Raw genomic sequence first — 57,671 nt, 5'->3', positions numbered from 1 at the left:
CTGAACATAACGCAGACATTCACGAGAAAAACATAAAAGAAATAGTTTTCAAGATGAATTTGGCTTTATCGCAAAAATTACATATAAAACAAATTTGTGAGAATTTGGGAGATATTGCAGATAGAGCGGAAAACACGTCAGACAGATTAAACATATTGCTTATGAAAAGAAATATAAAATAAAAGTCGGTTGGAAATCCAACCGACTTTTATTTTATAATTTATTAATTTCCCATAAAAGAGAATATTGCAAATGAAACTCCTGCAGATAAGGCCACAGATATAAGGATATCTACAATATTCACACCGCTACTACTTTCTGAAACTTGTGAAATTGCATTTTTATTAGTTTCAACTTGTTTTGATAACTCAGATACGCTGTTTTCAACTGTTGAAACTTGTGATTCCAAGTTTGATATATCACTTCTATTTTGATCAACTAAATCAAAATTGCTTTCTAAATTATTAATCTTTCTTTCCATTTCAGAAATACTCATTGAATCAGATTTCATATCGATTTTTGAATTTAAATTTGCTAACAATGTATTAATTCTTTCTAATTCGTTTGCATTGTTTTCAACTTGAGAAGATACACTGTCTAATCTTTTACTCAAATTATTATTGCTCGATCCCATTGCGTTCATGTTTTCCATTGCAGTATTAAGATCATTTTCCAATTTGGAAATTCTTGAAGTTAAATTGGAAACAGTATTTTGATTAACTGATGACGAATTCATACTGCTTATTTTTCTTTCTAATTCATCAATTTTTGTAGTTGTATATCCCAATAATTCGTACGAGCTTTCCAATTCATTTACTTTACCTTCAAGATCGCTTACTCTCAAGTCCATTGAGTTAACCAATTCAGATAAATTATTTAATTGAGAAGAACTGACAGAACTTTGAGTCGTATTTAAAGAAGATAATTTACTTTCTAAGTCAGCAATTTCTTGTGCTAAAGGTGAAATCATATTTTCTTCAACATAATCAATTGTTCTGGAAACAGTTAATGTCAATTGATACCTGTTCACATTTTCCATGCCTTTAAACGTTCCATCTGGATATCCTTCCAAAATTCCAATATCACTAACTCTTTGTACAGCGTCATAAGCCCAATGATTTATAGGTACATCTTTATATTCTGCACTAAATGAAACAAGAGCCAATGAAACTATTAAAATAGCCGCAAGTATCTTTTTCACACAATACACCCCCAATAATTTTTATTATCTATTACTATTTTATCATAAAAGATGGTAAAATAGTAATGTTCTATAAAATCTAAAAAATATAAAATATCATTGTAATTCTAAAATAATTACTTAAAAATAACTTAAATATATATGTTGTTCCGGAGGTGTTTTTGTGTTATTGAAAAGATCACACACATGTGGAGAACTCAACGCTGAATATGAAGGAAAAGAAGTTATATTAAATGGTTGGGTTCATATAATTAGAGATTTAGGGGGAATAAAATTCATTCTCTTGAGAGATAGATACGGAAAAACTCAAGTATATTTTGATCCAAAAGAAAACAAAGAATTGTACGACAAAGCGTTAAAGCTTGGAAACGAATATACCGTAGCAATAAAAGGCGTTGTAAGAAAAAGGCCAGAAGAAGCTATTAATCCAAACATGAAAACTGGTGAAATAGAAATTTCTGCGACAGAATTGGAAATACTTTCTGAATCTGATACACCACCAATCTATGTAAATAAAGATGAAGAAGTTTCCGAAAATTTGAGATTGAAATACAGATATTTGGATCTCAGAAAAGAAAAAATGCAAAAAAATCTTTTAATAAGACATAAGTTCATGCAAGCTTCTCGAAAATATTTATCTGATAATGGATACCTTGAAATTGAAACTCCATTTCTTACAAAATCAACCCCAGAAGGGGCGAGAGACTTTGTAGTTCCGTCAAGGATTAAAAAAGGTAATTTCTACGCATTACCACAATCACCACAAATCTTCAAACAGTTGTTGATGGTTTCAGGAATGGACAGATATTTCCAGATTGCAAGATGTTTTAGGGACGAAGACTTTAGAGCGGATAGGCAACCAGAATTCACTCAAATCGATATAGAGCAATCTTTTTCTGATAAAGAAGATATCTTCAAAATGGGAGAAGAATTGATCTCTTATGCTATTGAAAATTCAACTGGTGAAAAGATTGAAACTCCATTCAAAAAAATGAGTTACCAACAAGTCATGGACTTATACGGTAGCGACAAACCAGACACAAGATACGGAATGCAACTTATAGATATCACAGGATATTTCAAACAAACAGAGGCAAAATTCTTAAAATCTATTATAGACGACGGTGGAGTGATCAAAGGGTTTGTTATAGAGGGAAAAGCTAAGGAATACTCAAGAAAAAAATTTGATGAATTAACAGACCTCGCCAAACAATTTGGAGCTTCAGGTTTAATTTGGATTGCAAACAAAGAAAATGAAGTAAAATCAACAATTAAAAAATTAGCTTCAAATGAGATAGATACAATTATTAAAGATGGTATAATTTCACAAAATGGAGTAATGCTAATAGTAGCCGGAGAAAAAAACAAAACTAATAAAATATTAGGTCATTTGAGAGAAAATCTTATAAAATCAGAGTTTGAAAAGAAAAATGGATACGATATTTTATGGGTTACTGATTTCCCTATGTTCTCTTGGAATGAAGAAGAAAATAGGCTCGAGTCAGAACACCACCCTTTCACAATGCCTAATCTTGAAGATTTAGAGAAATACAGTGATTCTGACCCATTAAAGATAAAATCAGAGTCTTATGATTTGGTTATAAATGGTTATGAAATGGCCAGTGGAAGTGTAAGAATTCATAGGAAAGATATTCAACAAAAAGTTTTTGAAATAATAGGTTTAGATGAAAATGAAATAAAAGATAAATTTGGATTCCTATTAGAAGCTTTCCGTTTTGGGCCACCACCTCATGCAGGTATTGCTTTTGGGATGGATAGATTAATAGCAGTTTTATCTGGAGAAGATTCAATAAAAGAAGTTATAGCATTCCCAAAAACAGCAACTGGCTCAGACCCAATGAGTGAAGCGCCTTCTAAGTTAGGAAATAATCAGCTTAAAGAACTGGGCATTAAGTTAGATGTTTAAAATATTATATTTTTAGGAGGGGTAATATGGATTTTGTTATAACATTTGAAGAAATAGAAAAATCATTCGTGGTAAAAGTTTCTGGTGATATCGACGCATACCATTCTGCAACATTCAAACAAAAAGTTATGGAACATATGAATAATACAGATAAAAAATATATCGCCTTAGACATGTCTGATGTTTCCTACATTGACTCAGCAGGTTTGGGATCTATTGTTTCACTAATCAAAGAATCAAAAAAATCTGAAAAAGAGATTGTTTTGGTTTCTCTTAAAAAACAGATCAAGAAAATCTTTGAAATGACAAAATTAGACAAAATAATTAGAACTGAAGATACATTAGAGAGTATCTAATAGAAAGGATTGAAAATTTTGATACATATAGCCATTGATGGACCCGCTGGATCCGGAAAGTCTACAATAGCAAAAAAAGTCGCTAACAAACTCAATATTAAATACTTGGACAGTGGTGCTTTGTATAGAATAATAGGATACTTTTTTAAAGAAAAAAAGAATACCTTGGATGAAAATACAATAAAAGAAACCCTTGACAAGCTATCAATATCTTTAAAAGATGATTTTTACATCGTTAACGGTGAAAAAATCGATAAACAAATTAGAACAGCAAATTCAGGGAATTACGCTTCAACAGTTGCAAAAATTCCAGAAGTAAGAGAAAAAGTAAATCTGATTTTAAGAAACATTTCTGAAAAAATGAGTACAGTTATAGATGGTAGAGATATTGGAACTGTTGTTTTACCAAACGCAGAATACAAATTTTTTCTTACAGCCTCTGCTGAAGAAAGGGCTAAAAGAAGATTTAACGAGCTAATAGAAAAGGGCGAAGACGTTAATTACAATTTGATATTAAAAGAGATCAAAGAAAGAGATTTCAATGATACTACAAGAAATATTGCACCATTAAAATGTGCTAAAGACGCAATAGAAATAGATACCACTTCAAAAAACATAGATGACGTCTTGAAAGAAATTTTGAATTATATCGATGGTGATTTTGATGAAAGTAAAGGTTGCTGAAAAAGTTGGTTTTTGCTATGGTGTAAACAGGGCATATAACAAAACCAACGAAATGCTAAAAAAGGACAATAAAAAAACTTATCTTTTTGGCGAATTAGTTCATAACAAAATCGTTGTTCAAAACTTAAAAAACTCTGGGATAAACATATTTAAAGATATAAACAAATTACCTACAGATTCAAAAACTTCAAAAGTTATAATAAGAGCACATGGAATAACTCTTGAAGAAAGAAGAATATTAGAGGACAATTTTGACGAAGTTATAGATTTGACATGCCCTATAGTAAGCAACATGACTTCTTTCGTAATAAAAAAACAAAAAGAAGGTTATTTTATTGTTGTTTATGGTAGTAAACAACATCCAGAAATGCGAGCACTAAAGGGTTCTGTTGATCAAAGTAAAATAAAAATCACAAAAGATATTCACAAAGAAAACTACAAAAAAGTGTGTATTGTATCTCAAACCACAGTTGACATAAAATCATTTAAAAATTTTTATACGGAATATCTTAAAACAAATGACTTTTCTGATATAATTATAAAAAACACTATATGTATCGAAACTTCAAAAAGAGAAATTGAAGCAAAAAAAATAGCTAATTGGGCTGATAAAGTTATTGTTTTGGGAGGGAAAAATAGTTCCAACACAAAAAAATTAGTCAACATTTCAAAAACTATAAACGAAAAAACATTACATATAGAAGAAATTGAAGAATTAAAAAACAAGGATCTATCCTGTGAAAAATTAGGTATACTTACTGGTACTTCAACAGCAATTTGGACTTTAAAAGAACTAACTGAATATTTGAAAAATAAGTATTCAGCAGAAATTTTAGATTAATCTCAATATTTCTTAATATATAAGGAGGCTTCACTTAATGAGCGAAAAAACTTTTGAAGAATTACTTCAAGAAGAGGAAATTAACGAACTGAAAAAGGGTAAGGTGTTAGAAGGAACTGTTTTTGAAAAAGATGATGATGGAATATGGGTTGCTTTAGAAGGAGCAACTGGAGATGTTTTTGTTAGAAGTGACGAGCTTTTAAAAAATATTTCTGAATATAATACAAACGACAAAATTACCATAAAAGTAGTAAAAACAAATGATGCAGAAGGTTTTAACACTGCATCTGAAAAAAGAGCTAAAGCTGAAAAAATACTTGATGATATAGAAGAAGATAGCATAGTAAATGCTAAATTTAACCAAAGACTAAAAAAAGGATATGAAGTGCTTATTAATGATGCAGTAAGAGCTTTCTTACCAGGTTCTTTATCGTTATTAAGGCCAGATGATCCTATGCCAGAAGGGAAAGTTAAAGTCGAGGTTATTTCAAAAAGAGGCAGAAAATTAGTTGTTTCAAGAAGAGGAGTTAAAGAACAGGCAATCAAAGAAATTTACGATGAGTACAAAGAAAATATGGTTGTAGAAGGAATTGTTGAATCAGTTAAAGATTTTGGAGCTTTTGTTAAACTAAACGATCACGTAACTGCTTTAATTCCAAGAAGCGAAGCAAACTGGGACAAAGTAAATGACATCCACGAAATTTTGTCTGAAGGGGACAAAGTTAGAGGAGTTATCATCAATTTGGACAAAGAAAACAAAAAAATATCAATTTCTTTAAAACAAATGAAAGACGATCCTTGGGAACATGTTGAAGATAAATTCCCTAAAGGAACTATTCATAAAGGAACCGTTACTAAATTATTCCCATTTGGATTTACAGTTAAATTAGATGATGGAATAGAAGGATTAGTCCATGAATCTGAAGTTTTCTGGGCTAGAAAAGGTAGAATTACAGATGTTGTATCTTTAAACGATGTTGTAGAAGTAAAAGTTTTAGACATAGACAAAGAAAACAGAAGAATGAGCTTGAGCTATAGAGAAGCTATTGGAAATCCTTGGGAAGATATTGACGAAAACTATCATGAAGGAAACGTTGTAAAGGGTACTGTTGAAAAAATTCTCCCTAACGGTGCTATAATCAAGTTAGAAGAAGGTTTAACTGGGTTCTTACATGTTTCAGAGTTGTCTTGGAATTTTATCGACAACGTCGAAGAAGCTCTTAAAGAAGGCGAAAAAGTTCAAGTGAAAATATTGAACATAGATAAAGATAATAAAAAAATAAAATTATCTATAAAACAGGCAAAAGAAAATCCTTGGAAAAAAGTTTCCGAAGAGGTAAAAGTTGGAGACACTCTTAAAGGTAAGATCACAAGGTTTGCTGGAAAAGGTGCTGTGGTTTTAATAGATGATTATGATGTTGAAGGATTTTTACCTGGTGCAAGAGCAACCGAAGAAAAAGTTGAAAATATTGAAGATGAATTGAATATCGGAGATGAAATTGAAGGAAAAGTATTAAACATAGAATTTGAAAATGATGAAAAAAGAGGAAATTTAATCATTTCAGTATACGATTTGATCAAAGAAAAAGAGAAAGAAGAAAGCATTAAAGCAATGAAAGAAATGAACGAAGATATAGAAGACTAGATTAACCGGGAGTGATCATCGTGTCAAAACCATTAGTTTTGATAGTTGGTAAACCTAATGTAGGTAAATCAACACTTTTTAACAGAATTATCGGAGAAAAAAAAGCAATAGTTTTAGATCAACCGGGTGTAACTAGAGATCACATATATGGAGAGGCACGCTGGGAAAAGCGTGCCTTTACCTTAGTTGATACATGCGGTATTTTTGAAGATCCGGAAGAAATTATAGCAAAACAACAAAAAGAAGCTGTGATAAATTCTATGAAAGAAGCTTCTTTAGTAATTTTTGTTGTTGATGGGAAAAATGGTGTTACTTCTGAAGATTTTCATATAGCTGACTTTTTAAGAAAAGCCGGAGTAGATGTTTTAATGGTTGCCAATAAAGCAGAATCTTATGAAAAATATAAGATAGAAATCAAACCAGATCTTTATGAATTTGGTTTTGGAGAGCCTATTCCTGTTTCTGCTGAGCATAATGGAAATATTGAAGAACTAATGGAAGAAGCCATGAAAAAATTAGAGAATAGAGGATATGACTTATCTGATGAAGAAATAGAAAATGATGATGAAATCATAAAAGTTGCCATAATAGGTAAACCAAATGCGGGTAAATCCTCTCTATTCAACAAAATACTTGGTATGGAAAAAGCTATTGTTTCGGAAATTCCAGGAACAACAAGAGATGCTGTTGATGAAATAGTAGAAATAGATGGCCAAAAGTATAAATTTATGGATACAGCTGGTATGAGAAAGAAGAAAAGCGTTGAATACGGTTCTATAGAAATGTATTCAATCATACGAACAACAAGAACTATAGAAAAATCTGATATAGTAGTTATATTAGTCGATGCATTAGAAGGAATAACCCAGCAAGATAAAAAAATAGCTGGCATAGCTGAAAATAGAGGTAAAGGAACTATAGTAGCATACAATAAATGGGACTTAGTCGACCACTCCAAAGTAAATATGAAAGAAGTTATGCAAATATTTGAAAAAGAAATGTATTTTATTTACTACAGTCCTTTAATTTTTACTTCAGCTGTTGATGGAACTGGAGTGCCAAAACTTATTGATTCCATAAAAAGAGTCCAAAAGTCAAGAGAGCTTAAAGTCCAAACGAGTGTTTTAAATTCAGCTCTCGAAAGACATTTAATGGTTTCTCCACCTCCTATTAGAAAAGGAAAAAGAGTTAAATTTTATTATGCAACACAGGTTGGAGTTAAACCACCTGTTTTTACTTTTTATACAAATTACCCAAAAGAAGTTCCCAATTCATACAAACAAAGTTTGAGAAATATGATTAGAAAATATATCGATCCTTTTGAGGGATCACCCTTATTCTTAAAATTTGAAGAAAGAAGAAAATGAGGGGGTTAGTATTATGTTGTTATTTTGGTTAATACTTGGATATTTTGCTGGTTCAATACCCTTTTCTTATATAGTTCCTAAAATGAAGGGCGTTGACGTTAGCAGAATAGGTAGTGGTAATGTTGGAGGCACAAACGTTCTAAGAAGCATGGGACCAGTAATTGGTATAAGTTGCATGTTGTTAGACTTTTTTAAGGCCTTCATACCTACTCTAATAGCCTCTTTGATTTATGAAGATGCCTCTTGGATTCCTCATTTAACATTACTGGCCGCGGTAATTGGTCACGACTTTTCCATATGGTTAAAATTTAGAGGTGGAAAAGGAGTAGCTTCTACTGTGGGTGGATTTTTTGCATTGAATCCTTTGTTAGGAATAATATTTTTTATAATCTGGTTCTCTTTAAATTATATGTTTAAATACGTTTCTCTTGCATCTTTAGCAGGACTTTTAGCAGGAGGTCTTTTTGGTTTCTTTTTTAGTTTTCAAACAGGTTTTATATTTACTCTTTTATTTTTTTTGAGCCTATGGAAACATAGAAACAACGTAAAAAAAATCATAGCCGGAGAAGAAACTATTACAGACATAATAAAAATACTTTCTGAGGGGTTTAAGAAATGAAAAAAAGTTTATTAATATCTTTTTCTTTATTATTTATTTTAATAGGGGTTTCAGCAGAACTTTCGAGAGGGGAGCAAAGATCAAGAGAAATATTTTCTGAAAGTTTGGAACTATTGTTTTCTGAACAAAAGTATGAGGCAAGATTAAAATTAGACGAGGCTATGTCTGGTGAAGTTTATATTGAAGACATACCAAAATTTTGGTATTATGCTGCAAAATTAGATACCCAATTAGGACGTTTGGACAGAGCCCGTGAAGACCTGCAAAATATATTTTTATTCTCTGGAATAAATCAAGAAGCAGAAACTCTTCAAAAGTTTATTGCATCTTTAGAAGAATTTTCTGTGTCAAATTTTTCTACTCCTACTTTCTATGAAATAGAAACTCAGAAAAACATTGTTGACAGTTTTGAAAAATACTATACAATAAACGATTCAATAGTTTTTAACTCAAATATCTACACTCTGGATTCTCAAAATAAAATCATATACAAAAAATCCAACGAAGAAGAAAAATGGATAAGACTTCCTCAAAACCAAAAATTTTATAATATGTCTAAAGATAAAAATTTAAATAGAATATATATAAGTTCTGACAAAGGAATTTATTTTATAAACAGCTACTCAAAAAATATAACTATGGAAACAGAAAGTTCTACTCCTTCTGAATTAGATCCAAACATAGAAAACATAGTTAAGCCATTAATCGTAGATTACAACCTATTTATTCTGGATACAGACAAAATAGGCAGAATTTATGCTTATGACCCTGAAAATTCAAACATAAAGGTAATTGGGTATGATGGAACAATTCTCAACGAAATCTCTATACCTTTGACAAGTATCATAACTGCGGGGACTGTTTTAAATAACACACTTTATACTTATGATTTGAAAACAAACAAAATTCAAAAATACGATATTCTAAAAGAAAAATTTGTTGATGAATTAATTTTGACAGAAAATATCAAACCAATTTCTATTTCCGTGCTTCCTTGGAATAAGCCTATTATATCTACTTATAGTGGTTTTTATGAATTGGACATGGAAACTAAATCTTATAAACCAATTACCTTAGATTCGATGAGCGAAGAATTTCAAGGCCTTTTTAAAGTTGATAATGGATTGGGTGTTTTTTCAGATTATAAGAATTATTCTGTTAAAATTAACAGACTGTACCATGACAATATTGAAAATTTATATACTTTAAACCTATATGGTTTAAATTTTGACGTAGAAACTTATAGCGTAACTGCAAAAATAGAAATTACGGATATCAACGGGATAAAAATAGATATGATCAACAAAAACTTATCCGTTGTTGATTCAGGTGGAAGAGTCCCTTTCAACATATTAAAAACTTATTCAATTCCAAATATAGAATCATACGAAAACCTTGAAGAATTCATGAATTATGGCGTAGCACAATCAGAAACCGATTCCTTCATAATTATTGAGGGTTATTCTGATGTAGATATTGGTCCAGAAGAAATCGCCCCAATAATATTATCTTCAAACAGATTATTTTTCATCACAGATGAATTAGAAGTAGACGACAGCATTAAGAATTTTATAAACTCTTCTGGTGGCCTCATAATCTCCAGAAAATATTCTGATTATTTGAAAAAATATGTTTCTAATTCATATAAACCTATTGACTTTATATCTTACAAATTAACTCCACCAATTATTTCAGGTATAAAACAAACATCTGTAAATTACAATTTACCCAAAAAAACATTAACCGACTCACTTTATTACTATACAGAAGGTGTTGGAAGTGGAGAATAATGAAGCGCTAAAATTTAATAAAATTGGAACAGAATTGATGAATGAAAAAAAGTATGAAAAAGCACTGGAATACTTCTTAAAATCTATTTCTGTAGATCCTGATAACCCCGTTTATTACCACAATGCCGGTGTTTGTTTGATGATCGAAGAAGAAAGAGAAAGAGCAATATCTTTGTTTAAAGAGGCAATTAGAAGAAATATAGAAATAGAAGAATCTGTTTATTACTTGAGTAAATTACTGTACGAAACAAAGAAATTTGAAGAACTTATAAATTTAAAAATAAACATAAAAAATTCATCTTATTTGTATGAAATATCCATCGACAAAGCTAAATCTTTAATAACCTATGGAAGAGCAGATGAAGCCTTAAAGATTATAAACCAATTAAAAATTAATGGCTTTGCAACTCAAGAGTTAGACTTACTTTATAATATGATAAAAAATAAAATTTGAAAGAGGAGGTTTCCCCGTGAAAAAGTTTGGTGTACTATTATTATTAATTGTTCCCTTATTGGTTTTTTCATATTCAGTAAGAATAGGAGATTCAATTGGAGTTTGGGTGTTTGGCTATGAAGAATATTCTGCTTCTAATTTAGTCGTTGGTCCTTCTGGTGAAATAACACTACCTCCAATTGGAAGAATTGAAGTAGAAGGAAAGACAATAGACGAGATAGAAGATATTCTATCTGAAAAAATGTCAGAGTTTGTAAAAAATACAAGAATCACAGCTGGAGTAACTAATTACGCCCCTTTTAAAGTGAATGTTTTGGGAAACGTTCCAAGAAACGGCATGTTGGATATTAAAAAAGAACAAATAAAACTCTCTGAATTGATATCAATGGTTGGCGGCATTAACAATCCAGAAAAAACAGATCAAGCAATAATAAGAGATTTTAATGGAAACGAAAAAATAGTTGATATATCTTGGCTTTTAAAAGGTGAAAGAGGGGAAGACCCTTTTATTGAAGAAAATTCAATGGTAATATTTCCCGTCAATTACGACAAAAAAGTCAATCTTTTTTCTGAATTTGGAACTCAATCAATAGATTATTACGATGGTTTGACTTTAAAAACAGTTTTGTCAAATATTAACATTCCTATTGATAATGTTGACGATAATTTAGTGTTAATAAGAGACTCAAATTATTTAAACTACTCAATTGACAAAATAATCAAGGAAAAAGATGTTGATTTAAAATCTGGTGATACCATCATATTAAAAAGAATTGAAAAATACGCTTACGCTTTATTAAAAGAAAAAACTATAAAAGTCACATTTGAAAAGGATGAGGCTATGAATGTTAAAAACCTCATAGCAAAAGTTCAAATGAATCCACAATATATAGAAAAAGTGACTAAAGACAACAAAGACCTCAATTTAGAAACAGAGATAAAAACAGGTGATTTTATAAACATAATACCTGTTGAAAATCAAATTTATCTATCGGGCTCTTTTGTAAATACAGGGAAAATTGCTTTTGACGTAAATACTGAAATAACAATACCAAAAATACTTTCCGTTGCAAAAGGTTTTACTCCTGAATATTCTGGCAAACTAATAGAAATAACAAAAATGGGTAAAACTAAAGTTTATGACATTAATCCTATGAATATATCTGAATACACTGATATAAAAGTAAACTCAGAATCTACTTTAATTGCAGAGTCCGAGGAAAGATTAGCTTATATCATGGGGGAAATATCGACATTAGAAACTTACACACTCAACGATACATTATACGACCTACTATTCAAATACGATTTATCTGAATCTTACGAAATAAAATACAAAACTGAAACCACTGAAGGGACTTTAAAAGGTTCTGACATAGAAAAACAAAAAGCCGTGGAATTGTCTGGAAAAGTCATGATCAGTATTAACAAAACAAAGACAGATTCTGTGATTTATTATAAATCTGGTGATTCAGGTGCTATAACCAAAAAAGAAGTAACTTTGATGGATATTTTTCAGGCAACCGGTGGATTTGCACCATCAAGTCAAGGAACAATAAAAGTGTTCAAAAACAACCAATTAATTTCGGAATACACAGAAGATGATGTAAAAAACAACCCATTGACAAAGGTAGAAAAAGGTAGCTATGTCGTTGTTCAGCCTAATTTAGACTATTCTTATATTGTATTGATGGGGAGTGTTCAACCCAAAAACATTAGAAGTGATATACCTGTAAGTTTAGTCGAAATATTGGCTGGATCAGGATTTAACTGGGATTATCAAGAAAGTGTTTGGATATATACAGCAAATGATGAAAAAGTAGAAGTAGAAATACAAGACATAGAACAAATAAGAAATACCATGGTTGCACCTGGTTCAATTGTATATGTGCCTACTATACAGGATCAACTTATTTATGTTCTTGGTAATGTATCAAGGCCTGGACCTGTTGCTTATACAAAAGAAATCACTTTGTTAGACGCTGTGCTAAAATCTGGAAACGCTACAAAAGCTGGAGACCTTAAAAATGTTTACCTTTTCAAAGACGGCGTGGAAAATCCTCCAGTTTCATTGGACATTTCTGGAATAATAAAGGCAAACCCAATACAGTCACCAATGAATCCAAAACTAAAACCAGGAGACATAATTTACATTCCTCAAAATGGACTTGCAAGTATAACAGAAATAATGAGCACCGTTTCAACATTCATGGGATTTATAAACTCGAGCGTTGATACATATCAAAACATAAATTCATTATTTTAATAATAATTAAAAAAGCAGGAGAAAATTTCTCCTGCTTTTTTATACGAATTAAGATATCACTTGATATATTAATTACTTCATGAAACATAATTAAAAATTATTATTAAAAATTAGCATATCAAACCTTATTATTAACTTATTTTTAATAATATCCAATTCATATTTTAAGAGAATATGATATAATTATCATATTGATATATTTTTATGCTATATGAATTGAATTTTATGATTAAATAATTTTTATATAGGGGTGAAAAAAATGGCAAGAAGGCCAAATCCAAAACTCAGAGAAAAGAGAAAAATGGAACTAATTGAGTCCATAATAAATATAATTAATGAAAACAGCATAAGTTCTACTACAACCAGAAAAATTGCAAATGAAGCTGGATTAACAATAGCTTCATTACATTATTATTTTGGTTCTAAAGATGGAGCAATGGTAGAAACTGCAGAATACATTTTGGAATCTTGGATTAGAGAAGTATTTGAAAAACCGGGGGATATAGAAGATATGATTTTAGACTTATTCAACCCTCCAGATAAAATGGCTGCATTTTCGCAGATTATAACTTATCCGTATAGATCTAAGGTTACTCTCAATAACATTCAAAAAGTAGATGAAGAATTCAACTCAGTAATCAAAGATATTTTAAGGGCAAGGGGACACGATGTTGATTCATCATTCACTATAGCAGATGTGATAAAAACCTTCTTAATTGGTTTAGGTTTTAAAGGATATGTTTATCCTGAAGTAATCAACGATGAAGTTAAAATGGTAATAGAATTTCTCGATTTAAATAAAGAAAGAGAATAAGAGTGCGAATGCACTCTTATTTTTTTAGTTCACAGTTAGTTAAAATATTCACTATATAAAATTTAAACTTGACTTTATATATCGGAAATAGAATTAATATAGTATGTAAATGTGTAGTATAGTGTTTATCAACTTCATTTTAGGAGGTATTTATATGTTTAAAGAATGGAATGGCTTTAAAGGTGAAAAGTGGAAGAAAAATATAGATGTAAGAAATTTTGTTCAAGAAAATTACAGTGAATATACAGGAGACCATAATTTTTTGGAAGGTCCGACAGAAGATTCCAAAAAAATTTGGAATGAATTGAGTGAAATGTTCAAAAAAGAAAATGAAAATGGTGTATATGACACTGAAACCAAAATACCTTCTCAAATAGATGCATATGGGCCAGGATATATAGATAAAAAGTTAGAAAAAATAGTTGGATTACAAACAGACGCCCCCTTAAAAAGAGCTATTTTCCCAAACGGTGGTTTGAGAATGGTAAAACAAGCGTTAGATGCCTACGGATACCAATTAGATAAAAACACAGAAGAAATATATGTCAAATACAGAAAATCTCATAACGATGGAGTCTTTTCTGCTTACACAAAAGAGATCAGAGATTGCAGAAGATCAGGTATTGTTACTGGTTTACCAGATGCATACGGAAGAGGAAGAATAATTGGAGACTACAGAAGAGTGGCTCTATATGGAGTAGATTATCTCATCCAAGAAAAAGAAAGAGTGCTAAATGAAAAGTATGATAAATACGAAATGGATGAAAAACTAATAAATCAAAGAGAAGAATTCACAGAACAAATTCAAGCTTTTAAAGCATTAAAAAGAATGGCACAATCATATGGTTTTGATATTTCAAAACCTGCTAAAAATGCTCTCGAAGCTGTTCAATGGATATACTTTGCTTATTTAGCTGCTGTAAAAGAACAAAATGGGGCTGCGATGTCTCTTGGCAGAGTTTCTACATTTTTAGATATTTACATAAAAAGAGATATGGAAGAAGGACAGTTAACCGAAAAAGAAGCTCAAGAACTGATAGATCAGTTTGTTATAAAATTAAGAATCGTTAGATTTTTAAGGACCCCTTCTTACAACGAACTTTTCTCAGGAGATCCAACTTGGGTTACAGAATCTCTGGGTGGAATGGGTGTTGATGGAAGAAGTCTTGTAACGAAAACATCTTACAGATTTTTAAATACATTGTATAACTTAGGTCCTGCTCCAGAACCAAACATGACAATTCTTTGGTCAGAAAAATTACCAGAAAATTGGAAGAAATTCTGTACAAAAGTCTCTATAGATACATCAGCCCTACAATACGAAAACGATGATTTGATGAGATGTGATTTTGGAGACGACTACGGAATAGCTTGTTGTGTATCTCCAATGAAACTTGGAAAACAAATGCAGTTTTTTGGAGCAAGAGTAAACCTACCAAAAGCTTTGCTTTATGCTATAAATGGTGGTGTAGATGAAATATCTGGTGCACAAGTTGCACCAAAATACGAACCTATAACTTCTGAATATTTAGAATACGATGAAGTAAAAGAAAAATTCCAAAATATGCTTAAATGGCTGGCAGGAGTTTATGTAAAAGCATTGAACATAATACACTACATGCATGATAAATATTCTTACGAGGCTATTCAAATGGCTTTACACGATCCAGAAGTAATCAGAACAGAAGCATTTGGAATAGCCGGATTATCCATAATAGCCGATTCATTAGCAGCTATAAAAAATGCAAAAGTAAAACCTATTAGAAATGAAAAAGGTATTGCCATAGATTTTGAAATAGAAGGAGATTATGTTCCTTTCGGAAACAATGAAGACGAAACAGATCAAATTGCAATTGACATAGTTAGATATTTTATGGATGAGCTCAGAAAGCACAAAATGTACAGAGATGCTATACCAACTCAATCTATACTAACAATAACTTCTAACGTTGTCTATGGTAAAAAAACAGGTAGTACCCCAGATGGAAGAAAGGCTGGAGAACCTTTCGCACCTGGCGCAAATCCAATGCATGGTAGAGACAAAAGAGGTGCTCTTGCATCATTATCTTCAGTTGCCAAACTTCCATTTGAAGATGCCAACGATGGAATTTCATATACATTTGCAATAACTCCATCTACATTAGGAAAAACAGATGATGAAAGACAAGAAAATCTAATATCACTCCTGGATGGCTATTTCACCCCAGACGGAGGGCAACATTTAAATGTCAATGTTTTCAAAAGAGAACTACTGGAAGATGCCATGGAACATCCAGAAGAATATCCACAATTAACTATAAGGGTATCTGGATACGCCGTTAACTTTGTAAAACTAACAAGAGAACAACAACTTGACGTTATAAAGAGGACTATATCATCAAAAATATAAAATAAAAAGAAGTGATTTTTATGGATAAATTAATAGGGGAATTACATTCTTTTGAATCACTGGGAACAGTTGATGGACCAGGATTAAGATTTGTAATATTCATGCAAGGCTGTCCATTAAGGTGTAAATTCTGCCATAATCCAGACACATGGAAAATAAATGAAGCAAAATATCATAGATCCCCTGATTTTGTTTTAGAACACGTCTTAAAATACAAAAACTTTTTAAAAAGGGGTGGGGTGACAATCACTGGTGGAGAGCCTTTCATGCAGCCAGAATTCTTAAAAGAAATATTGAAAAGGTTAAAAAAAGAAGGCATACACACAGCAGTAGATACCTCAGGATACATTTTCAACGAAAAAGTAAAAGAAATTCTGGAATATGTTGATCTAGTACTACTAGATATAAAAGCTATAAGAGAAAAAACATACAAAAACATTACCGGTGTCGAACTTAAACCGACAATCGAATTTGCAAAATATTTGGATAAAATAGATAAACCTGTTTGGATAAGACATGTTCTTGTACCAGGACTGAATATGGACTTTGAAATGATAGAAGAATTAGCTGATTTTGTTAGTACTTTGAAAAATGTTGAAAAAGTAGAACTTTTGCCTTTTCATCAGATGGGAGAACATAAATGGAAACAAGTGGAAGAGAAATATGAATTATCCAATACAGAACCCCCAAGTGACGAAGACATGGAAAAAGCAAAAGATATATTCAAAAAATATGAATTAAAAGTATAAAATGAAATCCCAAGCGTGAGCTTGGGATTTTGTTTTTGTTATGCTATGAAAAACATCGTTATTAAAGGAATTGAAATAATTGAAAACAAGGTACTTATAAAAACCGTCTGAGAGGCAAGCTCTGCGTTCCCTTTATATTCCTCCGCAAGTATGGCGGAATTTGCAGCTACGGGCATGGCAGATAGCAATACTGGTACACCAAGAAGATATACTCCGCCCACAAAATTCTTCAAAACAAAATAAATAACAAGTGGAACTAAAAATAATCTAAAAATCATTATTATATATACTCTATAATTGCTGAATATTTTATTTATTCTAACTTTTGCAAGTAATCCCCCTATGACAATCATTGAAAGAGGTGTTGTTACCGAACCAAGTAAATCCAAAGAACCAGTAATTGCTTTAGGTAAATTAATATTCAAAGAAAATAGAATAAATCCAATCAAAACTGCTATTACTCCAGGATTTATAAGTAATTTTGGATTAATTTTTGATTTTTGACCTTGCTTTGAAGATAAAAATATAATACCTATCGTGAAAACTAATAAATTAAAAGGAAGATTAAATATAGCTGCATAAAAAACTCCTTCTTCACCAAAAACAGCTGCAGTAACAGGATATCCCATAAAACCAACATTTGAAAACATAATGGCGAATTCAAAAACCCCTAATTCATAAGGTCTTGATCCAATAATTCTTGGAAGAAGTAACGCTAAAATAAAAGTAATAGAATAAACAGAAATCGATATTAGCAATATCTTACCAAATTTTTCAGCTAAGTCAGGATTATCATTTCCAATCATACTTCCAATAATCATAGCTGGAAGTGTTATTTTTAAAATAAGATCAGATAATCCTTTAGTTATCTTATCATCAAAAATATTTATTTTTCTTGAGATATATCCTACAATTAAGAGTATAAATAAAATCAATATCTGATTGAAAATAGAACTATAATCCATAATAACCTCCTATATATTGGCGATAGGTATATTATATCAAAACTATATTTCCGATTCTTTATAAGGCTCAATATGAATATTTATATGTGTCTCATCTCCAAATTCATTTTTTAATTTATTTTCTAATATATCTGTTATTTCATGGGCTTTTGTTATAGATAAACCTTTATCCACCAAAATATGGAATTCAACAGAAATCTTATTTCCCAAAGCTCTTGTTTTTAATTTATGAAAATCCTTTACACCATCAGTATTAAAAATAATATCTTCTATTAATTTAATATCTTTTTCCTCAATAGCAACATCTAAAAATTCATTAATAGATTGCATTAATATTTCTATCCCAGCTTTAAAAATAAAAACAGTAACTATTAAAGCAGTTATTGGATCAAGAATAACAAATTTATCCCCTAAAAGAATAGCCATTCCTATACCAATTAAAGCTCCAATAGATGAAAAAGAATCTGTTCTGTGATGCCATGCATTTGCAATAATTGCCTTTGATTTTATCTTTTTACCAACTTTTAAAGTATATCTATATATCCATTCTTTTGAAATTATAGAAATTAAAGCTGCAAAAAAAGCAATTAATCCCGGAACTTCTATAACCTCTCCATTAATTATATTTATTATTTTATCTACACTGCTAAAAGAAATGCCTATACCTACTCCTATAAGCATTATAGAAATAACAAATGAAGTTAAAGTTTCAAACCTTTCATGTCCATAATTATGATTATCATCAGCTGGTTTATTTGAAATTTTAAACCCAAAAAACACCATTATATCTGAACCAAAATCAGACATAGAATGTATTCCATCTGCTATCATAGCACTTGAATTACCTAAAAAACCTGCTAATAATTTGAATACTATCAAAATAATATTCACCAAAAAACCTGCAAAAGTCACTTTATAAGCTTCTTTTTGTCTATTCATATTTCTTCCACCTCTTTAATATGGTTAACAGCTTGTTTGAAAATTTCAGAAATATGTTCATCTAAAGAGTAATAATTCTTTCTTCCATCTCTTCTTGAATAAACAAATCCAGATTGTCTTAATATTCTTAATTGATGCGAAATAGTTGTTTGATTTTTATCTAAAACTTCTACAATATCACTGACACATAATTCTTTTTCACTTAAAATATTAATTATTTGAACTCTTGTTTCATCACTAAATGCTTTAAATAAATCAGCAACTTTAAACACTTCGTATTCGTTTAAATTCATAAAATCACCCCTTATATATGTGCATATGCACATATATTATACCATTTTTGTTAAAAATATTTATATCTATAATATATTTTATGTAAAAAAAATAGTTTGATTTTAATATGATATAATTTATATATGACATAAATTATCCCAATTAGAAAAGAGGTGTTTTATATGAAAGAAAATTATAAAAAATTAACCCCAAAAGAAATATCTGTGATAGTTAATAAAGGTACAGAAAGACCGTTTACTGGAGAATATGACGAGTTTTTTGAAAAAGGAACGTACATCTGCAAACAATGTGGACTTCCACTATATAAATCAGAAGACAAATTTAATTCTGGTTGTGGGTGGCCAAGTTTTGATGATGAGATTCCAGCAGCAATCAATAAAAATGTAGATGCAGATGGAAGAAGGACAGAAATCACATGTGCCTATTGCGGGGCTCATTTAGGCCATGTTTTTCATGGAGAACATTTAACAAACAAAAACATAAGACATTGTGTTAACTCTATATCCATGGATTTTATACCAGATGGAGAAAAAATAAAGTATAACAGAGCTATTTTCGCTGGAGGTTGTTTTTGGGGAGTAGAACAACTTTTCAAAGAAAAAGAAGGTGTAGTAGACACAAGAGTAGGTTACACTGGTGGAAGAACTAAAAACCCAACTTATGATCAAGTCTGCATGGGATTCACTGGTCATGCAGAAGCTGTTGAAGTGATATACGATACAGAAAAAACAAGTTATGAAGAACTAACTAAATTGTTTTTTGAAATTCACGATTTCACACAAAAGAATAGACAAGGTCCAGATATTGGAAAGCAATACAGATCAGCTATTTTCTATACAGATGAAGAACAGAAAAAAACAGCAGAAAAGATAATAAACGAGTTAGAAAGCAAAGATTTCAATGTTGAAACAAAAGTAGAAGAAGCGTCTACTTTTTACGTTGCTGAAGAATATCACCAAGATTATTATAAAAAAACTGGTAAACAACCATATTGTCACTATAAAAGAGAAGTTTTTTAGATTAAAATTGTCATGGAGGTGGGAACATGAAAAAAATACTATTTTTATTATTAGCACTAACCATGACAATTTTAGTTTTATCAACAGAAATTTTTTACACCGTTGGGTTTGATGACACTTTGTATTCTATATCAAAAAGGATAAACATACCCTTAAACAGAATTATTGAAAAAAACGACCTAAAAGAGCCTTATACTATCAAGCCTGGGCAAAAATTAAAAATAAATGAAGTTCAGGAAAGAGATTTTGATTTTATCTTTTCTAAACCAAATGATAAGATAATCGAACTTTTTTTCAACCATTTTTATCAAATTGCCCATCATAATTTCGAGTATGAGATAAGAGAAGACTTTATGTATAACTTAACCAAACTCTTGTATGATAATGGTTATAATAAATTTGCAGATAGTACAATAAGTTTAATTGTTGACCAAAATCACAAAGAGAAAGCACTCCTTTTAAAATCATTTACAGCTGTAAAGAGAAATAATATACACTCACTTTTAAAACAGTTAAACGAAATAAACAACGAAGATATAAAAAGAAATTTAGAGTATACTTTATCTGATTTATTATTAAAATCGGGATATACTGAAATAGCGATTGATTTTAGAAAAAGAAGTGTGGGTAAAGATTCAAAAAAAATAATTTTAAATCAATTAAGTTATAAAAATAATGATTTTTACTTAATAAAAAAGCTTATAAACAACAATGAATACGAAAGTTCATTTCAAATTTTTTCAAACAATATTTTAACTGAAAATTTATCCCCAGAAAAGTTGTTGTCTGTTATGGATATTTTTATAGAGATGATAAACAATGAATTTATAATCAATAATCATAGAGAAGATTTTAATAAAATATTAGTGATAAGTTGGCTTATGATATGAACAGTCTTGATTTGATGAGTATTAAAAATCAGTTAGAAAAAACATATGACTTTAAGATAGATGATATAAAATACATAAGAAGCATGATAGGGCATGTTTATACCCTAGAAAATGAAAAGCATAAATTTATCTTAAAACTAAACAGACCAAATAATAAAATTTCAGCAATCCAAGCAACAGAAATAATAGAATATCTTAATGAAAATGATTATCCCGTTGTTGAACTCGTAAAGACTAGAAATAATGAAAATTATTTTGATTTTAATACAGAAGAAGGAAAATATATTGGTTTTGTTTATTATTACGTGGAAGGGAAAGAACCAAATATAGAAAAAGAGGTAAAACAAATCGGTCAACAAGTTGGTTTGTTTCATAACCTTATGAAAGGTTATGAAAAACCAATAATCCATAGGAGTAAAGAATTTTATATAGATAGATTTATAAAGATTTTAATTAAATCAGATTACGATAAAAACAAAATAGAAGAACTTAATGGTTACGGAAAAGAACTTTGGGGGAAAATGGAAAAATCAGAAAATGGAGTTTGTCATGGTGATCTTCATTCTGGAAATATGTTCCAAAAAAATGGTAAGTATATACTTTTTGATTTTGACACATCTTCATACTCTTTTCCCGTAATTGATGTGGCAACACTTTGTGATACAGCCAATTTCAACAATTTAATTGAAAAAGATTTTGATAAAATCATGAAAAGGTTTGAAAGTTTTTACAGTGGGTATATTAAAGAAAGAACTCTAGAATATGAGGATATAAAAAATATTTTTAGCTTCATACCAATAAGACATTACGAACTAATAGCCACAATTACCATTAATCAAAAGAGTGGGTTACAAAAAGAATTTCTAGACCAACAACATGAATGGATATTGAAATGAATAGAACTATGCGATAAAAAATATAGAAGTCTTTCGACTTCTATATTTTTTATTTATAATAATCTTGCAAATCTTTAATATGTTTAGCTTTCTCAACATTTCCCATTTCTAATGCAAGCTCATAAGGAGTTAATCCATCTTCATTTTTTAAATTAAAAAGTTCCAGGGTTATATTCTCTTTACTAACATTTTCTTTAAATTCCACAAAAATATTTTCATTCATTGCATAATAATGTAATAAGTTATTATTCTTACTGTCTAAAATATCAAATCCTTTGTACCTTAAAAAGAATAACGTGCTATTTATATCATTAAAATCATTAAGTTTTAAAAAATACATCAAAGGGATAATCCCTTCTGAATTTTGAATGCTCATTAAGTGCTGAATCTCATCATCTGTAATCATTTTATAAAAATAGCTATTAAAATAGTTATAACTACTACTTCTTGCTAAGAAATGAAAAACATTATTTAATCCAATATCCCCAATTCTTAGTTCAGCAGATCCAATTCCCCTTATACCATAATCAACATCATAATTATTCAATAAAATATATTTTTGAGAAAAGTATTTATCATTTATTACTGCGAAATCTAAAAGACTTCTCCACTGCTTTGAAAACATATTGATTCGTTGAATTTGATTTAAAAAATAATCAATGGTTAATAAATTATCGCTCTCAACAATAAATCTTGCTTCTATATCAAAACCATCAAATATTTCTTTATCTATTAAATCATAATGTTTGTAATAAGGTAAATCTTTGTATTTAAAATCTTCATGCTCGTATATATATTTTATTGTCTTGTAATAATCTGGGTTTATACTGGAAAGTAAAGAATAACCCTCACTATGGCTATAATTAACTCCATAATAATCTATTAAATGTTTTTTCATTGAAAAGCTTGGATTTTCCAAAATAGAAATAAAAATTGGATCTCCAAATGAGTATTTTTTTTCTTTGTCCAAAATTATTCCTTTAGTTTCAAAAAAGCTGAATATTTCTGGATCACTGAAAAAACTTGCAGCCAAACTCAAATACGTATAAGTCTTTTCAGAAAAATCAATTTTGCTATCATTCATTATTTTTTTTACAAACTCTAAATCCCAATTATATTGGATTAGTTTTTCTATTGCCCAACTATCCAGTTCTTTAACATTAAAAAAACTCTTCACAAAATAAAATTTCTCTGGATCATGGGATTGAGCGGCAGCCATAAAATAATTTAAAACACTTGATCTATCTGAAGGAATTTTATCTTTAAAATTATAGGTTATATACTCTATAGTATCTAAAGAACTATATTTGAGAGCTGAGAAAAATAAATTATTAAAATCTCCATCATATTTTTCGAGAAAATCTTCATAGAATAGATTTTTTTCTACAAAATATTCCATCAAATCAATGTTTCTATCCATAGTTTTATATTTTGTTTTAAAAGTTAAATCAATATCATTAACTAAGAAAAAAGCTGAAAATTGTTCTTCAATACCTCTAAAATCATAGTAAAGGGCTATATCTTCAATTGTCCAGAAATTTTCGCTAATTCCTTTTAAAAGGTATTTTCTTGCAAAAAGAAAATACTCATTTTCTATCAAATTATTAATTCTTGAAAAATAAAAATCTTTATCCCTCTTTGAATCAAAAACAAATACTATTTCCATTGCTTTTAATATTTCGTCTCTATTCATTACATAAACAAAATTTTCAAAATAATTTGTAAAAATATGGTTCAAAAGATCATTTTGGTCAAACCTTTCTTCTGTATTGTTTAATTTATCTTTTGTATAATAAATTAAATACAATTCAAAGGAATCTCTTAATGTAGAATAATCATATAAATGGCTAAAATAATTATCTATATACTTTATATCCGGCTCTATACCTTTTTTATACAAATAAAAAAATATTTCTGCTTGTATTCCTCTCACTTTTTCAAAATCATTAAATCCGGAATTAATAGTATCTATATCTATTTTAGATATCAGGAAGTCTATGTATTCTGATTGTATTTCCATATCAATATCATTGCTAAATGAAAGCAAAATTTTTTCATAGGAATTTTCTTTTTTCAAAAAATCATCTATGTTAGAAATTTTATGAAGATTCTGAAATGTTTTCAAATCTAATGACGCTAAATATTTGTAAACATCTTTTTCATAAAAATTGAAATCAACCCATAGCCCTTTTTTCTCAAGATAATTAATGACTTCTATAGAATTCCCCTTATCAATAGAGTCTACTATCCCTTTAAATACATCACTTTTTAGAATACTTTCTTTATAGTTTGGAATTTTATAAGATTTTGATATTAAATAATCAAAAATATCAAATCTATAATATTCAAGAGCATACTTATATGGAGAATTTATATTTTCCCCGTTAATATCTTTATATCTATTATTCCATCCTTCTTTATAAATACTATTAAGCTTTTTAATAAAATCTAAAGAATAATCTTTTTTTTCGTTAGTAATAGATGCTATTATAAGATCATCCAAATTCTCTGAATATTTACCTCTTTTTTTGAAAGTGTAGTTATATTTATCGATTAATTGAGTGATTTCTTGTTCTTCATAATTATTGTATATAAGATCATAAAAAAGTTCGTCTTTATATTCTTCTGTAACTTCTATTGAAAAAACCATTATGCTAAAAATAAGAAAAAACAATAAAATCATTTTATTCATAATATCCACCACCTCTTTTTGTTCATTATAACACAGAATTTACTCTTTATTGTTATAGTATTTACATTTTTAAATCTTAGTTTTACCATAATTAACTAAATCTGTTACATTGGAGAGATGACAAAATTTTAAAGTCAGAAGAGTCTTCAAAGTTCAAACTAAATATCTTTGATGACAAAAAAGATTTAATGTCTGTGGCTTTTTTTGTAGTATAATTAAACGAGGGGAGATGATCAATTTGTTTATCGATGACAAAAAACTTGTGAAAATTTTAAATAACATAAACAGTGGAGTTTACGCTTTAGACAATAAACGAAATATTTTATTTTGGAATAAAAAAGCTGAAGATATAACAGGATTTTACAGTGATGAAGTAATTGGGAAAAGCTGTAAAGATAACATTCTCGAACACATTAATGAAGCTGGAAGAAATCTTTGCCATCATGGCTGTCCTGTAAGCAGTACACTTGCTGATGGTAGAGAAAGAGAAACTCAAGTTTTTTTACATCACAAAGAAGGGCATAGAATCCCTGTATCTGTAAAAGTTTTCCCTGTTTACGATGATGGTAATATGATCGAAGGAGCTATTGAAATATTCGATGACTTAAGAGAAAAAGAAAAATTTCTGGAAGAAATAAAGAAATATAAAGAAATAGCATATATGGATAGTGGAACTGGAATACCTAACAAAAAATATTTAGAAGATAATTTAACCCGAATAATAAATGAATCGCAAAAATTTAATTACGGCACGGGAATTCTTTTAATTGAAGTTCAAAATATACCAAAAATAAACGATGAACACGGAATTGAAACTGGAGACAGAGTTATAAAAATGATTGCTAAAAATTTAAACGCTAATACAAGAAACTCCGATCTAACAGGCCGATTAGAAGGTAACAAATTTTTGAGTATAGTAAGATTTGTTGAAAAAGACCAATTAAAAATCATAGCAGAAAAATATATAAATACCGCAAACGCCTGTTTTATTATGAAAGATGATAAAAAGATATCCACTGAAATAAAAATCATTGGAACACTTGTAAGAGAAAACGATGACAATCAGACAGTAAAAAAAAGACTTTTTGAGAACCGAAAAAAGGTAACAGATACTTTCAGAATAATATAAATTCAACTATTATAAAGATAAACGTTTTGTTATAATACGTTTATCTTTTTTTATTGTGTTTTTTGACTTCAAATGATATAATTATTATAAATTGGCAATCTTAACTAAAGAGTGATAAAAAAGGAGGATGATTTGAATGCCAGAAAAAAAACAGTTTCAAACTGAAACAAAACAGTTGCTGAATCTTATGATCAACTCTATATATACTCATAAAGAAATATTTTTAAGAGAGTTGATATCTAACGCATCAGATGCCATTGATAAAATGAAATTTGAATCTCTCAAGGACCCGGAAATATTAGAAAACGATACAGTTTTTAAAATATTTATAGATGCTGATGAAAAAAACAAGAAAATAATAATCGAAGATAACGGTATAGGTATGTCTTATGATGATGTTGTTGAAAACCTTGGAACAATTGCAAAATCAGGGACAAAAGCTTTTATGGAACAGTTAAAAAACGAAAAGTCCGATCAAGAAACACTTGAGATGATAGGGCAATTTGGAGTTGGATTCTACTCAGCTTTCATGGTAGCTGACAAAGTCACTGTAGAAACAAAAAAGTGGAATGAAGATAATGGAGTTAAATGGGAATCAGACGGTTCTGGAGAATATGAAATCGAATATATAGAAAAAAAGAATAGGGGAACAAAAATTACTCTTCATTTGAGGAAGGATTTGGAAGATGAAGATAATTTTGCCAAAAAAGAAAAATTAGAAGAGCTAGTCAGAAAATATTCAAACTACATAAGATATCCAATAAAAATGGAAGTAACAGAAACTGATGAAGACGGAAAAGAACAAAAAGAAATAAAAACAATCAACTCTATGGAATCCCTATGGAGAAAGAATAAAGATGATATCGCAGAAGAAGAATACAGTGAATTTTACAAAGAAACATATCATGACTGGACAGATCCTTTTGATGTAATCCATTTTAAAGCAGAAGGTTCAACAGTTGAATTCACATCATTGTTATTCATACCAGCAAGGGCTCCTTTTGACTACTACACAAAAGAATATAAGAGAGGTTTAAGCCTTTATTCTAAAAATGTATTTATCATGGATAAATACGAAGAATTGATACCTTCATACTTTTCTTTTGTCAAAGGATTAGTAGATTCTCCAGACTTCACACTAAACATATCAAGAGAAATTTTACAACATTCAAAAAATATAAAAGTCATGAAAAAAAATATTGAAAAGAAAATTCACCAGGCACTTAAATCAAAAATAAATAACGACAGAGAAAAGTACCAAGAATTCTGGAACGAATTTGGAAGAGGTATGAAAGCTGGGTTATATGAAAACGTGGATAAAAAAGACAAAGTTATGGATCTACTGCTATTCGAAACTTCAAACTCAGAAAAACCTATAACTCTTGATGAATACATAGAAAATATGAAAAAAGACCAAGAAGCATACATATATTACGCTGTTGGAGAGTCAAGAGATAGCATAGACAACTTACCACAAATGGAAGCAGTTAAAGAAAAAGGTTTTGATGTATTATACCTAACAGATCATATAGATGAATTTTTGATTCAAATGCTTCACGACTACAAAGGCAAACAGTTCAAATCTATAAGTTCTTCTGATTTAAAACTAAAAGATACAGAAGAAAAGAAAAAAGAAGAAGAAGAAAATAAAGACTTGTTGGGTAAAATAAAAGAGTTGCTATCTGGAAAAGTTAAAGAAGTTAGATTGACAGACAAACTCAAAAAATCTCCAGTTTGTATAGTAAGTGCTCACGAAGGAATGTCCATAAACATGGAAAAAGTTCTAAAAGAGTTAGATCAAATGCCTTTCAACGCAGAAAAAATATTGGAACTTAACCCAGATCACCAAGTATTCAAAAAAGTTAAAAACATATATGATGAAAATCCAGAATCAGATCTTTTGAAAGACTATGCAGACATTCTCTACAATCAAGCTTTACTAATGGAAGGTATGAAAATTGAAAATCCTTCCGATTTTGTAGAAAAAATAAATAAATTAATGAGTTAATCAAAAAATAAATATTTTTCATTACCTCCAAAGTATTTTCATTTTCACTTTGGAGGTTTTTATTTTGACAAAAATTATTAAAAAATATCCCGTGGAATTCCACGGGATATTAGCAGCAGCACATATTTAAAACTCTTAATAATCTATATGGGATTTTTGAAGGGGTTGATTTTTTTAAATAATTATGGGATAATTTAATCCCGACTATTATTATCAATATTATTTTAGCAATCATTTTTTAAGTTATAATTTCTTTGTGTTTAATATTTTATGTCAATGAGAAAATTTTGAACTATTTAATTTGGTATAATTTATTGAAGAAATTATCGAAAGGGGTGATTAAAATGTGCGGGAGGTTTGTAACATACATACCATTGGAAGATATAATAAAAGATTTTGATATAGACATCACTCTTATAGAGGATTATACTCCAAGTTACAACATCACACCAAGCAACAAGGTAATTTCTATTTATGAAACAGATAAAAAAACAATTTTGAATGAATTTAGATGGGGTTTGATCCCTTTTTGGGCAAAGGATCCATCAATAGGATATAAGATGATAAATGCAAGAGCAGAAACTTTGGAACAAAAGAAGTCTTACAAACCCTTGTTAAAAAATAGAAGATGTGGAATAATATCCAATGGTTTTTACGAATGGAAAAGAGAAGGGAACCAGAAAACACCTTATTATATAAAGCTAAAGAATGACCAGCCATTTTCATTTGCGGGGTTGTATGATATTTGGAAAGACGAGGAAGACAATCAAATTTTTTCATGCACTATAATAACCACCCAACCAAACGAAAAAGTCTCTCAAATACATGATAGAATGCCAGTAATTTTGGATAAAAATCAAACAAAAAAGTGGATCAATTTTGAAAATGACTTTGAATATGTCAAAAACCTGCTTACTTCCAGAAAAAGTGAGGAAATTGAGTTATACCAAGTTAGTAAAATGGTGAATTCACCAAAAAACGACTCAAAACAAAATTTGATACCTGAAAAGGAAAACAAAATATTTTAAAGGAGTTTTTAATAATGAACACAGAAGAAATATTCAATACTTTTGGAGGGACTTTCAATAAAAAAATGGATAACTTTGAAAAGTTTGTCCCAAGACAAGCTATATCAAGATTTTTAGCCAGATACGAACTATTTAAAATGATTAAAGATGTTAAGGGAGATATTATTGAATGCGGAGTATACCATGGCGGAGGAGTTATGGCTTGGGCAAAACTTTCTACAATTTTGGAGCCATACGCTCTATACAGAAACATAATAGGCTTCGATACATTTGAAGGATTCCCAAACATTCATGATGAAGACGCATCAGAATGGAAAAATAGAAACCTCAAAGAAAAAGCATTAAACCCAAATTTCGATGTAAAAAAAGAGCTTGAAGAATTAATAAAAAATTATGATGATAATAGATATCTTGGTAATTTCCAAAAGATTGAACTTGTTAAAGGAGACGCCATAAAAACCATACCTGAATATGTTGAAAAAAACCCCCAACTAACAATATCACTGCTTTTTTTAGATTTTGATCTATATAACCCAACAAAGATAGCTTTAAAATACCTATTTCCAAGAGTTGTTAAAGGTGGAATTGTGGTTTTCGACGAAGTCAACAACAAGCTTTGGCCTGGAGAAACAAAGGCAATATTCGAAAAATTTGGTGGATTCAACAAACTTGAAATCAAAAAATTCAATTTTGAACCAAAAGTTGCCTATATGAAAGTTTAAAAAAATTCAGCTTAAACCAAATTGGTTTAAGCTGAAAAATTTATGTTTATTCCATTTGCAAAATCTGCTGAAAGACCTGAGTTAGAAAAATTCTTCAATAACTTATATAATTCTAATTTCTGTTCCAATTCCTCTCTTTTCTCCGGGTCATTTTCGATTCTTAATTTATTTTCTATGTTCTTAATTTGTTCTTCGACATTTTGTCCTGAACTATTTGAATTGATTTTATTTTCTTGTTCATCTTCTCCCTCAATGCTAAAGGGATCTCTTTTCTGAGTCTGAGAAGAAACCATGTAATTATCTATATTCCTTGCTTCTTCTGCATCTTTTCTATACAATACAACTGCAGTTGATTTGCCTGCAACAGCTGCTAAATAACTTCCTCTTTTTCTAAAAGTTAAATCTATATCTGTATATAAAACTGTTCCACCTTCTTGGGCGGCTTTATTTTTAAATTGTGCTATATTTCTGGCTTCATGAGAAGCTACTCTCATAATACTCATAGATGCAGGAGAAGATAGAGAAAGTCCTCTTTCACCTGGATCCAATCCGTAACCTAAATATGGATTAGATAATTCTGGATTAACTGAATCCATCATAATAATCACCTCTTCAATATTATACCACTTTTTTAAAAATTTTATTTTACCAATTTATAAGAAAATGTTTATAAGTTGTTTTTATAATTGTGATGTTTTTAACTAAAATATATTTTATAATTAATTATATCTGTTTAAAAGAAATTATTTGTGATTAAGCGGTTTTTTCTCCCTCTTGTTAAATTTGACACAAAGTCATTTTTTGTTATATAATGTAATTGAAATTAAGTTATTTTATTCACAAAAAAATAGTGAGGGGGAATATATATGAAAAAAAGTGACTTCATGATCTATTTGAAAGAAAATTTTGTTTCTGATAACGATTTTACAGTTCATTTTGTTTTGACTGACTGTCATGACGGAGTAAATGACAACGAATGTTTTATTTGCCCCGATCAGGTAAGAGTCGAAGATGATTACATCGTTTTATCAGAAAACAATCTTTTTAAATGTTTTAAAAAAAGTGAACTATTTAACAAAATAGAAGAATTAGAAGATAAAGAAATCGTTTTAGAAGATAAAAAAGGTAGATATTTTAGTTTAGACGAAGATTTAGAGGTTATAATAGATGGAAACAGTATGATTTTAGATGTTCCTTTATACAATTATATGGGAAAGCCCGTTTTTCTTTCTTAGGTATATGTGAAAATTATTAGGTGTGAGCGTATCTTCATAGATACGCTCTTTTATTATTTGAAAATATCTTTTTTCAAAACACCGTAATTATCAAAACTAGATTTTACAGTTAGCAAAATGGTGAACAAAACTGACAAAGTGACAGATAAAAATATTGCAAGCATAATGGCTATCTGATACTTAATTGCTGTAGAAGGATCAGATCCACCAAGAATTTGCCCTGTCATCATACCAGGCAAAAACACAACCCCTATAGTAGCCATGCTGGCGACTGTTGGTTTGATAGCCTGTGTAAAAGAATCTTTAAAATATGGGAAAATGGCTTCATAAATACTCGCTCCATTTCCCAGAGCAAACAAATATCTATTTTTATTCCTCTCTATTGATTTATAAAAACTGCCTATTCCAATAATATTTCCTCTAAGGGCGTTCCCAAGAAGCATTCCACCTATAACCACAAAATGTCTTGCCTGCAGCACATCCCCCAAACTCAAAATAAAATAATTGAAATATAGTAAAACTGCTATATTGGCCAGAATCATAGAAGAAAAAACCGGGACAATAAATTTTTTTAACTTTAAATTTGATTCTCTTACAACCGAAAAAGCAGCGAAACCTATCATAAACATTAGCCAAACTATGTTCAATATTTTTATATTCCAAGTAAAGAGATATTCAAGGATAATCGCCATGATAAAAAGCTGAGTTGACATTCTAAAAACAGATATAAATATGTTTTTTATAATATCCAATTTCAAAAAATAAGAAATAGCAACTGGAACAATCAAAAGCAAATAAGCAAACAACAATGCAGTATTACTAATATCAACTGTCTCCATTATAATTCCTCCAAATTGATTATTCTCAGCTTATCTTTTTCCAACCAATGATTGTCATGCGAAATGATTATTTGTGTTTTATCCATCTCATCTACAAAGTAGTCAACAACCTTTTTCTTCATTTTGTTGTCCAGAGAAGAAGTTATCTCATCCAACAAATACAATTCCTTATCCAATAAAATCGAAACAATAATAGATATTCTCTGTTTTTCTCCCCCAGATAAATCTTGAAAATCCTTTTCCAGAATTTTGCTTTCCAAATCAAAATATTCTAATAACTCCACTATTTTATCTTTAGAAATTTCTATATTTTTATTAGCCTTATACCCCATAACCTCAGAAATAAAATCTTTAACTAACCCTCCGGTTATATCATTATCCTGAGTTACAAAAGCTGTATTTTCTCTCAAACCCCATACTGTGTTTTTATCCAATTCTTTACCTTTGTATAAAACATTTCCTTTATCTGGCTCAACAAACCCCAAAATCATCTTCATAATGCTGGATTTTCCAATCCCAGATTTCCCATATATCAAAACTTTTTCTCTTTGTTGAACTTTCAAATTGAATCCATCGAACAAAACTGTGTCATCAAAAGATAAGTGAATATTTCTAAGTTCAACCATGTTAACACCTCAATATTTTTCTTCTAAATTCACTACATATTTTGGTTTCCCGTTATCTAAATAATATTCTATATTTTCAATAGTATATTCAAGCTGATACTTCTTCCCTTCAAAAGAATGAGAAGCTGCGTGTGGTGAAATAACTATATTTTTAAACCTATGAACATTGTACTTTGAAGGGAGCTCGTAAGGTTTTTCAGCATTTGGATAATTGTACCAAGAATCAATTGCAGCTCCTTTTAATATGCCATCATTCAGCCCTTTATATAGAGCTTCTTCTTGAACTATTTCACCTCTTGCAACATTAATGAGAAACTTGTCTTTCAATAATTCAATATTTTCTAAATTTATTGTGCTTTTTGTTTTTTCCGTAAGAGGTAAGGCTATATAAATTATATCTCCAAAATTTAAGGCAGTTGTTAAATCGTCAGTTAAATGGTCAAAATTTTCCATTTCACCGTTTATCTTTCTTTTATAGCCCATAATGTTACAGTTAAACCCTTTCAGAAGTCTTGCTATGTTTTTTCCAATACCACCTGTTCCTAAAATAGAAACATTTTTATTTTGGAGTGATGTCCAGAGATCAAAAGGATTTTTTGAACCGTATCTTCTATGCCATTCTCCTTCTTTCATATCATTGTGAAATTCAACGATGCGCCCCATTACAGCAAGAGATAAAGCTACAGCTCTTTCAGCAACAATAATTCCATTACCATGATTATTTGAAACGATCAAACCTCTCTCTTTAAAATATTCAAAAGGTAGTTTATTTACCCCAGTAAAAGGAATAAAAACAACTTCTAAATTCTTTGCTATCTCCAAAACACTTTCTTTTGGATGACCCCAAACAACTGCATTTATATCTACTATTTTATCTTTTAATTCTTCTTCGTCTTCTGTGTAAAGAAACTCAACTTCTGAATATTTATCTCTAATTTCATCTATCAACTCAGGAAAGTCTTCAAACAAATGTGTGTAAAAAAGTATTTTTTTCATTAATCAAATTCCCCCTTCAGTCTATTTTATCAAAAAAATAGATTTCAAATGAAATATATTGCAATAAAAAATAAAAAGGTGTATTATAAAAGTGAGTGATTAATCACTTATTTATTAAAAAGAGGTGATAAAATGAAAAAAAGTGATAGAACTAAGCAAAAAATAATAGATTGTACAATAGATTTAATTTATAAAAAAGGGTATGATAACACCTCAACTAAATCTATAGCTGAGTGTTCAGAAGTATCAGAGGCAACTATTTTTAAATATTTTAATTCCAAAAAAGATTTACTAAAATCTATATTAAAAGAAATGATAAAAAAATTCAAAAAATATTCAACAGAAGAAATTCTTCCAACTCTAATAAAAAAACACAAAGACCAAAGTATAGAAAAACTTTTAAAAGAAGTTCTTAAAGAAAGAAGTAGTTTTATAGCAAAAAATTTCCCTATTATAAAAATAATACTACAAGAAATGATGGTAAATGAAGAGATAAGAATATTTTTTCTAGACAATATATGGAAAGAAATGGAAAAATTTAGTAATTTTATTTTTGAATTGGGTAAAAAAACCGGGGAATTTAAAAATGTAGATAACAATATAATTAGAAAATTAACATTCGGTGTTTTGATTTACACTGTTATAGAAAAAGCAACTATTGAAAAAAAAGTTAAACCAGAAACCATAGAAATAGAAATGGAAAAAATTGTAGAAACAGTATTAGACGGATTAAGGAGTGATAAAAATGAATAAATACGTTGAATTCGTGAATAAAAACAGGTTGATTTTAACTATAATTTTCATAATTACAATTATTTTCTCATTACTGGGAGTTAGACAAATAAAAGTGGGAAATGATTTCAACATATTCAAAGTTGAAGGTTCTCAATATGAAGAAACCATGAATGAAATGGAAAAATACTTTTCCACAACAGAACAAATATCTTTTATGGTTGAATTTGAATCTAACTCGTTAAATATTGAGATTTTTAATCAAATGGCTAAAATACAGTCAAACATTGAAACAGTAGAAAATATTAAAGCTTTAAATGGTCCTGCTCCAGAAAAAATCCCATTAGATGGATCATTAACAGATATTTCTAATATAAATAAAAATAATATCAATAAATTAAAAGAATACTATAATACTCTTTCTGCTATGTCTCCCTTAGTACAAAAAGAAGGGAAAATTTATGGAATATACAACATTTTTCCTGGAGATAGTTTTGGGTTAGAAGAGATAAATAAAATAGAAAATTTTTTAATAGAGAATAATTATAAATACTACGCAACTGGGGATTTATACATGCAACAAAAAATAGGTGATTATGTAAAAATGATCTTATCTTTTCTACCTCCAGCTGCTTTTTTCTTAATATTTCTTGTTTTTAGAATAAAAATGGGAAACATAAAAGCTACAATACTGGCAGTTCTTCCAGCTGGAATTGGTGCTATATGGACACTTGGATTGATTGGTTGGTTCGGTGGAGAAGTTTCCATAGTGACTGTCTTAGCTCCCATATTCACTATAGTGATTGGTAGTGCTGACGGACTACACTTCATCTCTCATATACAAGAAGCTAAAAATGAGGGTTATGATAGATTATCTGCCATTACTCACACATTAAAAATGGTAGGAATTCCAATGATAGTAACAACAATAACTTCTATAGCTGGGTTCATATCTCTAATGTTTATGAACACAGAAGCAATAAATAACTTAGCTATTTTCGCATCAATTGGAATAGGTTTTGCTGGGATAGCAACTTGGTATATCCTTCCTTTGATATTAACAGGAAAGATAAAAATTAAAACTCATAAAGAAAAAGAAAAAAGTCTATCTACAGGTATAAAAAAATTATGGGGCAAAAAATCTATTATAATTCTTTTTGCACTCTTATTTATCTCTATAATTTTTATTCCTAACCTAAAAAATGAATTCAATCTTCTTATGGTTTATAGAAGTTACACTGATATATACAAAAGTTTCGATAAATTCATGGAAATAAACGGAGGAAGTGTTCCTGTATTTGGACTCATAAAAACAGAAAGCAATATATTATCTAGCGAAAACGCGAAAATAATACTCAACTATCAAAAAGAACTCGAAGAAAAAGAAGCAGTAAGCAAAACAATGAGTGTTTATGACCTTTACTCCGCACTAAATCAAAGATTATTCGGCAAAAAACAACCTGAATATCCAAACAATCAATTACAAATCATGTTAATTAATAACGTCTTGAAACAAGCCCCAACAAATCCTGTAAACAATTTTTTGGCAGAAAATTCAAATACCTCAAGAATGATAATTTTTCCAAAATCATTAAAAAACGCAGATTTAAAAACAATACAACAAATTACTAATAAGTTTGAAAGAGATAGTAATATAAACATTGACGTAACCGGTGTTCAGTATTTAATGTATGATCTCAACCAAAGCATGATAAAAAATCAAACTGGTAGTTTAATAATAGCTTTTAGTTTAATACTATTATTGTTATTTATCACATTGAAAAAAATAATCCCAGCGCTAATTTCTTTAATACCAATAGTATCTACAGTTATAATTCTTTTTGGATTTTTAGCCATATCTGGAATATCTTTAAACCTCATCACAACAACGATATTCTCAATAACTCTTGGGGTTGGAATAGACTACGCTGTTCATTTTACCTCAGTATGGAAAGGTTACAAAGAAAAAGGGTTTACTTCAGAAGAAGCTGCAGATAAAGCATATAAATATACATCTAGACCAATAATTGCAAATGCATTTGGTCTGGCAATTGGACTGTCAGCTATGTTGTTATCACCTCTACAAATCCACGTTTATGTTTCAACAATGATGTGGGTATCAATGATAACAGCTGTATTTTTGAGTCTTTCAGTTCTACCAACTATATTGAGGAAATTGAAATAAATTGCAAAGCAATTCACTTGATTAGAGGATGGATGTTGGAAAAGACAATAATGCTGAAAACCTTTGTATATGTCATCCTGAGAGAGTCACAAAGTGACGAACCGAAGGATCTCATCAGTTAATTTTGCTTTGCAAAATTTGGTTATCCTCTAAATGTTTTAGAGGATTGGCAGCAAAGCTGACGAGGAGTTTAGGAACTTTATAATAAAACAATTTCGAAATATAAAAATTCAAAGTAGGTCGTTTTTTAACCCTCGTTCAACAATAAAATTGATGTACTGCTCATATTATCCATCCATGGATAAATTCGCATGAAAAACATCCGTGTTTTTCAACATCAATTTTTATATTGTTTCACTCAGTAAAACTCCAATACTTTTCTTTTTTATATTTCTTCATTATTTAATACATTATTAGATAGTTAAGTATCTTGTCATTCTGAACGACGGTTTTTGGAGCTGAAGAATATAAAACCTTTTAAATTTTCTTCGAAAATTGACTGATTAGATCCTTACGACTCACTTCGTTCGCTCAGGATGACATTTGTTTAGCTTTCTATCAAAAATAAATAAATTGATGCGATGAACTATTGAGAATTATAGTACAAATTATATGTAGGGGTGCCCCTTGTGGGTACCCGTATAAAAATGCGTTAAAAAAATTGTATGTTTTTATAATGATATAATATAATTAATAAAAACAAGGGTGGGAAAGATTAATGAATAAATATACCAATTTTGTTGCTAAAAATAGAGTTGCATTAATTATTTTTTTAATCTTAGCTGTATTGCTAGCTATTTTGGGTATTAACCAAATAGAAGTTGCGAATGATTTCAATATTTTTAGAGTAGAAGGCTCAGAATACGAAGACAATCAAAAAAAAATGGAAAAATATTTTCCAGCAACTGAGCAAGTTTCTATAATGGTTGAGTTTGAAAAGAAAACATTAACTATGGATATTTTTCAAAAAATGATACAAATACAAAATAAACTGGAGGGCATATCCAATATAAGAGCTATTAACGGACCAGCTCCAGATCAAATTCCTATCGGAACAACATTAAAAAACATTTCAAATATAAACGAAAATGATCTACCCCAAATTGTTGAATATTACAATAGCTATCCAGCTTTATCGCCTCTAGTGAAAAAAGATGATAAAATATACGCCATTTATACAATTTTTCCAAAAGATGGTTTTGTATTAAAACAAATAAAAGAAATAGAGGGATTTTTATCTGAGAATAATTATAATTACTACGCTAGTGGAGATTTGTATATGCAGCAAAAAATAGGTGATTATGTAACTTGGATATTGTATTTTCTACCGCCTGCTGCCTTTTTCTTGATCTTTTTTGTTTTCAGAATAAAGATGGGTAGTTTAAAATCAACATTTTTAGCTATTCTACCAGCTGGTGTTGCAGCAGTTTGGACTCTCGGACTAATTGGAGTTATAGAGGGAAATGTTTCTCTTATAACTGTTCTAGCTCCTATTTTTACCATAGTTATAGGGAGCGCTGATGGACTTCATTTTGTATCTCACATTCAAGAATCTAGAAGTGAAGGATACAACAAATTGGATAGCATTTCTCACACATTAAAAATGGTCGGCATACCTATGATCATTACTACAATTACATCCATAGCAGGCTTTATGGCATTGTTGTTTATGAATATAAAAGCTGTTAATAACTTAGCCATATTTTCATCAATTGGAATCGCATTTGCTGGAATAGCTACCTGGCTAATACTACCAGTTATATTAACAGGTAAAATAAAATTAAAAAAACTAAAAAAATCCAAAACAGGTGTAAATTCTTTCATAAAAAGGTTGTGGGGCAAAAGATCTTTAGCAATTTTAATAGTTTTAATTATAGTTTCAGTGATACTATTCCCTAAAATACAAAATGAATTTAATTTATTGATGGTTTATAGAGAAAATACGGATATTTATAAAAGTTTTAATAAATTTGTTGAAATAAATGGAGGAAGTGTTCCTGTATTCGCTCTTTTAAAAGCGGATAATACTATACTTTCAAAAGATAACGCCGATAAAATATTAAACTATGAAAAAGATCTTTTAGAAACCGACTCTGTTAACAAAGTTATGAGTGTTTATGACATATATTCAATTTTAAACCAAAAAATATACAATAGAGATAAAACTGTATACCCCAACCAATTACAAATAAACCTTATAAACACTTTTATAAATCAACTTGAATCTAATCCAATAGATAATTTTTTAGATTTAGAATCGAATGTAGCGAGAGTTATTATTTTCCCGAATAGTCTTAAAAATGAAGATTTGAAAACAATACAAGAAATCACTGAAGAATATGATGATGAGAATGTAGAAATAGGTCTTTCTGGAGTTCAATATTATATGTATGATTTAAACAAAGATATGGTAAAAAATCAAGTTGGAAGTCTGATTATAGCTTTTGGGCTTATAATATTTTTGTTATGGATATCGTTGAAAAAATTTATCCCTGCATTAATTTCCCTCATTCCAATAGCCTCTACAGTAATAATTCTTTTTGGATTCTTGGGGTTATCTGGAATATCTTTGAATTTAATCACTACAACAATATTTTCTATAACTCTTGGTGTAGGGATAGATTATGCAGTACATTTCACATCTGTTTGGAAAAGTTACAAAGAAAGCGGATTAAATTCTGAAGAAGCTGCAAACAAAGCTTATAAATACACTTCAAGACCTATAATTGCAAATGCATTAGGACTTGCAGTCGGAGTATCTTCTATGCTTTTTTCACCTTTAAAAATACATGTGTATATTTCTATTTTAATGTGGGTTTCCATGATAGCTGCAGTTTTTCTAAGCTTATCTGTATTACCAACGATATTGAGAAAGATAAAATAAAATCCAAGGCAATTCACTTGGTTGGAGGATGGAGGTTTGATAGTTTTTTATCTATCATTTTAAAAGAGTTTAATTCAATTCCGAAATATAAAAACTCAAAGTAGGTCATAAAGTAGAAATTGTTTCACAATTTCTGTTGAAGGTTTATGGTTGGAAGCAAAAAACATTGTTAAATGTCTAAAATAATACAAAAACCAACAACCTCCATCATCCAACTAACAACAAAATAAATTGCAAAGCAATTTATTTTAAAACTGTTTCACTCAGTAAAACTCCAATACTTTTCTTTTTTATATTTCTTCATTTATTAATACATTATTAGATAACTAGGTATTATGTCATTCTGAACGACGGTTTTTGGAGCTGAAGAATCTAAAACCTTTTTAATTTGCTTCGCAAATTTATAAAATCAGACCCTTCGACGATGCTCAGGGTGACATTCTTTTATCCCTTTAATACTTGTTTTTTCATCCAAAATAATAAATAGATGCGATGAACTATTGAGAATTATAGTACAAAATTTATCTGAAAGAATGCTGTGAAATGCGTTTAAAAAATTGTATGTCCTAGTAAAATAAATTACAAAGTAATTTATTTTGTTATTTGTTGATAGTTGTTTGTTTTTGGTTTAGTTCATTCTTAAAAACTGCTTTTTTTCTAACAACTAACAACCGGCATCTAACAACCAAAATCTTCGATTTCTACTTAATAAAATTTATCATTTCTCTAGCTATAATATCTCTTTGCTCTTCTCTAGATATATCTGCTTCTAAATCGCCGTTTTGAGGACCATAATAACCAAATTGAGCGTGGTTTCCACCTTCAACAAAAACATATTTTGTATCTTCAGGAAGAAAATCTTTGCTGTTATCTATCTTTTCAACTGTAGCCAGACCATCATATTCCGCGTATATAGATAAAACTCTCACATTTTTATCTTTCAAAGAATTATTCTCTGCTGGATAAGATGCGTTTAAAATTAATCCTTCAAATATCCCAGGATTTTCATAAACAACTTTTGCTGCCATTGCACCACCAAGGGAATGTCCTGCAATAAACCATTTGTCTATATCTTGATTACTTTCAACTATTTCCAAAGCTTTGTTTGGTGAAAAAACAGCAAAATTAAAACTCATCTTCGAAATAAAAATTGTAATATTTTCTTTTGATATTTCTATAGCTAAAGGAACATATGATTTAGGATCGACCCTTGCTCCTGGATAATATATCAAACCCACTTCATTGTCCTCTCCTATTTTATATAATTCTTTTTCTTCAACGACTTCAATGTCTGAACTATTAATTATTTCATCTACTACTTCCATTGGCCCAAGTGGATTACCTGCCCAAATTAAGAATCCCAAAACACCTATTCCAAGTGCAGCTCCAGTTAACAAAATAATTTTCTTAATCATTATAATCACCTTCATTTATGAGTTTCATAAAATCAGAAAAATCCTGAAAAACTATATCCGCAGAAACAACTCCTTCTCCAAAAAAAGCTGTTTGTAAGCCCGCCCCTTTTGAAGACTCAACATCTATAACCCTATCCCCAATTGAAAGGGTTTTGTTTTTTTCTAAATCATACTTATCAATTATATATTCAAAGCCTTCCGAATCAGGTTTTCTTTCCAAACCAACATCTTTACTAACAATATCTTCAAAATAATCAAACATTTTATAATGATAAAGTAATTCCATAGCAGAATGAAATGTTCTGTGTGTATAGATAAAATTCTTGCCCCCATTTGAAATAATGTAATTCAATATTTCTTCAATACCTTCAAATGGACTCCTTGAATTTAAAGAGGTATACTTTTCACATTTCCTTATATATTTCAACTCTCTATCACTAAGAGTGTATTTCTCATTCAAATAATCTATTAGATGACTTTTGGACTTTTTAGCCATTTTTAAAATCGTTTCATAGTCTTCTTCAATCTTCTTATCTCTCAATATTTCAACAACTTTTTTTGAAAAAGCTGGATAAGTATCAAAAAGAGTTCCGCCAAAATCCCATATATAATTTTTATATTTCATAAAATCACCTCCATTTATAACACTTGTTAATATTATAACATTTTAGCTTGTGAATTAGATATTTCTTCAGTTAACCAAACTTTATTAAATTTGAATATTCTTGAAATTATTAATTAATCTTTAGATAATATAATGTAGGTGTAAGTAGTAAATTATTTCACAATACTTTAGGAGGTATTATTATGCCAAACATGCAAGTAAATGTAAAAGCAACAAAAGAAAATCCAACAAAAACAGTTGTTAAAGCAAGAAACTTTGAAATGATTATAGATGAACCAGCTAATTTGGGTGGAACAGATCACGGAGCAAACCCAGTTGAATATGTTCTCGCTGCTTTATCTGGTTGTTTAAACGTTGTAGGTCACGTTGTTGCTAAAGAAATGGGCTTTGAAATTAAAAGCTTAGAAATCGAACTAGATGGAGAATTAAATCCAGCAAGATTTATGGGTAAATCAGATGAAGAAAGAGCTGGATACCAAGCAATAAACGTAAAAATGAAACCTGAAACAGATGCAGACGAAGCTACATTAAAAACATGGATTGAAAAAGTTGAAAACAGATGTCCAGTATCAGATAATTTAGCAAACGCAACACCTGTAAACATAACTTTATAAGACATTCTTAAAATACTGACCCTTCTCCCCCTTTAAAAGGGGGTTTTTATTTTGTTTTTTCCATTTTTATCATTATTTAGTTACGATTGATTAAATATATTTTTATAATTATATTTATTTTGATATTACGACTTTTATTATAATGTTTTTGTTTGCTCTCTTATTATATTAGCACTCCTTGACATAGATTGATAATTATATTATAATATTAGTGAAAATAGTTGAAATACAAAAGGAAATTAAAATTAAAATAAAACTTATGGAGGTGTTAGTATGGCTATTAAGTTATACAGAAATTTTCCTGAATTTTCACCTTTAGACATTTTTGATGACTTTGAAAAAATGATGAAAGGTTATGAAAAGGATTCTTTTGGTAATATGAGTTTAGATCTTTATGAAACAGATGAAGCTGCATTTATTGAAGCTGAACTACCTGGAGTACAAAAAGATGATATAAGCATCAATGTTGAAGATGGTGTTTTAACAATCACCGCAGAAAAGAACATTGAAGAAGAAGAACAAAAAGGAAGAAAATACTTCACAAGAGAGATAAAATACGGTTCTTTCAAGAGAGCTTTTGAAATCCCAGAATATCTAAACGATGAAGAAATTAAAGCAAAATTCAACGATGGGATTCTAAAAATTGAAATTCCAAGAAAGGAAGAAGAAGTTAAGAAGAACAAAAAAATAGATATTGAATAATTCAAGTAAGCTCGGGTTAATCCCGAGCTTTTTCTTTTATAATTTTTATTGTTTCTTCAAAATTCTCTAAAAAAGGGTTATGCCCACTTTCTGAAATAATAAAATATTCAGAATTATCTATGTCTTCGCTAAATTTTTCAGCATTTGAAATTGGGACAACCTCGTCTTTATCTCCCCAGATTATATAAGTTTTGTTTTCTATATTTTTAATCCTATTCTTCAATATTCCAGCGTCATCATCTACGTTCAACTCGTGAATAACCATAGAAGGTATGTTGTAGTTAAAATAATATGATTTTAGAAATTCTGAATCATCAAAATTAGCCATATTGTTTATTCCAGTTCTAGCCAAAAACCTCTGAAAAAAATAATTTTGAAAAAAAGTTCTTATAAAAAAAGACGAAATACCTGGATGCTCTTTGAGAAAATCTGGATAAAAATTATTTGCTTCATACCCCTGACTATCCACAAGAAATAATTTATTAACTTTTTCATCTTTAAGAGTAATATGTAGAGCAACTTCTCCGCCCATAGAATGCCCCAATAAATTATAATCTTCATAATCAAAGTAATTTAAAAATTCTATTAAGGCTTCAGACATTTTTTCTTTAGAATTTTTCTCCAAAGAATACTCTGACGATAAACCAAAACTAGGGATATCTGGTACTATAACTTTATAATTTTTTGATAATTCTCTTGCAGCTTTCTCCAAATCTTTTGATGAACCTAAAAAACCATGTAACAAAATAAATGGGTTGCCTTCTCCATATTCTTTGTAAAATATCTTTCCATTTTCCAATTCTGCAAATTTATAATTTGATTTATCAACGTTCCTTTCGCCCAAAGAAGCCATAAAATGATTTATAGCCAAATTTATTATAAAAAAAGCAAAAATGAAAACAAATACATAAAAAACAATATTTATAATTTTTTTCATGATGACCCCCTCATTAATTTTTAATTGTTTTTATAAAAAATGTGGTAAAATTTTAATAAAGTATTATAAAAAATTACATTTGATAAACCTATTATACCAGAAAAGGAGTTTTTTATGTTTTTATTAATACCAATAAGTTATTTAATAGGGTCCTTCCCATTTGCTGAAATATATGTGTACATGACCAAAGGCATAAAATTATCTAAAACTGGCACCAAAAATATTGGCGTAGCAAACGCTTTTCAAACAGGTGGTGTTAAAGCAGGCCTTTTGACAGTTATCGTTGAGGTTATGAAAGTATTATTTCCATACTATTTTGTTTATACATACGGAAGTTCAGAATTAATCTTATACACATCATTCATTGCAGTATTACTAGGAATAATGTTCCCATTTACGGCTAAGTTTAAAGGCGGAAAAGGCAGAACCGCTGGTGGGCTGATAATGTATTTAATAGCCCCTATTCCAACTTTAATCCTTTTGGTTTCATGGACAATAATAATACTCACAACGAAAAAAGCCATGCTATCATCTGTTTTACCAACTTTCTTTATTCCAATACTTTTTTTCATATTTTCTGATAGAATCTCATTCTATTTTTCATTAATAATTTTTGCTTTATACCTTTTATCCGCCAAAAAAGAAAGGAACGATTTTTTGCACTATGAAATTACAAAAGAATAGAGGGGATATTTATGAATACAATAAAAAAATTAACTATAGCTAATTTAAAAAAAGATAAATTAAATGTTGGAAAAAAAATATATAACAATATATTCTTTTTAAAAAAAGATGTCAAAATCCCAAATAGTTTTTATATCAACTATAAAACGTATGAAAATTATAGAAAAAATAAAGAAGAAATAATCAGTAAAATAAAAAATGATTTAGAAAATATCTTTGAAAATAAAACTTATGTTGTTAGATCTTCAATAAACTCAGAAGATCTAGAAGAAAGCTCATTTGCAGGACAGTTTAAAACTTTTTTGAACCTCAAATCAAAAGAAGATTTGATTAAATCAATTATAAACATATATGATGAAATAATCGATGATAGAAATAAAAATTATCTGGAAAAATTTGGTAAAAAAGATTTTAAAGTTTCCATCTTAATCCAAGAACAAGTAATTTCAGAATTTTCCGGCGTTATTTTCACAAGAAACCCCGTTAATTATTTAAATGAAGTTGTTATAGAGTACGTAAAAGGATATGGCGAGTTACTCGTAGACAAAGGGGTTACTCCAGAAAGATGGAGATATAACTGGGAAATGTGGGTTGATAAACCTGTAAATCCAAAATTAGATGAGAAATACCTTGAAGACATCAAAAACAAAATATTAGAAATTAAAAAAGAGTACAAATTAGAAATCGATGCAGAATGGACAATCTCGAAGGGCGAAATTTATTTTCTACAGCTTAGACCGATAACCACCATAAAAAACATAAATATATATTCAAACAATTTATCAAAAGAATTTCTTCCAGGACTTATAAAACCACTTGTATGGAGTATAAACATCCCCGTTGTAAACAGTGCTTGGAAAAAACTGTTTGAAAATTTGATAAAAAAAGACTCTGTAAATATACATGAATTAGCAAAATCGATCCATTATAGAGCTTATTTCAATATGGGGATTATTGGAGAAATATTCAAAAAATTGGGTATGCCCAGAGAACTTCTAGAACTATTGATGGGAGTTTATCCAAAGCCACCAAAAAACATGTTCAAACCCTCTTTAAAAACTATGATTTATTTACCAAAAATGTTGGTTTTTATAATAAAAAATATCAACTTCAACTCTAAAGCAAAAAATATAATAAAAACATATACAGAAAAACTAGAAAGCTATAAAAAAATTGACTTCAACAGTTTATCTAAAAGGGAAACGATAAAAACAATAGACCAATTAATTGAAGACACAAAAAAATTAGCCTATTTTAACATAGTAACTCCTTTGGCAAATAGCTTTAGAACATTGGGTTTAAAAAAATATATTGAAAAAAGGCAATATTCTTTAGACATTTTGAAAGAACTTTCCAACCAACCAGAGATAAAAAATTTTGATCCAAATTACCATTTAAGCAAATTAAAAAAGCAGTTAATTGAAAAAGGAGAAGGGGCTAATTTTGAAAAAGAAGTTAACTCTTTCATAGAGAAGTTTGGTTTATTATCAGACAGCGGTAATGACTTTTCAAAACAACAATGGCAAGAAAACAGAAAAATGATAATAGAAATGGTGAAATCCCAAGAAACTATAGAAGATCAAGAAACTATAGAAGATAAAGAAGTAAACATACCAAATGACAAAAATTTGAAAAAGAGATTGAAGAAATCAAAAGAAATCCATCTTTTAAAAGAAAAGATAAGTTTTTTATACACCAATTTATATCAAATTTTCAGACCTCTTTTTTTGAGATTGTCCGAAATATTTATAAACGAAAATCTTTTAGATGAAAAAGAAGATATATTTTATATAAAATATGAAAAACTCAAAAAAGAAAGCTTCACAAAAAATGAAGTTAAAACAATAAAAGAAGATATGAAAGAAAAAGAAAGCATGACATTGCCTGGAACTATCGTTGGCGATAAAGTTCCTGACCACTTCATAACTCAGGATAAATCATCATTAAAAGGTATTCCTGTATCCAACGGATATTATTCTGGAAAAGTATCTATAATTAAAGGAATCAATGATTTTTCAAAGGTAAAAAAAGGAGATATAATCGTCATTCCTTATTCTGATATCTCTTGGAACCCAATTTTTTATAAAGCAGGCGCTATTATCTCTGAATCAGGAGGTATGCTTTCTCATAGTGCAATTATAGCTAGAGAATTGGGAATACCAGCTATTGTTTCTGTGGAGAACGTATTAAAAATTTTAAAAGATGATCAAAATGTATTTGTTGATGCCAATCAAGGTTTTATAGAAACTAAATAAAAGGGCCTTTAAAAAGGCCCTTTTATTTATTGTGTTATTCTTCTACTTTTCTTTTTAGTACTCCAACCATAAGTGCACTTACTATCATACCTGCTGCAATTGCAAGAATATATGGGAATACTCCATCAACGGCCCAGAAAACAAATATACCTCCATGTGGAACCGGCAATGTTGCGTTGAAAGCCATAGACAAGCCACCTGTAATTGCTGAACCAACCATAATAGATGGAATTACCCTTAACGGATCAGCAGCTGCAAAAGGTATTGCCCCTTCTGTGATGAAAGAAACACCTAAAACCCAAGCCGCATTACCAGCTTCTCTTTCGTCGTAAGTGTATTTGTTCTTGAATATAACTGTGGATAAAGCCAACGCGAGTGGTGGGACCATCCCCGCTGCCATAACTGCAGCCATAACTGCCGATGGTTCTTGAGAAGCTATAGTTGAAAGTCCAAAAGCATATGCAGCTTTGTTAATAGGACCTCCCATATCAACAGCCATCATTAGACCTAAAATAGCTCCGAGAATAACCGCGTTAGCTCCTGTTAATCCATTTAACCAATTACTTATACCTTCGTTTAAAGCTGTCATTGGATTACCTATTACAAAAATCATAACCAAACCGACTATAAAAACGGATAAAACTGGAATGATCAAAACAGGCAATAAACCTTCGAACCCTTTTGGTAACTTGATAGTCTTTTTCATACCAAGCACTAAATATCCAGCAAAAAATCCTGCAACAAGAGCCCCTAAGAAGCCTGAACCAGTTTGAGCGGCTAATAATCCGCCAACCATACCTGGAACAAGAGCTGCTCTATCTCCAATTGAATAAGCAATATATCCACCGAGTATTGGAATCATAAGAGTAAATGCTGCTCCACCAGCTGTTCCTAAAGCCTGTGCAAACTCTCCACTTTGCTCATATCCCCCAAATAGGAAAGAAAGAGCTATCAAAATTCCTCCAGCAACAACAAAAGGAATCATAAAAGAAACACCATTCATAAGATGTTTATAAACACCTTTTCTATTGCCAGATTTTTCTGCTTTAATGTTTTGAACTTCATCAACAAAATCTTTTTCTTTGGATTCTAAAGCACTTTTAATAACTTTTTCTGAATTTTTTATAGCTTCAGAAACGGATACTTCAACAACTTTTTTACCAGAAAACCTTTCTCTTGGGACATTAGTATCTGCAGCTATTACAACAGCTTCTGCTTCTTTAATATCTTGAGCTGTAAGTTCATTTTCAACTCCAACAGACCCTCTTGTTTCAGTTTTCATCTCATAACCCATTTCTTCTGCTGCCTTTTGCAAAGCTTCTGCAGCCATATAAGTATGGGCTATTCCAGTAGGACAAGATGTAACTCCAACTAACTTCTTAGCCATTTTAAACCCTCCCGAACTTGATATTCTTCTATTTTATTTTTAGGCACTTGTGCTGTTCCCTCAGTGATGACTTTTGCCGTAGCACAAGCCCTTGCCATTACCAACGAATCTTCCAAACTATATTTCTTACTAATTCCATAAACAAAACCCGCTAACAACGAATCGCCTGCACCAACTGTACTCTTTGCTTCAACTTTAAAACTTTCTACTTGTAAATAGTTTTTAGAATCCAAATATTCAAAACCATCTTTCCCTTTTGAAAGTATTATTGAAATTCCTCTTTTTGCAATTTCCTCTTTAGTATATTTAATTTCAGATAGCTCGTGTTCATTTGGTTTTATAAGATCTGGTTTTGATTCTATTGATTCTTCAAGCTGCTCTCCAGAAGCATCTAAAACTACAAAAGCTTTTTTCTCTTTAGCTATTTCAATTAAAGATCTATAAAAATCTTTTGGGGTGCCTTTTGGTACACTGCCTGAAATTACAACGATATCATCTTTTGAAATAATATTCGAAAACTTGTTTTTGAAATCCCTCAGCACTTGGTTGTTTTCAACTTTCCCTTTTTCATTTAGCTCTGTAATTGACTGAGTTTTTTCATCTTGTATTTTGATATTTTCTCTGGTATGAGAATTGGGATTAAAAATAATTTCAGAGTTCAAATTATATTTATTCAATTCATTATCTAACTCCTTAAAATTCAAATCCCCTGCTAAAACCAAAGCCTTATTATCTATTTCAAGAGTGGTTAGTATTTTGGAAACGTTTATGCCTTTACCACCCAAATCTATACGCACGCTTTTAATTTTATTGAGAGTATTCTTTCGAAAATCGTCTACAATGATTGTTTTATCAAAAGCTGGATTCATTGTGACTGTGATAACCATAATCTTCTCTCCTTTTTAAAAAAATTTATGATGGTTGTTAGTTGCTGGATGGAGGTTGTTGGTTATAAAATGCTCTGCATTTTGGTTTTTGGTTTAGTGCATTTTTAAAAATTGCTTTTTTCTAACAACTGACAACCAGCATCTAACAACAGGGATCTCTGATTTCTTCTTTTCCATCTTCCAACATCCAACTCATGGACTTTATCCTTAAATTCCCCTCTAAATGTGTTAGAGGGGACGTGCGCAGCACAGGGGTGTTTAGGCTTTTATGCTTTCAACTTCCAACAGAAATTATGCAATAATTTCTACTATATAACTTACTTTGAATTTTTATATTTCGAAATTGTTCTAAAACAAAGTGCCTAAACTCCTTACCACTAAAGTGGTCCCCTTCTCTAAAACATTTAGAGGAGACTCAAATTTTCTTTGAAAATTAACCTATGAGATCCTTCGATTTCTACTTTACTTCTACACCTTTTTTGCTCAAACTTTTCATAATGTTATTTTTAGACTCACTAACTATCACCTTAAAATCTTCCATCTTTGAAATTTTCCAAATAGAAATGCTATCAGCTTTTGAAGAATCTACAACTAAAACAGGAACATTCGCTACTTCAATCATCTTCTTTTTTATCTTTACTTCTTCTCCCGCGGGTGTATAAGCAAATTCTTCATCATAAGCATTCGCGCCTATAAAAGCTTTTGAAATAGAAATTTTGTCCAAAAATTCCATATCATAACCAGAGAAGATGAAAGCACCCGTTTTTTTTCTGTAATGGTTACCCACAATGAACAAATCTATGTTCTCTTTTTTACTAAGTTTATTGATAATATCTATAGAATTTGTAAAAACTGTTAAATTATTTTCAAAATTTTTCTCAATAAGGGTAGTGATCTCAAGAGTGGTACTTCCTGAATCAAGAAAAATTACGTCATCTTGCTCTATTAATTCAAAAGCCTTATTAGCTATTGTTTTCTTGGCTTCTTTATTCTTTACTCTTTTCTCATCCATGGTTAATTCAGAAACAGTTGATTTTTGGTTTCTGGTTACCCCACCATGAATTCTGGACACTTTACCCATATTTTCCAATCTTTTCAAGTCTCTTCTTATTGTTACTTCTGGAGTATCAAGATTTTTTGCAATTTCTTTTGTAGTTATCATCTCTTTTTTTTCGAGCATTTCAACTATCTTTTTCATCCTTATATCTTTAAGCATATAAATCACTCAATATTTTTTACAAGGTTGAGAATTTCTTCTTTTGATTCAGCATTTTTTAAATTTTCTCTGAACTTTTCATCCATAAGGTTTACAGATAATTTTTGTAATATTTTTAAATGTTCATCAGCTGATTTTTCTGGAACGCCTATTAAAAAAATCATGTCAACTGGTTCGTCGTCTAAAGATTCCCATTCCAAAGATTTTTTTGGTTTGGCTAAAACAACAAAAGGTTCATGCACTGAAGACGATTTACCATGCGGAATTGCTATGTTGAAGCCTATGCCTGTGGTAGAGTGTTTCTCTCTTTCCAAAACAGCTTTTGAAAAATTCTTATAACTATCCACATAGCCCATATTTTCTAATTCTTTTGACAGATTTTTCAATATATCTTTTTTATTCTTCGATTCATAATCTAAAAAAATCAATTTTTCATCGAATAACGACATTTTCTCACCTCTTTATAAGTTATGGTACAAATATTTTTTTACTTCAGGTATATTTGAATAACTCATACTCAAAGTTTTAACACCTTTTTCTATCAACAATTTTGCCATTTCTGGTATTGCAGCGCTTTCCCCACAGAAAGAAACATCAATACCCTTGTTTATCGCTTTTTTTATTATAATATCTATTAATTCCATTACTCCTTCGTCAAAATAATCGTATAAATCCGAAATTTCATCATTGGTTCTATCAACAGCAAGCGTATACTGTGTTAAATCGTTTGTCCCAACGCTTATAAAATCTATGTTTGTATTTTTATCAAAAGATAAAGCCATTGATGGTGTTTCAACCATGATTCCAAAAGGGATTTTTATATTGTATTTTTCTTGTTTTGGTTTTATAAACTCTTCAAAAAATCTGTTAACTTCTCTATTGTTTGAAACCATTGGAATCATTATTTTGAAATTGTGCCCTTCCTTAGAAAGTTCAAACAAAGATTCAATTTGATCTTCAACCAGTTTATGAACCTTTTCCTCTTCGTACAACCTTACCCCACGTTTACCAAGAAATGGATTTTTTTCTTTAGGTAATTTCAAATAATCAATCTGTTTGTCTCCACCTATATCGAAAGTTCTTAACACGATTTCTTTTTTACCCAAATTATTCGATATTGTTTGATATATTTCTTTTTGTTCCTTGTAATCAGGGGCTTTTTCTCTATCAAACAATATAAACTCTGTTCTCAAAAGTCCTATTCCATCTATTTCTTCTATTATTTCCGATTCTTCAACTGAGCCTATATTGGCTTTGAATTTTATTTCATTATTTTTATAAATTATTTTTTTATTTTTGAACTCTTCTAATTCTTTAACCATTTTATTGTAAGATATTTCTTTTTCTTTAAATTTTTTGATAAATTCATCATCTGGCTCAACGTAAAAACTATTTTCTTCTAAAGCATCCAAATAAATTTCTTTGCCATCTAAATTATTTTCAACATCTATGTTGGTCAGCATAGGTATTTTAAATGTTCTTGCTAAAATAGCTACATGTGAAGAATAGCTCCCCTTTTTTGTTAGCAGTCCTGCAATCTTGTCTCTGTTCTCTATAAATAAAGAAGCACTCATATCTTCCATATACAAAATTGTATTTTCTCCTAATTCTATATCTTCATTTGAAAGTTTAAGCTTGACACTTTCAACTAAATCCTTTATATCGTGTATCCTTTCTTTCAAATAATCATCATCTAATTGAGAAAATAACTCTTTTGCGTAATCATAATACGCATCCAACGACTTAAAAATATTTTTTGTTTTATCAAACTTATCTTTTATAAAATTCAAAAATTCCTCATCTTCTAACATAAGGGCTCTTGATTGCATTAAATAATCATCTTCATACTTTTCGTATTTTACTTTTAACTCATCTACTGCTTTTTCAAAATCTTCAAAAGAATAATCACAATTTTTTGAGTTGGCCTCTATTATTTTTAATTTTCCCTTTGCAATACCTTTTGAAAGTAAGTTACCTTCAAATTTTTTCAATTTTCAAAACCTTCTTTTTCCATTTCTACAATGATATCCTTGGCTTTTTGTTCTTCTTTTCCAGAAATTTTAAACTCAACTTTATCACCTTTTTTAATCCCTAAAGCTAAAACTCCTAAAACACTTTTAATATTCGATTCTTTTCCATTAGCGTTTATTACAACGTCTGCATCAATTCCTTTCAACTTTTTAGACAAATTAGTCAATGGTTTAATATGAAACCCTTCTTCATTTTTTACTTCAAATGCTAAATTTTCCATATCGCACCTCCAAATAATCACTTTTTATCATTTGCACTCATTTATTATCATTTTAATACTTTTTAATAAAAATAAAAAATGCGAATAAGGTTATTTTAGATTGATTATATATGATAAGAAGTGATTGTTTTTGATTATTTTGCTTATTCAAAAGAACCAAAAAACTAATTTTTATTTATAAACCTTGTTATCGAATTAACATTAAATTAATATTAAAGTTATATAATTAAATAGTAACATAATTAGATTCTAAAAAAAGGGGGGAATTTAAATGAAAAAGATTTTTGTTATTTTAATTCTTGTTGTTGGCTTAATGGCTTTTTCAATGAACTATTCAGCTGATGAAAAAGGTATTGGAGCAATTGGTGGAGAACCATCTGGACTTTACGGTAGATATAACATAAATAATTTTACTTTTGTAGATGGTACCGCAGCTTGGTCTTATTTTGGAAGTCATATAACATTAACAGCAAATTATAATTTAGTAAATAATTTAGATGGAGATCTTTATTACAGATATGGCGCAGGAGTTACAGTAGGTCTTGGTAATGCCATAAGTGTATCAGTCAGAGTACCTGTTGGACTTGAATACGATTTAGAAAATTTAATAGATTTACCAATTATAATATTTGCTGACGTTGCCCCAGGGATAGAAATAATACCAGATATGGCTAGATTCCATATTTATGGTGGAACAGGATTTGTTTATTTCTTCTAAAATATTTAATTACCAACCCGAGATTTTTATCTCGGGTTTTTATTTTATTATTAATATGTTTTTCTATAAAATTAGTTCATTTTGTGAATATTTATTGATTATATGTTAAAATGTAAATGGTATACATATTAAAAATCGGGGGATGAACGAGATGTTTTACAACAAAATTGAGGAAGATTTTGTTGCAATTTTAGATAAAATAGAAAACAATAGAATAAGATCTTTTATAAAACAAGGAATTAAAAAAAATTGGTTTATTTATTACACAAATAATCTCAACCATGAATCCATAAACAATTACACTTTTATAAAAACATTTTTAAACAATCAAGAAAAATTACTTCCTGTTTTTGAGAAAAAAATAGACGAATTGAACATGGATAACTATGATGACGAAATATCTTCAAAAGATTTTTTCTATTTTTCTTTATTTTTCAGCATTATACTCATGTTTTCTGGTCAGTTCTACAACAATATGTATGTTAACGGAGAATTTGAAAACAGCGAAAAAATATTTTTTACAGATAGATTCCCCAATATTAAAAAGCATCTTTTGGGAATTAGCTCAATAAATTTTTTAAGAACTGGAAGCATTTTTGACCCATTGATGGAAAATAAAAACAACAATTGGCTGATAAATTTTTGGGAAATATTCTCCAATCAAAAAACTTACACGCACTTCAAAAAAAACGTAATTGACTATCTTTTCAGAGACTTCTTCTTTTGCAGCGAGCCTAAATCTGTGTCTATATTCAAAGAAAACACACTTGTCAATAAACCGATTACACATCAACAAAAAAATGTATTAATTTTTATTCAAAAAATAATAAATCTGAATCTATTTATTTGTAGTTTTGATGGAAACTATTTAAATAATTTGGAATCTTTGGAAAACACTTACAGATACAACCTACTTACAAACATACTCAAATATCTCAAAAACTATAAAAACTCTGTGTTTTTTGGTTCTTTAAAAGAAGCGAACAAATCTCTACAATCTTTTGATAAATATGACATATACGAAAAAGCTTATATTTTTAACGATTTAAAGAAATTATCCGACAAGCTATTAAACTATAATTTATCCAACGTAAAGGACATGTATGAAAACTATGGCAAGAAAACCATGTACGACCCCAAAATAGAGATCTTGGATATGATTGGGTACTACGCAACTAAAATGTACGAAACACATCAAAAAAAGGTATTAAAAACATATAACATATATAATTTAGGATTTAAGGACGATTTACTATATTTAGATTTTCATTTTACTTATTCTTTTGAAGATGAAAATATATATGAAAAACTATTGGAAAACTCTATAAATAATTTAAAAAATAACGGTATCATAATAAATCAGAGCTAATTAAATGCTCTGATTTTTTTCATATTATTTTTTTAAAATAAACGGTGGTGAACTAACACGTCTCTCCCTTTTTTCCATAGTAAAAATTGATTCTTTTTGTTATAATAAGAGTGTTAATCTAAATGTATCTTTAGTAAAAACCCAATCTTTAAATTTATTATTTTACAAAACAATTTGGAGATACTAAAATTTACATCAGGAGGAGATAATAATGTATAATACAGTTGTTATAGGTGGTGGACCAGGTGGGTACGTTGCCGCAATTAGATTGGCTCAATTGGGGAAAAAAGTAGCTGTAATTGAAAAAGATAACGTAGGTGGAACTTGCACTAATTGGGGTTGTATCCCGACAAAAGCTATGCTAACAGCTTCTCATTTATATACAGATATCATTAGTAAATCAAAAAAAATGGGCATAAAAGTAGATAACGTAGATTATGACTTAGCTGGGATTATGAAACATATGAAAAAATCAGTGACTATGTCCAGAAAAGGAATTGAATTTTTGTTCAATAAGAATAAAATAGATTTGTTTAAAGAAACAGCTGAAATTGTAGACAAAAATCATGTGAAAGCTGGAGAAAAAACATTTGAAACTAAAAACATCATCCTTGCTCATGGTTCCGAACCAGTTATGTTCTCTCCATTTAACAAAATAGATGGAATATGGACAAGTAACGAGGTTTTCCAAATGCAAGAAGCCCCCGAATCTATTCTTATAATAGGTGGCGGAGTAATTGGCTTGGAATTCTCTAATTTCTTTGCAAGTTTGGGTAAAAAAGTTTATTTGGTTGAATTATTTGACCACATTCTCCCTTATGAAGACGAAGACGTGGCAAGTGAAATCAAAAAAGTACTCAAGAAAAAAGGCGTGGAAATACTTGAAAAACATAAAGTCGCAGATGTTGTAAAAAATGAAAATGGATATATATCAAAAATAGAAAATGATGATAAAATAAAAGAAATAGAAACAGAAAAAATCCTTCTCGCAGTTGGAAGAAAACCTGTAATCCCTGAAGATGTTAAAAATTTAGGAGTTGAAATAGAAAAAGGTGTAAAAACAGATTCAAAAATGAGAACAAACATAGACAATGTTTATGCTGTAGGTGATATTAGATCTCAAATCATGCTTGCACACGTTGCAAGTTTTGAAGGTATAACTGCAGCTCATAACATCGCTGGACAAGAAAAAGAAATGGATTACTCAGCAGTTCCATCTATCATTTTTTCAACCCCAGAAATAGCTTCTACAGGAGTTAAAGAAAAAGATGTTGACCCAGATAAAGTCATAATATCAAAATTTCCGGTTTCTGCTAATGGTAGAGCAAAAACTATGGAAGAAAGAGATGGATTTGCAAAAGTAATCGCAGATAAAGAATCAAGGAAAGTAATTGGATTTTCTATTGTATCTCCAAGTGCAACAGATATGATCATGGAAGGTGTTTTAGCAGTAAAATATGGATTAACTATAGAACAATTAGCAGATTCTATTCACCCTCACCCAACTCTAACAGAAACATTGCTTGGGGCAATTGAAGGTGCTGAAGGGATGGCAATACATATTTAATTATATATCGGGAGGTAATAAATATGAAAAAGTACGCTGAATCTCATGAATACGTAATTAAAGAAGAAAACATTGGTATCGTAGGGATCTCTGCTAATGCAGCTGATGAACTAGGCGATATCACTTATGTTGATCTTCCTGAAGAAGGAAAAGAAGTAAAAAAAGGTGACATAATTTGTTCAGTAGAATCTGTTAAATCAGCAAGCGATGTATACGCTCCAGTGAGCGGAAAAATCGTGGAAGTTAATTCAGTTTTAGAAGATACTCCTGAAACAATAAATGATGATGCAGAAGGCAAAGGCTGGATCTGCAAAATCGAAATGTCAGATGAATCAGAATTAGACGATTTAAAAGATGATGATGAATAATTATTAAGCTCGGATATTAATCCGAGCTTTTATTTTTCTAAAATATGTTCCATACCCATATTAAATATTTGATTTATATGCTCATCGTCCAAAGAATAAAAAACTGTTTTTCCTTCTTTTCTATATTTCACCAAATTTGCCCCTCTTAAAACCCTCAGTTGATGAGAAACTGCTGATTGAGTCATCCCTAAAGATTCTGATATATCACAAACACAAAGTTCAGAGTAAAAAAGAACATTCAAAATCTTAATTCTGGTGGTATCCCCAAAGATCTTGAAAAAATCAGCTAATTCATATAAAACCTCATCTTTTGGGATTTCCCCTTTTATCTTTTTCAACTTATCTTCGTGTATTACTGTTTTTTTGCAAACTTCTATCTTATCTTTTTTCATTATTTCACCTCTCAAAAATGTTTTAATTTAAAAAATCAACAAGCATTTTTTTTATTTCGTTATTTTTCTCATAATAAAGCAAATGTCCTCCAGGGAGTTTCTTATATATTTTATTCACAAATTTTTCACCAAAATAATGATTTGGACCTATTGAATAGTCTTTGTCACCAACTAACAAAAGAACTGGTATATCAATTTTTGAAGACAAATAATAATGATCTTTCATATACTCTTTATCTCTAAAAACATATTTCATATAATCTTGCCCTTTTCCAATTTTCAAACTTTTGTCAACGCTGTTTAATCTATCATAATCTTCTTTTGTGCAACCCAAAAGCTCGTGATATTTACCTTGAGAAGATAATATAGAAATTGTTTTAAGTAATTTGTTTACAAGATCATCTTCTTGCTCAAAAATTTCTTTATAACTCACATCTAATATTTCCAAAGATTTTTTTACCTGAACGTTCAAAGACCTTCTAATACTAAGGCTACCATTTAAAAATATTGCTTTATTAACATATTTTGGATACTTGTACAAATAATTAATAAGAAGAGTCCCTCCAAAAGAATGGGCTATAATATTCAAATCTACAATACCTAAATGCTCCCTTAGTTCTTCAATATCTTTGATGACTCTATCTAAAGAGTAATTATTATCGTTAGGAAAATCAGACCTACCACAACCTCTTTGGTCTAAATAAATCATTCTAAAAGAATCCTCAAAATTTTCCCCGCCCAGCTCTTCAAAACTTCTACTCCACCCACCGGGACCACCGTGTAAAAATAATAGAGGCTTGCCTCTGCCAGATATTTTATACCATAAATCTACATTATCGCTTGTAGTAAAAATCATTTCTTTACTCCTATTCATAAGTACTTCGTAATTTTTTTTTTGGTTTTTATATGAAATAATAAATAAGCACGACGAATCAGATCAAAAAATAATAGAGAAATATAAAAAAGAAAAGTATTGGAGTTTTACTGAGTGAAACAATATAAAAATTGATGTTGAAAAACACGGATGTTTTTCATGCGAATTTATCCACGGATGGATAATATGAGCTGTACATCAATTTTATTGTTGAACGAAGGTTAAAAAA

General features: G+C 29.5%; 53 protein-coding genes (1 of these 53 running past the window's edge). 33 read left to right on the top strand and 20 right to left on the bottom strand.

The window, feature by feature from the left end; all coding sequences use genetic code 11:
- On the top strand, positions 1–182 hold the final stretch of the coding sequence (locus BLS00_RS04175) for a TIGR00153 family protein (protein ID WP_091403086.1). Its footprint begins 463 nt before the window's first position; 182 of the gene's 645 nt are visible here — the last part of the coding sequence; its start codon lies off the left edge, out of view; its stop codon occupies positions 180–182.
- Positions 183–223: 41 nt separating this feature from the next.
- Here the strand turns inward: BLS00_RS04175 and BLS00_RS04170 are convergent, their stop codons facing one another.
- Positions 224–1,201, bottom strand: coding sequence for an S-layer homology domain-containing protein (locus BLS00_RS04170; RefSeq protein WP_167848912.1), 978 nt, complete (start codon positions 1,199–1,201; stop codon positions 224–226).
- A 169-nt stretch (positions 1,202–1,370) separates the two neighbouring features.
- Between BLS00_RS04170 and aspS the strand changes: the two genes are divergently transcribed.
- The 13 genes from aspS (at position 1,371) to pflA (ending at position 17,102) form a co-directional block, all read left to right on the top strand.
- Positions 1,371–3,128: an aspartate--tRNA ligase gene (aspS, locus tag BLS00_RS04165; protein ID WP_167848950.1), complete on the top strand. Its 1,758-nt coding sequence runs from the start codon at positions 1,371–1,373 to the stop codon at positions 3,126–3,128.
- 26 nt (positions 3,129–3,154) lie between these two features.
- Positions 3,155–3,484, top strand: coding sequence for an STAS domain-containing protein (locus tag BLS00_RS04160; RefSeq protein WP_091403081.1), 330 nt, complete (start codon positions 3,155–3,157; stop codon positions 3,482–3,484).
- A gap of 9 nt (positions 3,485–3,493) precedes the next feature.
- Positions 3,494–4,168, top strand: a complete 675-nt coding sequence (cmk, locus tag BLS00_RS04155; RefSeq protein WP_205742377.1) for a (d)CMP kinase — start codon at positions 3,494–3,496, stop codon at positions 4,166–4,168.
- Positions 4,149–5,009, top strand: a complete 861-nt coding sequence (gene ispH, locus BLS00_RS04150) for a 4-hydroxy-3-methylbut-2-enyl diphosphate reductase (protein ID WP_167848911.1) — start codon at positions 4,149–4,151, stop codon at positions 5,007–5,009. Before cmk ends, ispH begins: the two co-directional genes overlap by 20 nt.
- Positions 5,010–5,046: 37 nt before the next feature.
- Positions 5,047–6,654, top strand: coding sequence for a S1 RNA-binding domain-containing protein (locus BLS00_RS04145; RefSeq protein ID WP_091403079.1), 1,608 nt, complete (start codon positions 5,047–5,049; stop codon positions 6,652–6,654).
- Between the two features lie 20 nt (positions 6,655–6,674).
- A complete protein-coding gene (der, locus tag BLS00_RS04140; protein ID WP_091403077.1) occupies positions 6,675–8,021 on the top strand; it encodes a ribosome biogenesis GTPase Der in 1,347 nt (448 codons plus the stop codon).
- A gap of 13 nt (positions 8,022–8,034) precedes the next feature.
- A complete protein-coding gene (gene plsY, locus BLS00_RS04135; protein ID WP_091403076.1) occupies positions 8,035–8,640 on the top strand; it encodes a glycerol-3-phosphate 1-O-acyltransferase PlsY in 606 nt (201 codons plus the stop codon).
- Entirely contained in the window at positions 8,637–10,430 is a 1,794-nt protein-coding gene (locus tag BLS00_RS04130) for a hypothetical protein (protein WP_091403074.1), read from the top strand. The genes plsY and BLS00_RS04130 overlap by 4 nt, the downstream gene beginning before the upstream one ends.
- Positions 10,420–10,884, top strand: coding sequence for a tetratricopeptide repeat protein (locus BLS00_RS04125; RefSeq protein WP_091403072.1), 465 nt, complete (start codon positions 10,420–10,422; stop codon positions 10,882–10,884). Before BLS00_RS04130 ends, BLS00_RS04125 begins: the two co-directional genes overlap by 11 nt.
- A 16-nt stretch (positions 10,885–10,900) precedes the next feature.
- Complete coding sequence (locus BLS00_RS04120; protein WP_091403070.1) at positions 10,901–13,150, top strand: polysaccharide biosynthesis/export family protein; 2,250 nt, start codon at positions 10,901–10,903, stop codon at positions 13,148–13,150.
- Positions 13,151–13,409: 259 nt separating this feature from the next.
- Positions 13,410–13,964 carry a TetR/AcrR family transcriptional regulator gene (locus tag BLS00_RS04115; RefSeq protein WP_091403069.1) on the top strand — a complete coding sequence of 185 codons (555 nt, stop codon included), beginning with the start codon at positions 13,410–13,412 and terminating at the stop codon, positions 13,962–13,964.
- 154 nt (positions 13,965–14,118) lie between these two features.
- Positions 14,119–16,353: a formate C-acetyltransferase gene (gene pflB / locus BLS00_RS04110; RefSeq protein ID WP_091403067.1), complete on the top strand. Its 2,235-nt coding sequence runs from the start codon at positions 14,119–14,121 to the stop codon at positions 16,351–16,353.
- A 20-nt stretch (positions 16,354–16,373) separates the two neighbouring features.
- A complete protein-coding gene (gene pflA, locus BLS00_RS04105; protein WP_091403066.1) occupies positions 16,374–17,102 on the top strand; it encodes a pyruvate formate-lyase-activating protein in 729 nt (242 codons plus the stop codon).
- Positions 17,103–17,140: 38 nt separating this feature from the next.
- On the opposite strand, the gene BLS00_RS04100 is transcribed toward pflA, so the two are convergent.
- From BLS00_RS04100 to BLS00_RS04090, 3 genes are read right to left on the bottom strand one after another with little or no spacing between them, the layout of a single operon-like run.
- Positions 17,141–18,067, bottom strand: coding sequence for an AEC family transporter (locus BLS00_RS04100; protein ID WP_091403064.1), 927 nt, complete (start codon positions 18,065–18,067; stop codon positions 17,141–17,143).
- 42 nt (positions 18,068–18,109) lie between these two features.
- Positions 18,110–19,006, bottom strand: a complete 897-nt coding sequence (locus tag BLS00_RS04095) for a cation diffusion facilitator family transporter (protein ID WP_091403063.1) — start codon at positions 19,004–19,006, stop codon at positions 18,110–18,112.
- Positions 19,003–19,299 (bottom strand): ArsR/SmtB family transcription factor, encoded by a 297-nt coding sequence (locus tag BLS00_RS04090; protein ID WP_176759837.1) that lies wholly within the window; start codon positions 19,297–19,299, stop codon positions 19,003–19,005. The genes BLS00_RS04095 and BLS00_RS04090 overlap by 4 nt, the downstream gene beginning before the upstream one ends.
- 162 nt (positions 19,300–19,461) lie before the next feature.
- Between BLS00_RS04090 and BLS00_RS04085 the strand changes: the two genes are divergently transcribed.
- Genes BLS00_RS04085 through BLS00_RS04075 form a run of 3 tightly spaced genes read left to right on the top strand, consistent with a single transcriptional unit; the run spans position 19,462 to position 22,105 of the window.
- The gene (locus tag BLS00_RS04085; RefSeq protein WP_091403060.1) at positions 19,462–20,319 is read left to right on the top strand and encodes a bifunctional methionine sulfoxide reductase B/A protein; all 858 of its coding nucleotides are present in this window, start codon (positions 19,462–19,464) and stop codon (positions 20,317–20,319) included.
- Positions 20,320–20,345: 26 nt separating this feature from the next.
- On the top strand, positions 20,346–21,209 hold the full coding sequence (locus BLS00_RS04080; protein WP_091403058.1) for a LysM peptidoglycan-binding domain-containing protein: 864 nt from the start codon (positions 20,346–20,348) through the stop codon (positions 21,207–21,209).
- Positions 21,194–22,105: a phosphotransferase enzyme family protein gene (locus BLS00_RS04075; protein WP_091403057.1), complete on the top strand. Its 912-nt coding sequence runs from the start codon at positions 21,194–21,196 to the stop codon at positions 22,103–22,105. Before BLS00_RS04080 ends, BLS00_RS04075 begins: the two co-directional genes overlap by 16 nt.
- Before the next feature lie 49 nt (positions 22,106–22,154).
- Here BLS00_RS04075 and BLS00_RS04070 read toward each other — a convergent pair whose 3' ends face one another.
- A complete protein-coding gene (locus BLS00_RS04070) occupies positions 22,155–24,797 on the bottom strand; it encodes a hypothetical protein (protein ID WP_091403055.1) in 2,643 nt (880 codons plus the stop codon).
- A gap of 262 nt (positions 24,798–25,059) precedes the next feature.
- Between BLS00_RS04070 and BLS00_RS04065 the strand changes: the two genes are divergently transcribed.
- The 4 genes from BLS00_RS04065 (at position 25,060) to BLS00_RS04050 (ending at position 29,684) form a co-directional block, all read left to right on the top strand.
- The gene (locus tag BLS00_RS04065; protein WP_176759836.1) at positions 25,060–25,926 is read left to right on the top strand and encodes a sensor domain-containing diguanylate cyclase; all 867 of its coding nucleotides are present in this window, start codon (positions 25,060–25,062) and stop codon (positions 25,924–25,926) included.
- Positions 25,927–26,062: 136 nt separating this feature from the next.
- Positions 26,063–27,934, top strand: coding sequence for a molecular chaperone HtpG (gene htpG / locus BLS00_RS04060; protein ID WP_091403052.1), 1,872 nt, complete (start codon positions 26,063–26,065; stop codon positions 27,932–27,934).
- Between the two features lie 344 nt (positions 27,935–28,278).
- Positions 28,279–28,962: an SOS response-associated peptidase gene (locus BLS00_RS04055; RefSeq protein ID WP_091403051.1), complete on the top strand. Its 684-nt coding sequence runs from the start codon at positions 28,279–28,281 to the stop codon at positions 28,960–28,962.
- Positions 28,963–28,976: 14 nt separating this feature from the next.
- Positions 28,977–29,684 (top strand): TylF/MycF/NovP-related O-methyltransferase, encoded by a 708-nt coding sequence (locus tag BLS00_RS04050; RefSeq protein WP_091403049.1) that lies wholly within the window; start codon positions 28,977–28,979, stop codon positions 29,682–29,684.
- 26 nt (positions 29,685–29,710) lie between these two features.
- Here the strand turns inward: BLS00_RS04050 and BLS00_RS04045 are convergent, their stop codons facing one another.
- Positions 29,711–30,283, bottom strand: coding sequence for a hypothetical protein (locus tag BLS00_RS04045; RefSeq protein ID WP_091403048.1), 573 nt, complete (start codon positions 30,281–30,283; stop codon positions 29,711–29,713).
- A 267-nt stretch (positions 30,284–30,550) separates the two neighbouring features.
- Here BLS00_RS04045 and BLS00_RS04040 point away from each other — a divergent pair, with 267 nt between their 5' ends.
- Positions 30,551–30,919: a hypothetical protein gene (locus tag BLS00_RS04040; RefSeq protein WP_091403046.1), complete on the top strand. Its 369-nt coding sequence runs from the start codon at positions 30,551–30,553 to the stop codon at positions 30,917–30,919.
- Between the two features lie 53 nt (positions 30,920–30,972).
- On the opposite strand, the gene BLS00_RS04035 is transcribed toward BLS00_RS04040, so the two are convergent.
- From BLS00_RS04035 to BLS00_RS04025, 3 genes are read right to left on the bottom strand one after another with little or no spacing between them, the layout of a single operon-like run.
- A complete protein-coding gene (locus tag BLS00_RS04035) occupies positions 30,973–31,758 on the bottom strand; it encodes an ABC transporter permease (protein ID WP_091403044.1) in 786 nt (261 codons plus the stop codon).
- Positions 31,758–32,384, bottom strand: a complete 627-nt coding sequence (locus BLS00_RS04030) for an ABC transporter ATP-binding protein (protein WP_091403043.1) — start codon at positions 32,382–32,384, stop codon at positions 31,758–31,760. The genes BLS00_RS04035 and BLS00_RS04030 overlap by 1 nt, the downstream gene beginning before the upstream one ends.
- A 9-nt stretch (positions 32,385–32,393) precedes the next feature.
- Positions 32,394–33,380 carry a 2-hydroxyacid dehydrogenase gene (locus tag BLS00_RS04025; protein ID WP_091403041.1) on the bottom strand — a complete coding sequence of 329 codons (987 nt, stop codon included), beginning with the start codon at positions 33,378–33,380 and terminating at the stop codon, positions 32,394–32,396.
- 132 nt (positions 33,381–33,512) lie between these two features.
- On the opposite strand from BLS00_RS04025, the gene BLS00_RS04020 reads away from it, so the two are divergent.
- From BLS00_RS04020 to BLS00_RS04010, 3 genes are all read left to right on the top strand, one after another.
- A complete protein-coding gene (locus BLS00_RS04020; RefSeq protein WP_091403040.1) occupies positions 33,513–34,133 on the top strand; it encodes a TetR/AcrR family transcriptional regulator in 621 nt (206 codons plus the stop codon).
- Complete coding sequence (locus BLS00_RS04015) at positions 34,126–36,297, top strand: efflux RND transporter permease subunit (protein WP_091403038.1); 2,172 nt, start codon at positions 34,126–34,128, stop codon at positions 36,295–36,297. The genes BLS00_RS04020 and BLS00_RS04015 overlap by 8 nt, the downstream gene beginning before the upstream one ends.
- Positions 36,298–37,015: 718 nt before the next feature.
- Positions 37,016–39,181, top strand: coding sequence for an efflux RND transporter permease subunit (locus tag BLS00_RS04010; protein ID WP_091403037.1), 2,166 nt, complete (start codon positions 37,016–37,018; stop codon positions 39,179–39,181).
- A 701-nt stretch (positions 39,182–39,882) separates the two neighbouring features.
- Here BLS00_RS04010 and BLS00_RS04005 read toward each other — a convergent pair.
- Together BLS00_RS04005 and BLS00_RS04000 are read right to left on the bottom strand one after the other, a co-directional pair.
- Entirely contained in the window at positions 39,883–40,596 is a 714-nt protein-coding gene (locus tag BLS00_RS04005; RefSeq protein ID WP_176759835.1) for an alpha/beta hydrolase, read from the bottom strand.
- Positions 40,589–41,221, bottom strand: a complete 633-nt coding sequence (locus BLS00_RS04000; protein ID WP_091403034.1) for an HAD-IA family hydrolase — start codon at positions 41,219–41,221, stop codon at positions 40,589–40,591. Before BLS00_RS04000 ends, BLS00_RS04005 begins: the two co-directional genes overlap by 8 nt.
- 182 nt (positions 41,222–41,403) lie before the next feature.
- On the opposite strand from BLS00_RS04000, the gene BLS00_RS03995 reads away from it, so the two are divergent.
- Both BLS00_RS03995 and BLS00_RS03990 read left to right on the top strand, forming a co-directional pair.
- Positions 41,404–41,835 (top strand): OsmC family protein, encoded by a 432-nt coding sequence (locus tag BLS00_RS03995; RefSeq protein ID WP_091403033.1) that lies wholly within the window; start codon positions 41,404–41,406, stop codon positions 41,833–41,835.
- Between the two features lie 273 nt (positions 41,836–42,108).
- Positions 42,109–42,537: an Hsp20/alpha crystallin family protein gene (locus BLS00_RS03990; RefSeq protein ID WP_091403031.1), complete on the top strand. Its 429-nt coding sequence runs from the start codon at positions 42,109–42,111 to the stop codon at positions 42,535–42,537.
- A 16-nt stretch (positions 42,538–42,553) separates the two neighbouring features.
- Here BLS00_RS03990 and BLS00_RS03985 read toward each other — a convergent pair whose 3' ends face one another.
- Entirely contained in the window at positions 42,554–43,474 is a 921-nt protein-coding gene (locus tag BLS00_RS03985) for an alpha/beta fold hydrolase (protein ID WP_091403030.1), read from the bottom strand.
- 114 nt (positions 43,475–43,588) lie between these two features.
- On the opposite strand from BLS00_RS03985, the gene BLS00_RS03980 reads away from it, so the two are divergent.
- Both BLS00_RS03980 and BLS00_RS03975 read left to right on the top strand, forming a co-directional pair.
- Positions 43,589–44,158: a glycerol-3-phosphate acyltransferase gene (locus tag BLS00_RS03980; protein WP_091403029.1), complete on the top strand. Its 570-nt coding sequence runs from the start codon at positions 43,589–43,591 to the stop codon at positions 44,156–44,158.
- An 11-nt stretch (positions 44,159–44,169) separates the two neighbouring features.
- Positions 44,170–46,413, top strand: coding sequence for a PEP/pyruvate-binding domain-containing protein (locus BLS00_RS03975; RefSeq protein ID WP_091403027.1), 2,244 nt, complete (start codon positions 44,170–44,172; stop codon positions 46,411–46,413).
- 34 nt (positions 46,414–46,447) lie between these two features.
- Here the strand turns inward: BLS00_RS03975 and BLS00_RS03970 are convergent, their stop codons facing one another.
- The 6 genes from BLS00_RS03970 to BLS00_RS03945 form a co-directional block, all read right to left on the bottom strand.
- Positions 46,448–47,800 (bottom strand): PTS fructose transporter subunit IIC, encoded by a 1,353-nt coding sequence (locus BLS00_RS03970; RefSeq protein WP_091403025.1) that lies wholly within the window; start codon positions 47,798–47,800, stop codon positions 46,448–46,450.
- Positions 47,785–48,687, bottom strand: a complete 903-nt coding sequence (locus BLS00_RS03965) for a 1-phosphofructokinase family hexose kinase (RefSeq protein ID WP_091403024.1) — start codon at positions 48,685–48,687, stop codon at positions 47,785–47,787. The genes BLS00_RS03970 and BLS00_RS03965 overlap by 16 nt, the downstream gene beginning before the upstream one ends.
- Positions 48,688–49,144: 457 nt before the next feature.
- On the bottom strand, positions 49,145–49,903 hold the full coding sequence (locus tag BLS00_RS03960) for a DeoR/GlpR family DNA-binding transcription regulator (protein WP_091403022.1): 759 nt from the start codon (positions 49,901–49,903) through the stop codon (positions 49,145–49,147).
- Between the two features lie 5 nt (positions 49,904–49,908).
- Positions 49,909–50,352 (bottom strand): PTS sugar transporter subunit IIA, encoded by a 444-nt coding sequence (locus tag BLS00_RS03955; RefSeq protein WP_091403021.1) that lies wholly within the window; start codon positions 50,350–50,352, stop codon positions 49,909–49,911.
- A gap of 12 nt (positions 50,353–50,364) precedes the next feature.
- Entirely contained in the window at positions 50,365–51,894 is a 1,530-nt protein-coding gene (locus BLS00_RS03950; RefSeq protein WP_091403019.1) for a putative PEP-binding protein, read from the bottom strand.
- Positions 51,891–52,154: an HPr family phosphocarrier protein gene (locus tag BLS00_RS03945; RefSeq protein WP_091403018.1), complete on the bottom strand. Its 264-nt coding sequence runs from the start codon at positions 52,152–52,154 to the stop codon at positions 51,891–51,893. The genes BLS00_RS03950 and BLS00_RS03945 overlap by 4 nt, the downstream gene beginning before the upstream one ends.
- Before the next feature lie 271 nt (positions 52,155–52,425).
- Here BLS00_RS03945 and BLS00_RS03940 point away from each other — a divergent pair, with 271 nt between their 5' ends.
- The 4 genes from BLS00_RS03940 to gcvH all read left to right on the top strand — a co-directional run bounded on the left by BLS00_RS03940 (position 52,426) and on the right by gcvH (position 56,176).
- Complete coding sequence (locus tag BLS00_RS03940) at positions 52,426–52,872, top strand: hypothetical protein (protein WP_091403016.1); 447 nt, start codon at positions 52,426–52,428, stop codon at positions 52,870–52,872.
- A gap of 151 nt (positions 52,873–53,023) precedes the next feature.
- On the top strand, positions 53,024–54,241 hold the full coding sequence (locus BLS00_RS10565; protein WP_091403014.1) for a hypothetical protein: 1,218 nt from the start codon (positions 53,024–53,026) through the stop codon (positions 54,239–54,241).
- Positions 54,242–54,452: 211 nt separating this feature from the next.
- Complete coding sequence (gene lpdA / locus BLS00_RS03930) at positions 54,453–55,808, top strand: dihydrolipoyl dehydrogenase (protein ID WP_091403012.1); 1,356 nt, start codon at positions 54,453–54,455, stop codon at positions 55,806–55,808.
- A 17-nt stretch (positions 55,809–55,825) separates the two neighbouring features.
- The gene (gene gcvH, locus BLS00_RS03925) at positions 55,826–56,176 is read left to right on the top strand and encodes a glycine cleavage system protein GcvH (protein WP_176759846.1); all 351 of its coding nucleotides are present in this window, start codon (positions 55,826–55,828) and stop codon (positions 56,174–56,176) included.
- 29 nt (positions 56,177–56,205) lie between these two features.
- Here gcvH and BLS00_RS03920 read toward each other — a convergent pair whose 3' ends face one another.
- Both BLS00_RS03920 and BLS00_RS03915 read right to left on the bottom strand, forming a co-directional pair.
- On the bottom strand, positions 56,206–56,568 hold the full coding sequence (locus tag BLS00_RS03920) for an ArsR/SmtB family transcription factor (protein ID WP_091403009.1): 363 nt from the start codon (positions 56,566–56,568) through the stop codon (positions 56,206–56,208).
- Positions 56,569–56,590: 22 nt separating this feature from the next.
- Positions 56,591–57,424 carry an alpha/beta fold hydrolase gene (locus tag BLS00_RS03915; RefSeq protein ID WP_176759834.1) on the bottom strand — a complete coding sequence of 278 codons (834 nt, stop codon included), beginning with the start codon at positions 57,422–57,424 and terminating at the stop codon, positions 56,591–56,593.
- Positions 57,425–57,671: the final 247 nt, after the last annotated feature.

It is taken from the genome of Geotoga petraea (assembly GCF_900102615.1).
GTDB lineage: Bacteria > Thermotogota > Thermotogae > Petrotogales > Petrotogaceae > Geotoga > Geotoga petraea.
This window is presented reverse-complemented; position numbering and strand designations above follow the sequence as displayed.

Excerpts from the sequence above, each read along its gene's own strand:
- BLS00_RS03965 (WP_091403024.1), bottom strand. The coding sequence starts at position 48,687 with ATGGTTATCACAGTCACAATGAATCCAGCTTTTGATAAAACAATCATT.
- lpdA (WP_091403012.1), top strand. The coding sequence starts at position 54,453 with ATGTATAATACAGTTGTTATAGGTGGTGGACCAGGTGGGTACGTTGCC.
- BLS00_RS03995 (WP_091403033.1), top strand. The coding sequence starts at position 41,404 with ATGCCAAACATGCAAGTAAATGTAAAAGCAACAAAAGAAAATCCAACA.
- BLS00_RS04080 (WP_091403058.1), top strand. The coding sequence starts at position 20,346 with ATGAAAAAAATACTATTTTTATTATTAGCACTAACCATGACAATTTTA.
- BLS00_RS04015 (WP_091403038.1), top strand. The coding sequence starts at position 34,126 with ATGAATAAATACGTTGAATTCGTGAATAAAAACAGGTTGATTTTAACT.
- BLS00_RS03990 (WP_091403031.1), top strand. The coding sequence starts at position 42,109 with ATGGCTATTAAGTTATACAGAAATTTTCCTGAATTTTCACCTTTAGAC.
- BLS00_RS04040 (WP_091403046.1), top strand. The coding sequence starts at position 30,551 with ATGAAAAAAAGTGACTTCATGATCTATTTGAAAGAAAATTTTGTTTCT.
- BLS00_RS03940 (WP_091403016.1), top strand. The coding sequence starts at position 52,426 with ATGAAAAAGATTTTTGTTATTTTAATTCTTGTTGTTGGCTTAATGGCT.
- BLS00_RS04145 (WP_091403079.1), top strand. The coding sequence starts at position 5,047 with ATGAGCGAAAAAACTTTTGAAGAATTACTTCAAGAAGAGGAAATTAAC.
- BLS00_RS04090 (WP_176759837.1), bottom strand. The coding sequence starts at position 19,299 with ATGAATTTAAACGAATACGAAGTGTTTAAAGTTGCTGATTTATTTAAA.
- BLS00_RS04030 (WP_091403043.1), bottom strand. The coding sequence starts at position 32,384 with ATGGTTGAACTTAGAAATATTCACTTATCTTTTGATGACACAGTTTTG.
- BLS00_RS03970 (WP_091403025.1), bottom strand. The coding sequence starts at position 47,800 with ATGGCTAAGAAGTTAGTTGGAGTTACATCTTGTCCTACTGGAATAGCC.
- BLS00_RS04025 (WP_091403041.1), bottom strand. The coding sequence starts at position 33,380 with ATGAAAAAAATACTTTTTTACACACATTTGTTTGAAGACTTTCCTGAG.
- BLS00_RS04005 (WP_176759835.1), bottom strand. The coding sequence starts at position 40,596 with ATGATTAAGAAAATTATTTTGTTAACTGGAGCTGCACTTGGAATAGGT.
- BLS00_RS04070 (WP_091403055.1), bottom strand. The coding sequence starts at position 24,797 with ATGAATAAAATGATTTTATTGTTTTTTCTTATTTTTAGCATAATGGTT.
- htpG (WP_091403052.1), top strand. The coding sequence starts at position 26,063 with ATGCCAGAAAAAAAACAGTTTCAAACTGAAACAAAACAGTTGCTGAAT.
- BLS00_RS04045 (WP_091403048.1), bottom strand. The coding sequence starts at position 30,283 with ATGATGGATTCAGTTAATCCAGAATTATCTAATCCATATTTAGGTTAC.
- BLS00_RS03955 (WP_091403021.1), bottom strand. The coding sequence starts at position 50,352 with ATGTCGTTATTCGATGAAAAATTGATTTTTTTAGATTATGAATCGAAG.
- BLS00_RS10565 (WP_091403014.1), top strand. The coding sequence starts at position 53,024 with ATGTTTTACAACAAAATTGAGGAAGATTTTGTTGCAATTTTAGATAAA.
- BLS00_RS03985 (WP_091403030.1), bottom strand. The coding sequence starts at position 43,474 with ATGAAAAAAATTATAAATATTGTTTTTTATGTATTTGTTTTCATTTTT.
- BLS00_RS04100 (WP_091403064.1), bottom strand. The coding sequence starts at position 18,067 with ATGGATTATAGTTCTATTTTCAATCAGATATTGATTTTATTTATACTC.
- BLS00_RS04035 (WP_091403044.1), bottom strand. The coding sequence starts at position 31,758 with ATGGAGACAGTTGATATTAGTAATACTGCATTGTTGTTTGCTTATTTG.
- plsY (WP_091403076.1), top strand. The coding sequence starts at position 8,035 with ATGTTGTTATTTTGGTTAATACTTGGATATTTTGCTGGTTCAATACCC.
- BLS00_RS03960 (WP_091403022.1), bottom strand. The coding sequence starts at position 49,903 with ATGCTTAAAGATATAAGGATGAAAAAGATAGTTGAAATGCTCGAAAAA.
- BLS00_RS04095 (WP_091403063.1), bottom strand. The coding sequence starts at position 19,006 with ATGAATAGACAAAAAGAAGCTTATAAAGTGACTTTTGCAGGTTTTTTG.
- pflB (WP_091403067.1), top strand. The coding sequence starts at position 14,119 with ATGTTTAAAGAATGGAATGGCTTTAAAGGTGAAAAGTGGAAGAAAAAT.
- BLS00_RS04020 (WP_091403040.1), top strand. The coding sequence starts at position 33,513 with ATGAAAAAAAGTGATAGAACTAAGCAAAAAATAATAGATTGTACAATA.
- BLS00_RS04055 (WP_091403051.1), top strand. The coding sequence starts at position 28,279 with ATGTGCGGGAGGTTTGTAACATACATACCATTGGAAGATATAATAAAA.
- BLS00_RS04000 (WP_091403034.1), bottom strand. The coding sequence starts at position 41,221 with ATGAAATATAAAAATTATATATGGGATTTTGGCGGAACTCTTTTTGAT.
- BLS00_RS04160 (WP_091403081.1), top strand. The coding sequence starts at position 3,155 with ATGGATTTTGTTATAACATTTGAAGAAATAGAAAAATCATTCGTGGTA.
- BLS00_RS04115 (WP_091403069.1), top strand. The coding sequence starts at position 13,410 with ATGGCAAGAAGGCCAAATCCAAAACTCAGAGAAAAGAGAAAAATGGAA.
- BLS00_RS04010 (WP_091403037.1), top strand. The coding sequence starts at position 37,016 with ATGAATAAATATACCAATTTTGTTGCTAAAAATAGAGTTGCATTAATT.
- ispH (WP_167848911.1), top strand. The coding sequence starts at position 4,149 with ATGAAAGTAAAGGTTGCTGAAAAAGTTGGTTTTTGCTATGGTGTAAAC.
- BLS00_RS04130 (WP_091403074.1), top strand. The coding sequence starts at position 8,637 with ATGAAAAAAAGTTTATTAATATCTTTTTCTTTATTATTTATTTTAATA.
- pflA (WP_091403066.1), top strand. The coding sequence starts at position 16,374 with ATGGATAAATTAATAGGGGAATTACATTCTTTTGAATCACTGGGAACA.
- BLS00_RS04085 (WP_091403060.1), top strand. The coding sequence starts at position 19,462 with ATGAAAGAAAATTATAAAAAATTAACCCCAAAAGAAATATCTGTGATA.
- BLS00_RS03945 (WP_091403018.1), bottom strand. The coding sequence starts at position 52,154 with ATGGAAAATTTAGCATTTGAAGTAAAAAATGAAGAAGGGTTTCATATT.
- BLS00_RS03975 (WP_091403027.1), top strand. The coding sequence starts at position 44,170 with ATGAATACAATAAAAAAATTAACTATAGCTAATTTAAAAAAAGATAAA.
- BLS00_RS03920 (WP_091403009.1), bottom strand. The coding sequence starts at position 56,568 with ATGAAAAAAGATAAGATAGAAGTTTGCAAAAAAACAGTAATACACGAA.
- BLS00_RS03915 (WP_176759834.1), bottom strand. The coding sequence starts at position 57,424 with ATGATTTTTACTACAAGCGATAATGTAGATTTATGGTATAAAATATCT.
- BLS00_RS04050 (WP_091403049.1), top strand. The coding sequence starts at position 28,977 with ATGAACACAGAAGAAATATTCAATACTTTTGGAGGGACTTTCAATAAA.
- BLS00_RS03980 (WP_091403029.1), top strand. The coding sequence starts at position 43,589 with ATGTTTTTATTAATACCAATAAGTTATTTAATAGGGTCCTTCCCATTT.